Genomic DNA, 57,671 nt, shown 5'->3' with positions numbered 1-57,671 from the left:
TATTGTTTTCATTCAACGTAAGTGTCCAAAAGTCACTTCTGAAGGTCCGCAGTCCAGACACCTCTCGCACCTGCTGAGCGGCTGGTGAGCCTCCTCGCAGGCAAGCCTATCCTCCCGCAGGAGTCTCGAGGTGTCTGGACTGCTACGAGGAAATGCCATATTGGAATCACTGTTTAATGTACCGGAAAAGTATAATCCTTATCGTGGCGGAATAATTTATATTTAAAATAATCATCTCTCCCAGTTCAGTTGCCCGGTGGACGGTGACTCCTGCAGGAAAAGCACGAGCCTGGAGACCCCGCAGGGCGCGAGCCCGAGGAGCTCTAGCAGTGCCTAAGGATGCGCATCCGTCCACGGGGCAACTGGACGACGATTAATGCTCCGAACTAAATGAACGTGCAAAACACTTACGCTGAATGAAAGTGTAATCTTAACGGTTTAGTAAGCTTCCAACGTAACGAAGCAGTTCGTTGGCAGAGGTAGAGTTATAGCCGTATTCATCAATTAAGCGGGCGATGACCTCGTTTACTTTTTTCAGCTGATTCTCATCCGGTGTCTGGGAGGTAGTCGTAATTTTTACGACGTCTTTTAAATCGGCGAATAATTTCTTTTGAATTGCTTCTCGGAGCCGTTCATGGGAATTATAATCAAACCGTTTTCCTTTCCTTGCATAAGCAGATAAACGAATTAATATTTCTTCCCGGAAGGCTTTTTTCGCGTTTTCGGAAATTCCAATTTGCTCCTCAATTGAGCGCATGAGTTTTTCATCTGGATTCATCTCTTCCCCAGTTAATGGATCACGCAGCTTATTCTTGTTACAATAGGCCTCGACATTATCGAGATAGTTATCAAGTAAAGACTTTGCCGATTCCTCATAGGAATAGACAAATGCTTTTTGAACTTCATTTTTGGCAATCTCATCGTATTCCTTGCGGGCAACAGCAATATAATTCATATATTTCTCCGCGTCTTCTCTTGATATCGCCGGATGTTGATCAAGCCCATCTTTTAAAGAACGCAGTACATCTAATGCATTAATGGACGGAACTTCTTTACGGATGATAGCAGAAGAAATTCTATTAATCACATAACGTGGGTCAATTCCTGACATACCTTCATCTTGATGCTCACGCCCGAGCTCTTCAATATCGACTCGATTAAATCCTTCAACATTTTCTCCATCATAAAGACGCATTTTCTTCACGAGGTCGATTCCCTGCTTTTTTGAATCCTTCAAGCGAGTCAATATAGAGAAAATTGCTGCAACCCTTAAGGCATGCGGAGCGATATGAACATCTGCTATATCACTTTCCATGATCATTTTTTCATAAATCTTCTCTTCTTCACTCACCCGGAGATTATATGGAATGGGCATCACAATAATTCTCGAATGAAGCGCTTCGTTCTTTTTATTGGCAATAAAGGAGCGATATTCCGTCTCATTCGAATGGGCTATGATCATTTCATCCGCCGAGATTAAGGCGAATCTTCCCGCCTTAAAATTCCCTTCCTGCGTTAACGATAATAAGTGCCATAAGAACTTCTCATCGGATTTCAAAATCTCCTGAAACTCCATCATTCCACGGTTTGCCTTATTCAATTCACCATCAAAACGATATGCCCGCGGATCAGATTCTGAACCATACTCAGCAATAGTAGAAAAATCAATACTTCCTGTTAAATCAGCAATATCTTGGGATTTCGGATCGGATGGACTGAATGTACCAATTCCAGTCCGCTTATCCTCTGAGAAAAAGATTCGTTCCACCCGTACATCCTCAATTCGTCCACCATACTCTTTTTCAAGACGCATCGTATTTAATGGAGATAAACTACCCTCAATCCGAATACCATATTCCTCTTGAAATTCTTTACGCAAGTGCGGTGGAATTAAATGGAGCGGATCTTCATGCATAGGACATCCTTTGATTGCATAAACGGCACCTGCATCTGTTCGGGTATATTCTTCCAAACCACGCTTCAACAGTGTCACAATCGTCGACTTTCCGCCACTTACCGGTCCCATTAATAATAAAATTCGTTTCCTTACATCTAAACGCTTGGCTGCCGGGTGAAAATACTCCTCGACAAGCCGCTCAATCGCTTCTTCCAATCCGAATATATCATCCCCGAAAAATTGATAGGTTTTCCTGCCATTTTCTTCGGTGAATCCTTCATCTTTAATCATATTATATATACGGGAGTGAGCAGATTGAGCGACATGTGGTCTTTCTTTGACAATCTCAAGATACTCAGCAAATGTTCCTTCCCATCGTAAACGGCTTTCTTCTTCGCGGTACGCTCGAACTTTATTTAGAATTTCCATAGTTACTCCCTCCATGATAGCAGCGATTTATATATCCTATGCCGGACAGGGGGTTAACATTACCCCGGAATTTAAGGAACCGGAAGTCAATCAATAGTTTTGCCGAAAAAGGTATGAATCGCCTAAAATTATGGGTATATTAAGAAACAACAGCCGATGAGGTTCCGGAAGCTTTATGAAGCATCAGCAGCTCTTGTTCAATCTTAGAAATTCCTATCCAAGTAGGATATACGTTTTACATTTTTAACAAAGAAGGTGTTTAGATGACAGTGAAAAAAAGCTATTATTCTATCATTGATATCGGCTCCAACTCCATTCGCCTTGTGATTTACGCGCAAGATCACTCCCTTCGTCTTCATGAAGTGGAGAATGTAAAAGCGATGGCAAGACTAAGAAATTATCTAACAGAAGATAATGTGATGAACAACAAAGGAATTGAAAAACTTATTCGTACCTTAACGAGTTTTCGAGAAGTAGTTCATAACTATGAGCTTACGGAATTTATTTGTGTCGCAACGGCCGCGGTAAGGCAAGCCAAGAATCAAGCAGAAATCTGTGAACAGGTCTATGAAGCAACCGGCTGGAAACTTCGCATCCTTTCAGAAAAAGAGGAGGCATACTACGGCTACCTATCAGTGGTCAATTCCACAACAATTAATGAAGGAATAACGATTGATATTGGTGGTGGCAGTACCGAAATTACTTATTTTAAAGACAGACGTATCGTACATGCTCACAGTTTCCCTTTCGGTGCATTGACGTTGAAGCAATTTTTCAACAGTGCGAAGCCTACCCGTAAAGAAATCCACGAACTTCAGGAATTTTTAAGGAGCCAATTAAAAACGTTGAACTGGATAAAAGGGAAAGCTGTACCATTGATTGCAATTGGAGGAAGCGCGAGAAACCTTGTTCAAGTTCATCAGCAACTCGTTAAATATCCGCTCGCAGGCTTACACCAATATTTGATGACAGATAAAGCAATTGAGAAAGTCTGCCGGTATTTAGCTAATTTCAATGAAAGTGGCCTGGAAAAAATAGAAGGGCTTTCAAAGGAACGGGCTGATACGATTGTCCCTGCTTCTTTCGTGTTTTTAACCATTTATCAATTTATGAAAGCGAAAGGGTTTATTTTAAGTAGAAAAGGACTCCGGGATGGGGTCTTTTATGAGCATTTAGCTGCGAATGCAGATGAAAATTTATATCCGGATGTGCTCAAGGACAGTATTCTTGAACTTGTTTATGAATATAATCTTAACCGGGAGCAAATCCAGCATATTGCAATGTTATCGAAGAAGCTTCTTGAAGGATTGGCGGAGCTGCAGGTTGGTGAACTCACTTCTTCCGATTGGAAATATTTACAACTCGGATGCTATGTCTATAATCTTGGCAATTATATCGATTCGGAATCCAGTTCGCAGCATAGCTTTTATCTTCTTGCCAACCGAACGATTGATGGTCTTTTGCATATCGAACGTCTAAAATTAGCCTTGCTTGCATCTTTTAAAAATAAAACTGCTTTCCAGCAATATATGCAGTCTTTTACCGATTGGTTGTCAGATAAAGAACAGGAAAAACTATACACACTTGGAGCACTGCTAAAATTTATGTACTGCCTGGACGCGACGAAACGACAAGTCGTCACCGATTTTGATTTAAAAATAACCAAGCGGGACATTTACCTCGATGTATATTGCAATCAGGATTTTATGCCAGAACAATACCAAGCGGAAAAACAGAAAAAACATCTGGAAAAAGCCCTGGATCGAAATGTTCATATAAATTTTACAATACCTGTACTGAAAAGTTAGTATAATGGAATAGTATAAAGTAAAACTTCAATCAGTGGAAGTTTTACAGACGGTAATACTGGGATAAAATATTTGTTACTACTGCTAAAGTAAAGGTGGATGGCTATGCTCAAGATAGATAAAAACAAGTCACTTGATCAGCCTGCATATTTCAATAATCGAGAGCTAAGCTGGTTGTCTTTTAATAAGCGAGTATTGGATGAAGCTTTTGATGTAAATAATCCACTTATTGAAAGATTACGTTTTATTGCTATCTTCTCTTCCAATTTAGATGAGTTTTTTATGGTCCGAGTCGCTGGACTGAAGGACCAAGTAAGGGCTGGCTTCAATAAACCCGAAAACAAAGCAGGTCTTACTCCGAAAGAACAGCTGAAGCAAATTGGAGAATATAATAAAACACTCGTTAGCAGTCAATACAAGATTTTCAAAGAGATCCAGAATCAATTAAAGAAAGAATCCATTAACATGCTCTCCATTATAGAGCTTTCTGTAACAGAGCTCACTTGTCTGGAACATTATTTTGATGAACAGATTTTCCCAGTACTGACCCCACTCGCAATTGATGCCTATCGTCCCTTTCCGATCATATCCAACAAGTCACTGAATCTTGCCGTTGTACTGCAAGATACGTGTGACCAAGAAACAGAAAGACATGCGATTGTCCAAGTTCCTGCATTGCTCAGTCGATACATCCGAATCCATTCAGGGCATAGCTATGTCGCACTAGAAGAAATCATCTCTCATTTCATGTATAAATTATTCAATGGGTATGAAGTCCGTTCCATTACGGAATTCCGGATTACGCGGAATGCTGACTTAACCATTCATGAAGAAGGGGCCCGCGATCTTTTAAAAGTGATTGAGAAAGAAATTAAGAAACGGAAATGGGGAGCTGCCGTTCGTCTCGAAGTGAGAAAGGAGAAATATAACGCTAACGTCGTAAACTTTTTATTGAATGTTTTGGAGATCCATCCGAATGACTTGTATCTTGTTGATGGCCCGCTAGATTTAACCTTTCTCGTTGATTTCATCAAAACGATTCAGATGGACCATGAACATCTTATTTACCGAACGCTTATGCCTCAACAGCCGAAGGATATTCATGAAGATGAATCCGTATTTGAAGCAGCCTTGAAACGGGATATTTTTCTGCATCATCCATATGAATCATTCGATCCGATTGTAGAGTTATTAGAAGGTGCTGCAGATGATCCAGACGTTTTAGCGATAAAACAAACACTTTATCGGGTAAGCGGCAAATCGCCAATTATCAAAAGCCTTAAACTTGCAGCTGAAAATGGAAAACAAGTGACCGTCCTTGTGGAATTAAAGGCTCGTTTTGACGAAGAACAAAACGTTCAGTGGGCAAAGGAACTTGAAAAAGCTGGTTGCCACGTTATTTATGGGATGCATTCCCTGAAAACTCATAGTAAAATTACCCTTATCGTCCGTAAACGCCAAGGCAAGATCGAACGATTTGTCCACTTTGGAACCGGTAATTATAATGATTCGACAGCGAAAGTCTACACCGATATCGGCATCATTACGACGAAACGTAAAGTAGGGATTGACGCTACAAATTTTTTCAATTATTTAAGCGGTTATACAGAGAGACCGAAGTTTCATCATTTGGCTATGGCACCATTTGATATCCGGAATGATTTCATTCGCTATATTACGGAAGAGATAGAATTTCACAAGCAAAAAGGAAACGGACATATTATTGCAAAAATGAATTCATTGACTGATAAAATTTTAATTGAAAAATTATATAAAGCAAGTCAAGCAGGTGTACAAATCAATTTGATCGTCAGGGGGATTTGTTGTCTGAAACCCGGCATTAAAAGTGTTAGTGAAAATATTACAGTACGAAGCATTGTCGGCCGTTATTTGGAGCATAGCCGGATATTTTATTTCCACAGTAACGGGAAAGAGCGTATTTTCCTTTCATCTGCAGATATGATGACAAGAAATATGGAAAAGCGGATCGAGTTGTTATTTCCAATTTATGATGAAAGAATAAAGTTACGGATTAAGGACGTGCTTGAATTAACTTTAAAGGATAATGTAAAAGCAAGAGAACAACATGCCAACGGGGTTTATGATTATGTAAAAAGAAAACCGGAAGAACGTGCTATTTCCAGCCAAATGGAATTGTTTAAATTAGCTTATGAAATGCGAGAAAATAAATAAAAACGAAGACTGCTATACTCATGCTGATATGATGAATATAGCAGTCTTCGCTTTTTTAATGGTTCAAAAACGCTCTATTCATTTTTTATATGCTTATTGTAATAATCGGCCGTAACCTTTTTTCCGTCCGTAATTTCATAATGGGTTGAAGTTTTCAAAACAATCCACGTCATGATATCTCCTTCACCTGCATCATTGACAATATAATGCCAACGCTCTTCGTATGTATCGTCCAGTTCAGCCGCGATTTCCGGGTTCAGTCGCTTTCCAGTAAGTTCAATTGCATTTAATAGTTTAATCCCTTCTACGTTACGAACTTGGGTTGCCAGTTCATCTGCGAGTTCCTCAACCGGATACTCCCTTAAAAATTCTTTATTAAAATAAGCTGCGACCGCTGCCTCATCTTCCAACAATGCCTCTTCATACATATCTTCCACAACAGAAACAGATGCCGGATTAAAACAACCGGTTAAAAGAAAGGCAGCACCAGCTAGTAAAATAATCATTTTCCGCATGTGTTCGTATATTCCTTAGAAATCATCTGGGTTGGAGCCGGTACGTTCGTTAATGTTCATCTCGGCAATTTGTTCGACTTCTTCAGCAGTAAGCTTGAAATCAAAGATATCAGCGTTTTCAATCATCCGCTTTTTATTAATGGATTTTGGAATGGTCATAACTGCCTGGTCCAAGTCCCAGCGTAAAAGTACTTGCGGGACTGTTTTTCCGTATTTTTCCGCAATCTGAACAAGTAATGGCTCATCGAAAATACGCCCCTTTTTGAGTGGAGACCATGCTTGCATTTGAATATCATGTTCTTTACAGTACGCTCGGACATCACGTTGCGTCAAATGCGGATGGAATTCAATCTGATTCACTACCGGTTTTACTTCTGCATCTTTTCGTAATTCTTCCAAGTGATGCACATGGAAATTGCTTACTCCTATGGCACGTACTTTTTTATCCCGGTAAAGTTTTTCCAATGCACGCCATGTGTCTTTATATTTTCCGGATACCGGCCAATGAATCAAGTAGAGATCAAGATAATCAAGTCCTAACTTTTCCAATGATTCATCGAAAGCTTGCAATGTAGATTCATATCCTTGTTGATCGTTCCACACTTTCGATGTAACAAAGATTTCGTCTCTTGCAATTCCTGAATCTTTAATTGCTTTTCCAACGCCCTCTTCATTTTCGTAAACAGCAGCTGTATCGATCAGACGATATCCTACAGCAAGTGCATCTTTTACCGCATTGATTACGGTATCACCGTCTTCTACTTTAAATACGCCGAGTCCAAACCCAGGCATTTTTACGCCATTGTTTAAAGTTACCGTATCTTGTAAATTATTAATCATCGTTATCCTCCCATTCATTGTTTCTTCCATCTTCTATCTTATCATTATTTTCTTACTTCTAACAAATTGGAAAGCAAAGGCAGAAGCGCCATTACAGGCTAGGTTCGCGATTCGTTTCGCAACGCTTGTACTAGCGCATCCAGTAGTCGCAGCAACGTACAAACTGGAGCACTCCGACTGCTTGAGCACAGAGCGGGCATGAATGGTGCTGATAACTGCAGTTGACTAAAAACAGTAGCTCTTCATTTTCTATGCAGTGAGGAAAGGCAAGTTAAGAAAACAATTAATCTGCACGGTATACATATACTTCTCCTTGCTGTTCCCTTTGACATCCTCCATTTAAACGGAGATATTCCAGGTGGGCAAGGGTTTCTCCAATTGCGAACCGTGTTTCATGGATATTTAATTGTTTATTGAAAAGCTGTTCACAGGCTTCATAAACCGTTCGACCTGCCTGAATAATTTCGTGCAAAGCTTCAAGCCTTTCGTAATGATGCGCTTTTAATTCCAATACGCGTAAATGCCCTTCATGAAACGGTTTGCCATGTGACGGGATAATGAAGTCCACCTCAAGTGCAGCAATTTTGTCCAATGAATCGAAATAACTTGAAAGCGGATTTGGATCACCATGGAACCAGTGAGAAATATTCGGTGTAATCTTTGGTAGAATATGGTCGGTGCTTAGCAGTGTATTTTTTTCCTGATTATAAAAAGTGACGAGTCCTTCCGAATGGCCCGGGGTGAAAATAACTTCATATTCATATTTTCCAAGAACGATTTTTTCCCCTTCTTCCAAATAATGCGAGATGGTCGGATAAGGTTGTACCCTCGGGACAAACGCTTCCGTGTTCTCAATCATTTGCCTCGCAATCTGCTCTGGAATACCTGATAATCTATAATACTTTCCAAGTTTGGTGAGAAGTTCCTTTTCCCAGCTGAACAACCCATTTTCCGCATCAATTTGGGACATGGAAACGCTCGTACCATACCTTTCTTGAAAACTTCCTGCATATCCGTAATGATCTGGGTGATAATGCGTTATAATCAGATGTTTTACTTCTTTTCCAGCAAGCTCTTCTTCCCAGCGTTTCACTGTCTTCTCATTATGCAGGCCGGTATCAATGACCGTATAGCCATCTATCCCTTCTGCAAGAAAACAGTTCACATGATTCAGACGAAACGGCAACTCAAGTCGAATAAGCTGTAAACCATATTCTTCTAACATTCTCTCCATTCCTTCCACCTTAGTTTCCTATAAAGTTTGGTTTTCGTTTTTCAAAAAATGCTGCAATCCCTTCTTTATTATCTTCTGATTGGAGGAGCAGTGTTTGAATCGCTGTTTCTTGTAAGTCACTCGTTTCATAATTTAGTTTGTCAGCATGGTTGACGAATTGTTTTACAAACCGATTTGCAAGTGGCGGTCCGTCTACAATGAATTGGGCAAAATCATTCGCTTCTTGTATCAGATTTTCTTTTGCAACATGATTTACAAGTCCCCAAGCTTTTAGTTCATCCGCAGTCACTGGTTTGGCTGCAGAAATCCACTCTTTCACTAAGGGTCGCGGAACATTATCGGTGAGAACTTTCATTAATCCAAGATCAGGAATCAGCGCGATGTTTGAAAAACTGCTAACGAATGTCGCTTCACTTTCCGCTACAATAAAGTCCGCTGCCATCGCAATACTGAACCCGGCACCTGCAGCGAAACCATTTACAGCGGCGACGACGTATGTGTCCATCTTGCGGATTGTTTGAACAATTTCAAGAGCCCGTTTCATATACTTCATTATGGAGGCGGATTCATTCAGATCGTGAATCGTCTCTAAATCACCACCTGCTGAAAATCCTTTTCCTTCCCCAGATAGAATAACAACGCGAATTGCTCGGTCTTCTTCCGCATCTATTAATGCTTCGATGACATCATTTACGAGTTCATAGGATAAAGCATTCCGTTTATCTGGCCGATTCATTGTAATATAAGCAATACGATTTTCCTTTTTCACCTTTACAACCTTCATCTTTTCTCCCCCTTATTTCAATTGCTGGACTGCTTGTTGATATTCATTTGCAATTTTTTCTTTCGCTTTTAAATATTCTTCTTGCAACTCGGTTATGATCTCTTTTACCGGCTGTTCTTTTTTAACCGGCCCCACCCCTTGACCTGCTCCCCAAATATCTCGCCATGCCTTAACATCTGGGTTACCAAGTTCAGAAATATCTATTTTTCCTTTTTCGGGAAGCTGTTCTGGATCAAGACCAGCATTTACAATACTTTTCGTAAGGTAATTGGCATGAATTCCGCTAAAGGCGGGTGTATACGTAATATCGGATAGCGTGGAGTCGATAATCATCTTACGGTAATCATCAGCTGCACTGCTTTCCTTGGCAGGAATAAACTTCGTACCGAAATAAGCAAAATCAGCTCCGAGTGTCTCTGCAACGAGGATATCTTCTCCCTTTGATAACGTGCCTGATAATGCAACTGGTCCGTCGAAAAATTCCCGGATTTCATGCATGAACGCAATCGGATTCAATCTGCCACCATGCCCGCCCGCTCCAGCTGCGACGAGAACAAGCCCGTCACTTCCTTTTTCTAAAGTTTTCTTCGCAAATTTCATATCAATAACATCACTTAAAACGATGCCGCCATATTCTTTCACAATTGCTACGACAGGACTCGGGTCGCCAAGTGACGTAATCACAAGCGGTGGTTTATACTTTTTAATCAAAGTTAGATCTTCTTTAAATCGTTTATTCGAACGGTGGCTAATAAAATTGATTCCCCATGGAGCTAATTCTTTGCCTTCTTTTCCTCTTAACTGTAAGCCTTCCGTAATCTCTCGCATCCAATCATCCAACTGCTCGGTTGTCCGTGTATTCAGAGCTGGAAATGTACCGATTATCCCCTCAGCACATGCCTCCAGCACCATTTTCGGATTGGAAATAAGAAACATCGGCGCCATGATAACCGGCAGTTTAACCCCCCGCAGCAACTTTTTCGTTACTTCATTTGTCATGGAATATAATCCCCCTTTTACTACTGCTAGTTTTCGAGTGAATGTTCATTCATTATTCTGCAAAAAAATAGAAATGTGCACAATCTGCATTTCATGTATTATTCTAATTCTAAATTTTCATATTTTTATTGTCAAGTGATTTCACTAAAAAAATAGGGTCATTTGATACAACTCTCAAACTGACCCTACTCCTTATTTCAATTCTAATAATTTCTGTTTCATTTCCTCTTCCATTACAATCATTTCTTTTTCTGCCTGTTGGCGCTTCTCTCTGCCTTCTGCTTGAATTGTAAGTGTCTCTTCAATCGTGGAAATTAAATCTTCCTGTGTTTTCTTAAGTGTTTCAATATCGACGAGACCACGCTCATTTTCTTTCGCTGTCTCAATCGTATTCGTGCGCAGCAGTTCCGAGTTCTTCAACATGAGATCATTCGTTGTTTCGGAAACAAGCTTTTGCGCTTCGACTGCATTCCGTTGGCGCAGTAATGTGAGTGCAATTGCAATTTGGTTTTTCCAAAGTGGAATTGCCGTTAGTATTGAGGATTGAATTTTTTCAACGAGTGCTTGATTCGTATTCTGAATGAGCCGAATCTGCGGGGCACTCTGAATGGTAATCTGTCTGCTTAACTTCAAATCATGGGTGCGCTTTTCCAGGCGGTCGGTAAATTGAATCAAATCATTTACTTCCTGAACCATCATTTGATTTTGGCTTGCTTCCGCTTTTGCTTTAAGGGCGGGAATTTCTTTCGTTCGGAGCTCATCAATCTTCACTTCTCCGGCTGCGATAAAAATATTTAAGGCATCAAAGTATTCTTTGTTTTTTACAAAGAGTTGCTCCAGCAATTTATTATCCTTCGTCAGTTCATTTTTGCCCCGATCAAGCTTCACACTAATCCTGTCAATTTGTGCCCCGGTCTTTTGATAATTGGATAGGACTTGATTCACAGAACTTGATACGCGATTGAAAATCTTGGCAAGAAATCCTCGATTATCTGTCCGCAAATCATCCGGATCAACTTGTTCGAGTTTCTTCATGAGGTCGGATAAGATGCCACCAATCTCCCCGATATCACTATTTTTCACATGATCCAACATATCATGGGAAAAATCCATCAGCTTGGATTGTGCTTCTGTTCCGTATAGGGATACACTTTGAAAGTTCGCTGGATCAATTTGTTCTGCAAGTTGTAAAGCACGTTTTTTCTTATCTTCCGGCAATACATCGACAAGCCTTTTTTCCTTTACATCTGTTTCTGTCTCCACTTCGCTGATTTCCTTATCTGCGGATTCACTGCCGAACGGATTAGCCAGCAGCTCGTCCAATTCAAATTCATTCTTTTTCTCTTCAGCCATCAGATAACCCTCCCATTCGTTTTCTTCGGTTTTTGTAATGTTTTCTTCGCTACGTCAAGTTCAAAATGCAATGTATCGACATCATCATTCAGCATAATGCGAAGGTCTTTATTTACAGTTTGACCAAGAACGATAATTGCGAGTCTCGAATCCCGCATTGTTTCACTCATTTCCCTTGATTTCACCTGTTGTTTAGAAAGGTAAGCATATTTTTCCGTGATTTCAACTAACGAATCGAGATGCTTATAGAAAAACGCTTCCGCCTTGAAGAACCTCCACGGTTCACGTTTTGTATTTGTGTAAATCCTTTTTACGGTGCGAAGAATTTCAAAGTTCTCCTTCGCATTGCCCAGTGGACGAACTTGCACCAAGGCACGTTGCAGCCGGATGACTTTTGCTTTCGCTTCTTTCAAGTTCCCGGAAATGAATTTATATTCCTTCCGTGTCAGTCCATGCCGTTTTGCGTCGCGGGAAATCTGTAAATGTTTTACAGCATAATAGGTGACGACCCCACAGACAAGTGCGTACGCCGTGGAAAGGAGAAAAATTTGCGAAAAGGCGAAAAAACTGATCAACCAGATAACCCCTGTTGCAGTGAAAGCCGCCGCCTGTCGTAAAACAAATTCGAAAAATGCTTTCATTTCATCACTCCTATAATAAAATACACGCCCTGTATGAACACTCTACCACTAATACGACAAAGCCAAGTATAAAGTTTCACTTAAATCTATTTTACCTGACTTGACGAGAAATAACTACACCTAGATAATGACAATTAGATGTTCATGAGCGTTTTTAGATTATTACTTTAGGAGGAAAAAGATGCAACGAATAGGAATTGATGCTGGTGGCTCTTTGATCAAACTTGCTTATGTCGAGCAAAGTCAGCTGCATGTGAAAACATATCCGTATCAGGATAAAAACTCTTTCGTGAATTGGCTCCATATGCTTGCTCCAGATACACATGTTTATGGTACAGGCGGGAGATGGGAGGAACTGTCAAAAATACTCCAGCAGCCAACTGTAACAACTGCCGAATTCCCGTCCATTGTCCGAGGGACAGATTATTTGCTGAGCAAAGAAACAAACGTACCAGAAGAATACATTCTCGTTAATATTGGAACAGGCACTTCTATATTTCACGTCAACAATGGAGAATTTGAACGCGTGCTTGGGAGCGGGGTTGGTGGCGGAACATGGTTAGGAATCGAATTACTTCTTGCAGGCTGCGGGAAAACCTTTCGTGAGCTTGTTGAACTTAGTGCATCAGGGAATCATTACCATGTTGACCTACTCGTTAAAGATATATACGGAGAACAACATGCACCACTCACGCAGGAACTGACAGCAGCGAACTTTGGTAAAATACAGTTTCTAAATGAAAGCTCGCAAGCCGACCAATTGCGTGCCCTAACACAACTAATTGGTGAAGTGATTATTTCTCTTGCCGCAACCGTGATGAACAGTAAAGATGTAAGGAAAGTAGTTTTCATCGGCAGTACGATACAAGGGAATAAACCATTGCGGGATGTACTGTCAATTTTTCGTGAGATGTTAGCGTATGAGCCAATATTTTTGGATAAAGGAGCATACGCTGGTGCGATTGGATCTATGGTGGAATAATGGGCTCCTTTCTCTTAATTCCTCTATTAATGCATGACTCTTTTTCTGTTGCCGGTCAGCTTGACCGGCTAACTCCGCCAAGATGACAGGGGTATTGTTTAGGCGGACAAGAAGCAGCCAGTTATTTTCATGCACCATCATACGGCGGCTTTTTTTATCGATGATTAATTCTTCTCCGGTTTTTTCTAATAAAATAACAGCTTTATCTTCTTCCATCCGGTCGACAACACCAATTTCTGGAGTAAGCCCACATCCATAAAAAGTAAAATAAATAGCAAGCCAAACTCTCATAAAGCATATCTCCCTTCATTATAAATCATGATTGAATCTATTACACACTGGATTTTCCAGACTCTATTTGCTACTCTATTGATGGAAGTTTTGAAGTTTAGGGGGAAGTTATGTGAAACGTTTAACATTTATATTGGCATTCCTTGGACTGTTCATCTTTTCCGCTTGCGAGGAAATGCCAACAGACACAGCGAATCATGCCAATGAAACAACAGTGAGCAACCAAAAGACCGTATCCACTGCGGCTAAACAGGACGAAGCAAAGGATACGACCGAAGAGGTTTCACCTGAGAAAAATCAGACGGAAAAACTTGAAGAACTATCCGTTCATTTTATCGATGTTGGTCAAGCTGATGCTACCTTATTCCGGTACCGTTCAGGTGAGGAACAATATACTGTTTTATTTGATACGGGTGATTGGCGCGGCAGTGAGGTAACGAATTACTTAACTGGAAATGATGTAAATTTTATTGATCTTGTTATCGTGAGCCATCCGGATGCTGATCATATTGGACAACTTGAACAAGTCATGCAGACCTTTGATGTCGGAGAAGTATGGATGTCAGGTAATGAAAGTTCTTCCCAGACGTTTCAGGATGCAATTGAAGCAGTTCTAGCCAGTAATGCGGACTATTATGAACCCCGAGCAGGTGAAGAATTTGCAATCGGTCCATTGCAAATTGAAATCCTGTACCCGGATAACATTTCAGGGAAAACCAACGAGGAATCCATTTCCGCCTTGTTTACATATGATAATGTGAAATTCGTTTTGACCGGGGATGCCGGCCTGCGTGAAGAAACTTATATGCGAAGCAACTTTAATGTATCAGCCGACGTCCTCCACCTTGGACACCATGGCTCGAAAACATCGAATGACCCAGCATTCATTGATGCAGTTTCACCAAAAATTGTCGTTTATAGTGCAGGCGCCGATAACAGCTATGGCCACCCGAGCCCAGAAGTCGTCTCAGCCATAGAAGAAAGGAACATCGAACTATACGGTACAGCCATTCATGGCACAATCCTCCTCACAACAAATGGCACAGACATCCAAATCGACACAAATATTGCAGCGCCTGACAGCGGGACAACGGGGTCAGAGCAAATGTCCCAAAATAAAAACAAAGAAACAGAACAAGTTTCTTCTTCTAGTTGTGTTAATATTAATGAAGCGACAGTTGAAGAATTACAGCAAATTATCCATATTGGTCCAGAGCGGGCCGTAGATTTAATTGAACTGCGACCTTTCCAGACCATTAGTGACCTGACAAAAATCGCTGGAATTGGTTCTGCACGAATGGCGGATATTCAAACAGAAGGGATTGCATGTGTACAATGAAAGGGATTTTAGATCGATTCGAAGGAAATCAGGCGGTTATTCTTATTGAAGAAACGAAAGAGGAATTGATCGTTAACAAAGAAGGTTTACCTCGGGGCAGTGCCAAACATACGATATTCAACTTAGAGAAAGCTAACGGCAGCTATCAAATCGCCAGTATTGATTTGACACAGACAAAAGCAGCGGCTAAAAAATCCGCTTCCCTCATGGATCAATTGCGAGGAAAGAAAAAAGGCAGTAAATTCAAGCGATGAAATATCCGAACAAACCAGCTAGCAAGCTGCACCAAAGATTTACTTGGTTTGTTCGGATTTTTTATTGTCTAAGCAACTCTTTTGTCAATTCCAATGATACGGTGTTTCTTGGTAGACATAGTAGTTCAGCCAATTCGAAAACAGTAAATGTGTATGGGAGCGCCACAAATTTAAAGGAGGCTTCTCCGGGTCATCATCTGGAAAGTAGTTTACAGGCACCTCCATCTCAAAGCCCTTTTTCATGTCCCGCTCATATTCATCACGAAGCGTTGTAGCATCATACTCTAGATGACCTGTAATCATAATGTTTTTCCGATCTTTTGAAAGAATGATGAATGGAGAATTTTCATCTGTCTTCGATAACAGGGAAAGTTCGGGATGCTCTTCAATTGCTTCCAAGCTAACGGTCGTATGTCTCGAATGTGGTGCAAAAAAGTTATCATTAAAACCTTGGACGAGCTTTTCAGTTGGTAAGGAAACATCATGATTGAAAATACCAAAGTATTTCTCAGGCAAGGCTTCTTTTTCGATTCCATAATGATGGTAAAGTGCTGCTTGGGCTCCCCAACATATGTAGAGGTTTGACGTTACATTCTCCACCGACCAATCCATAATCTGTTGTAACTCCCGCCAATAGTTAACCTCTTCAAACTCCAGATGTTCAATTGGTGCACCAGTAATAATAAGGCCATCAAACTTACGCGATTTTATTTTATCAAATGTCGTATAAAACGTATCGAGATGATAATTGCTGACATTTTTGGATTGATACGTTGCTGTCCGTAAGAATGTAATATTCACTTGTAATGGTGTATTCCCTAATAAACGTAGTAATTGCAGTTCTGTTTTTTCCTTTTCAGGCATTAAATTCAAAATTAAGATATTTAATGGACGTATATCCTGAGTACGGGCTCTGTCTTCCTCCATTACAAAAATCTTTTCTTCTTTTAATGTTTCCCTCGCTGGTAATTCTCTCGGTATATTAATCGGCAATCCACACGTCTCCCCTCTGTTTTTTTATAATAACAATCATTATAAATATTAAATCTTGAAACGGCAAGTCCTTGCATTCGTTTCTCACTTGATTCAAACTTCCTGCTGAGTGCCTCGCTTTAAGATTGTCCTTAAATGATATATAATAAAGAAGCAATAAGTCATAATTTTGGAGGGAAAAGGCAATGAAAAAGGTGCGATTGACTTTCTTTACAATTACTCTTTTTGGGGTACTTTTCCTGAGTGCTTGTGGTGGAAATGAAGTTGGTTCGGATACAGAACAACAAGATGAACCTGAACAGGAAGATGTCGCAGAAGATGAGGGAACGGAAGAGGATACAACAGAGAATAGGGAAGCAGCAGAAGAAGATACGGAAGAGGAAGCAAATTCAGGTAATGCTTCTGATGGAATGGATATCGTTGCGGAAAATGATGCCTTTAAGGTATTTGAGCCTGCACCCGACAGTGTTGTTGCTAATGAATTTATTGTCCGCGGAGAAGCACGGGTATTTGAGGCAAACGTTTCCTATGAATTTGAAGACGGCCATAACATCCTTGCCGAAGGATTTGTAACGGCAAGTCAAGGTGCTCCTGAATGGGGCGAGTTTGAAATAACAATTTCATTTGACGAAGTTGCCAATGATACTGGATTGATTGTACTTTATGAAGAAAGTGCAAAAGATGGATCCAGACAAAACGAATTAATTATTCCAGTAAAAGTTAAAGATTAATAAAGTGAAACTTCATTCCGTGGGAGTTTCCTTACCTCCTTCACGGAATGTTAGTTGAACAGAATCAGGGATTTACGGACTGTTTATCTCCATCTTCACATGTTGGGTTTCCCTTATCTTTAGAAGTGGGGAGATTACAGACCGTTAATGCGTGATAAAAACGGGTCAGTTAGATACAGTCTAATTGGCCCTCATTTTTTTGGATTAGAGGTTGTATAAATGCAAGTATTTTTAAAGAAAAAATGGTCGGTCGTGGCCATTGCTGTATTTTGTTCATTATTATGGGGAAGTGCATTCCCTGTACTTAAAATAAGTTATGATGAATTTCAAATTGCGTCAGACGACATTATTGCTAAAATTGTTTTTGCCGGACTGCGATTTTTACTCGCAGGACTTATTGTACTTGGTTTTCTTATGGTGAGTAACTACAAACAATTATTTGTCACAAAAAAGCAGCTAATGGTTCTGCTTATTCTCGGCATTGTCCAGACTGCCCTGCAATATTTCTTCTTTTATAACGGACTGGCCAATGTTACCGGGATGCAAGGAGCAATCCTGAATTCAAGCGGAACATTTTTCACTGTTCTATTGGCGCATTACTTTTATGTAAATGATAAGATGACAACCCAAAAAGCAATTGGACTTCTAGCAGGATTTGGAGGCATTATCGTCGCCAACTGGGGACAAGGCTTTTCATTCCAGTTCACGTTTACTGGCGAAGGTTATATGATTTTATCTGGTGTAACAAGTGCTGTTGCCACGATTATGGCAAAAGAACTCGCTAAAGGAATTCATCCATTTGCAATAACAGGGTGGCAGTTCACTCTAGGAGCAATCGTATTATTACTCATCGGTTTTCCACAGCTCGGGGAGAACGCAATGGTTTTCACTCCTTTCGGCTGGGGATTATTTATTTACTCCGCCTTGCTTTCTTCTGTTGCTTTTGCGCTCTGGTACTCCTTACTAAAATATAACCCTGCAGGAGAAATTACAATGTATAAGTTCATTGTCCCTGTGTCAGGCTCTATTTTATCAACGATTTTAGTTCCTGGAGAAAGCCTTACGCCGGCAATCCTATTTGCTCTTGCCCTCGTTGCACTCGGAATCATTATCGTTAATATAAGGCCGAAAATCTAATTGGGATGGTCGAGGGAAAAGTAAGCCAATATAGAGGGGACTAGCATGAGTATTCATGGAGGAGGTCTATCGTTTTTGTAGGGGAAGGAGCATTCGTAAATAATAGATCCTCTCCATGATGATTTATATTGGGGGTGGGAGTACCCCTCAACCAATCTCTCACCCCAAAGATAATAAATAAAAAACAATTCGTCAAAAAGCAATTTTTGGTTTTTCCTCTGTTTTTTTGTCGAGAAAAATCGATTCCCGCAAAAGTTATTCAATTTTCCCAAAGAATTTCGTCGAATCATGTCGGAAATCAGACAACAAATTTAAAATCCTCCTATTTTTTACTTTTCTATAAAGAAATCCATTTCATTTAGCGAAACTTTTACTATCTATTCAAGTGTTAATTACTATTCCATGTTCGACAGCCGAAGTTTCTCTTCTCTGCACGCTCCATCATTTATGTAAGAATTACCTGATTCGGGTTTCATTTTATTTTATTATGGGTATAATAGAACGCATGTATTTTATTTTATATCTTAAGGGAGGAAATATGAAGAAAGTTTCAAAAGTGTTTTACATAGCACTGGCAATTGTCGTTATTATGGTTATTTTGGGAGCTGTGTTCCCAACAGAATTTGAAGATTTAACTAGCCGGGTTCAAGCTTTTGTTTCTACAACATTCGGTTGGTATTATATGTTGCTCATGTCAGCCCTCGTCATTGTAGCAATATTAATTGCATTTAGCCGGTTTGGCAAAATTCGTCTTGGCCGAGACCATGATAGGCCTGACTTTTCCACCGTTACGTGGATTGGCATGCTTTTTTCCGCTGGTATGGGAATCGGGCTTGTCTTCTATGGGTCCGCAGAGCCACTATTTCACTATATTGTGGATGCTCCCAATGCAGAAGTCGGATCAGGTGCAGCTTTTAAAGATGCACTTGTTTATTCTTACTTCCACTGGGGAATTCATGTTTGGGCAATGTATGGCGTCGTTGCTTTGTCGCTTGCCTTTTTCCAATTCAGAAAAGGTCAGCCCGGTTTGATCTCCTCAACATTGAAGCCGCTCTTTGGCGATAAGATGGATGGCCCATTCGGGACATTTGTAGATGTACTGTCTGTATTTGCAACCGTATTTGGTGTCGCAACTTCTCTTGGATTTGGTGCAGTACAAATTAATGGCGGGTTATCACATTTATTTGGAATTGAAGTAGGATTTATTTCACAATTATTAATTGTAATTGTTGTAACAGCTCTATTCATGATATCCGCTTGGTCTGGATTAAGCCGAGGGATTAAATATTTATCCAATACGAATATTGTTTTAGCTGTTATTCTTTTAATAATTGTTATCGCAATTGGACCGACTGTTCTCATTATGAATATGTTCACGGAAACAATTGGATTGTATATGCAAAACTTGATTGGGATGAGCTTTACAACCGCACCCCTTGCTTCTGACAACCGTGCTTGGCTTGACGGCTGGACCATATTTTACTGGGCATGGTGGGTATCCTGGGCACCATTTGTCGGTATGTTTATCGCAAGAGTCTCCCGTGGGCGTACCATTAGGGAATTCATTTTAGGGGTCATGATTGTCCCGACCTTGTTTATCGCCATCTGGTACGCAGCATTCGGAACAACAGCTGGAAATATCCAAGATAGTGGTTTCGACTTGTCTGGCTTTGCAACGGAACTCGTATTATTCAATATGTTCGACCAGCTTCCGATGTCGACGCTTCTTTCTATTATAGCGATTGTTTTAATTGCATCGTTCTTTATTACATCAGCGGATTCGGCAACATTTGTCCTTGGTATGCAGACAACGAAAGGCTCACTTACTCCGCCTAATACCGTTAAAGTCACCTGGGGAATTGCGCAATCTGCGGTAGCAATCATTCTTCTTTATGTAGGAGGTCTCAGCGCCTTGCAAAATACAATCATCATCGCGGCACTGCCCTTCTCCTTCATTATGATTTTAATGATATTTGCTTTGTATAAAGCGTTGAATAAAGAAGTATGAGAACAAAGGCGGAAGCGCCCGTTCAGCAACGTACAAACTGTGCCTCCCAGGATGGGAGGTAGTTCGATGTTGCCCCAGGAAGAGGCGAACTTAATCGAACCTCTTTTTTACCGGAAGGGAGATAAAGGAAACATGCCCCTTAAGGGGTAGACGTGAGTTGGGCTTTAGCCCGAATTTAAACGGCCCTCCTTTCGTTATGAGCCGATGTTGACTTTCACCACAAGGGTATAAGTGCGACTAAGCCTCACAAAGACCGAACGGCTAAGTCTTCTTTATCGATTGGAGGAGTGTGAAGTCACTGCTCGCCCCACCAAAAGATCTACTAGTTGCTGGGCGCAGAGCCGACGTGGCTAGCCTAGCAATTTTAGTTATCTACAGTATTTTCTAGCTAACAAAAAGGTTGAGTTTCCTGAAATAGGAAACTCAACCTTTTTTAATTTTAACTATCATACCGTTGATTCATCCGGTTCTTTTTCCGGATCCCGTACTCCCAAATCTTCTTCAATAATTTCAAAGCCTTCAATTACCGTATTTTCTTCCAGTTCGATAACGAGACAAAGTTTTCCGTCGAGCCGCATTTGGCGTATATAACGCAATTCACTTGGACTAACTTTTAAATCAGCAGCTTTCGTTTTGATTTTAATCGACTTGGAGTTATAATTTGGAACAACATTGTTTGCCTTCAGTTCAAATTTCTCATCATTGATTACTTTTTTAAAGGCTTCTTCCACAGCTTCCGGCTGCACATCCTTTATCCCGCTGCTACTTAAAACAGCTTCCATATCCCGGTAATCGAGCTTCGGTGTATCATCCGGATCCGTCTCTTCAATCACCTGCTGGATCTCATCATAGACATTTGCGAGGGTAGCGGTCGTAAACTGTTCACCAGCCACATCTTTAACAATTTCTTCAAATACAATCTTATCTTCTTCAGCAGTCATGATTTCTTCTGCATTCAGAACATCTTCAATAAATGAGAAATCTAGTTCTTTTGATTTCCCAGTTGAATAAAGAACACGGTTCACATCAGATACACCATCGGTAAAGGTCGGGAACAAGAACCCGCCTATCGGGGCATTCAAATCAATAATCGGATCGACTTCGATATTGTATTTGAATTCTTTTTCCACATAATCGAATGCCAATTCTTTCCTGGGATCTTGGGTCGTATTGATTGTACACATAATAAAGAAATGAGAATAGACTTTATCCCGTTCACTCTCTTCGGTCTCTTCACTAATCGGCTTTACCGTCTTCATATATTCACCTTTCGTGAAAGTGACGATAATATCTTCGTCATACTGCTTCACTTCGAGCATTTTCTCAACAATTTGCACCATGCGGTTTCTCCATGTTTCACTATGTTCGGTCAATACCCCTTGATGAAGAAGTAATTGGGTGCTGTTTTCTGCTTCATGAACAAATTTCAATTCAAACAGTTTCCGATCTAATTGGCCTGCAAGCACTTTTTTAAAATTATTCATGAACAATTCCTGTTGTTCCCTCTCCAGCATTTCAAACGGGGTGTTCTCCTGATGATAGATTTCACTTGATTCTTTCATAATATATACGTTAAACACTTCATTTATTTTCAATAGATCATTTTCCGGCTTTAACTGCCTGCGGAAACTGGCAATATCTTTTTTATTCACGTAAACACTCCTTATTTATAGACTGATACAATTTATTATACTACAAAAAAGGACGTTCAGGAGAATTCCCCGAACGTCCTCTTTACTAGATTTAATAACCTGATTCCAGTTTACCGGTTTGCATGTCCTTTTAACAGCCCGGATAACGTTTTTATGATGATCGTTGGTGCAAAAATAACAACGGCAATTGTCCCCGCAATGAAGAGGACAGTTCCCAGTGTGGAATATTCTTCTGGAATAAGATATCCTAAACCGATTAACGCAAATCCCGAAACAATCGCTGCGAGCAACCAGTTTAACCTTTCTCTCATGCTATCCCTCCTTCCCTTCCAGAATATGCAACAGGATTCCCGAATGTCTGTGTGCATATTGGAGGGGAGATTTACAATAGAAAGGGGTGGGGTTGCTCACCCTTTTTTGGTATTTATTCCAATCCACCGATGGATAAATATTTTGTTTCTAAATATGGTTCAATACCTTCAAGTCCACCCTCTTTACCGATTCCGCTTTCCTTCAACCCACCGAACGGGGCATGTGCAGCAGACGGGGCACCATCATTCCAACCGATGACACCAAAGGTGAGATGCTCATGCAAATACGTGCCTGTCCGGTAATCATTTGTAAAGAAATAAGCCGCTAAACCGAATGGTGTGTCGTTCGCAATAGCAACCGCTTCTTCGACCGTATCAAACACCGTAATCGGAAGCACTGGGCCAAAAGTTTCCTCCTGCATGATATCCATTTCACCAGTCACTTGTTTCAGAACGGTAGGATAGATGAAGTAATAGCCTTTATCATCATCTTTATCGAATTTATTACCTGCTAGTACTTCAGCACCTTTTCGAACAGCGTCATCAATCTGGCCGACAACTTTTTTAAAGCCGTCCCCGTTGATGACCGGGCCGATTTGCGTACCTTCTTCCAGTCCATTTCCGACTTTTAATTTCTCCACTTCTTTTACAAGCCTGTCAGCGAATTCGTCAGCAATCTCCTTTGCAACGAGCACCCGATTTGCACAAATGCAAGTTTGGCCAGCATTACGGAACTTAGAGAGAATAGTTTGCGGTACTGCGATATCAAGGTCGGCATCTTTCGTAACGATGAGCGGGGCATGTCCACCGAGTTCCATTGATACGTGTTTTACCGAATCGGCACTTTGCTTGATCAATTGCTTTCCAATTGGAGTCGAACCGGTGAATGTAATTTTCTTCACCAAGGAACTATTTGTAAAAATCTCACCAACCGTTCTTCCAGAACCATTGACATATTGAACTGCATCTTTTGGAATTCCTGCTTCATATGCCAGGTCAATCAACTTCATCGTCGTAAGTGGAGTTTCACTTGCCGGTTTTACGATGAATGTACAACCTGCCGCAAGAGCCGGTGCAGCTTTCCTTGTCATCATGGCTGCCGGGAAGTTCCATGGTGTAATTGCTGCGACTACTCCGATTGGCTGGCGGGTAACGAGAATCCGTTTGGACTCGGTATTTGCTGGAACAGTTCTTCCGTAAATCCGTTTTGCTTCTTCTGCAAACCAATCAATATAGCTTGTAGCATATTCAACTTCTCCGAGGGACTCAGATAGTGGTTTCCCACTTTCGAGCGTCATCACTCGAGCAATTTCTTCCTTCTGCTCCAGTACCTTTTCAGACCATTTTCGAAGCAAACGTGCTCGCTCATGTGCGTTAACTTTCTTCCATTTCGCGAACCCATCTGCAACTTTTTCCAGTTTTGCTTGAATTTCTTCTTCTGTATCCACTGTTACCTCTTCCACTAATTCACCTGTAGCTGGATTAAGTACTTTTATACTTTCTGCCATGTTTTGTCCGCTCCTTTTCATCGTATTTGAACATCCGATATTGAATTTCCCTTCCACACTTTCATTAAACATTTAGAAATCTCTTTATTTATTCCTCCTCAGGTGAGCCATCTGGATAAACTTGGGTCCCCAATTGATTACCAATCCATGTCTCACCGTCTTCCCAATGTTCTTTTTTCCAAATCGGGACAATCTGCTTGATTCGCTGAATGACATATTCATTCGCTTCATAAGCGGCCTTACGATGCGGGGAGGAGACGGCGATACATACAGCAGTTTCTGATATATCGAGACGTCCCATTCGGTGAGTGACTGCGACTTCCGTTTCGGGCCATTTTTCTTTTACTTCATCTCCTATTTCAGCAAGTTTCTTTTCGGCCATTGGTATGTAAGCATCATATTCAAGATAGATTGTTTTTCTTCCCCGTGTCCATTCCCGTGCGATTCCAAGAAAAGTCGTAATCGCTCCTGCTTCTCTGCGTGTTACCTTCTGAATTACAGCGTCGGTATCAATCGGATCTTTCACGATTTCAAACATTTTTTCCGTCATGCTGTGCCTCCTCATTACTCTTTTCGCAACCAGTCGTTCCAAGCGATTCCAGACTGATCCGCAAGTAGAACAGCCATTACTTGCTCTCCGGCTTCATATCCCTCTTTATTTCCAGGAAGCACGATAAGTACATTTGCTTCTGCTAAAGATGTGACAATGTTCGGCTTATCAAGACCAACTGGAACAGCAATAACATTTCCGCTTTCATAGATAAGTTTTCCCCGGACGAATCGGTGAAATGGATTAGGTGCAGTAAAGTCAGTACCAAGCTGGGCAGTCAGCTTTTTTAAATAAGGATTCTTCGTATGTAAATGGTTGCGGATTGCAGGTCTAGTGTACAATTCAAAGCCAACATAACAAGATGAGGGATTGCCCGATAAACCAAAAAATAGTTTGCCGTCTACTTCTGCAACTGTTGTAACAGAACCCGGGCGCATTTTAATTTTATTAAATAATACATTTGCATTTAATCTCTCTAAAATAGCTGGGATATAATCATAATCACCGACAGACACACCACCTGTTGTGAGTAAAATATCCACTTCATCTAAAGCAGCAACAACTTGGTCATAACAAATATCCAAATCATCGGCGAATTGACCAAGGGAAACAGGAATACCACCTGCCCGTTCAATTTGACCGATTAACATATAGGAGTTACTGTCTCTTATTTTGCCTGGTTCGAGTGCTGCATCCACAGGTAAAAGCTCACTGCCAGTCGATATAATTCCAACTCTTGGTCGCTTCACAATAGGAACTTGTCTGTAACCAAAGGTTGCCAGCAATGCCATAATCCCTGGATTTATGTATGTTCCCTTCTGTACCAGCACTTCGCCTTTTTGCGTGTCTTCGCCTGTTTTTGTAATATTTTCAAATGAAGTTAGTTTTCTGGTAAACTCGATAAATCTCTTTTCACCTTGACTCGTTTCTTTAACATGTTCCAGCATAATGACAGCATCACAACCTGCCGGAATCTCTGCTCCAGTCATAATCCGAACTGCTTCATTTTCCTTTACAGTCCCTTCAAATACACTTCCCGCACCTATTTGGCCAACTACCTCTAACCTACTATCGCCATTTTCAGTAGCTTCCGACCGAATGGCAAATCCGTCGTAGCGTGTCCGGTCAAAAGGAGGGACAGCATGATCACTAATCAAATCTTCTGCTAGAAAAAAACCGTGGCTTTCTTCTAATGGAATGAAAGTCTTCTCCCCTTTTACCGCGTATTTCATGACTCGCTCTATTGCATCATTCACCTCAATAGGTGTCCGTATTTCTACCATAACTCAACCTCCTAACCAACAAGCTGATAATAAATTCTCCTTGCTTGTTCAATGGAATCGGTCCCATGAATGAAGGTCCGGCCATCTTTGAAAATAACAACCCGTAAATCTTCATATTGCAGCGAAAGCAGAAATTCATTCACATTGACTTGTCCAAGTCTTGTAAGCTTGCTTGCAAGAACCGGTAAAATAACGTCACGCTTCGCCCTGATTTGTACAGTGTTTCTTCCACAGAGCACTTCTGTTTTTGTTCTTTCATCATAACTTAACGCTGGGTATGCCGGAGTTGCGCCGCACGTAGGACAATCCGCTTTTTTTGCCCGGTCCACCTTAATCGTCTGATACTGATTGGACCAGAGATCAAACATGACAAGCCCAGTTCTCAAAGCCTTTTCATCTTCTACGAGCAGCTTTAATGCTTCAGCTGATTGGTGGGCAACAACCATTTGCACGGCCGGAGCGATGATTCCAACTGAATCGCATGTCGCACCTGTCATTGTTGTCGTATTTAAAATACAGGCTAGACATGGAGTCTCACCAGGTAAAATCGTATAGCTCATTCCCGTACTGCCAACGACAGAGCCGAATATCCATGGAAGCTTATATTTATGGATTAAATCATTCATGATGAAACGAATGTCAAAGTTATCGGTCGCATCAATGACAAGATCCACATTTTGAAGAAGCGGCGCAATCTCCTCTCCAGTTATATCGAGAATGTGGGAAGCAATTTCCACTTCCGGATTAATCGCTTCCAATTTTTCTTTGGCTGCCATCACCTTTGGAATTTGATTTTCAGCATCTTTTTCCGTAAAGAGTTGTTGGCGCTGGAGGTTACTTAGCTCCACGTAATCGCGGTCGATGATTGTCAGCTTACCAATACCGGAACGGACGAGATTAGCCGCATTCGCTGTTCCTAGGGCCCCGCAACCAATAACGAGAACATGTTTTTGATTGATTTTTTCTTGCCCGGATTCTCCAATCGGTTTAAATAAAGCTTGTCGTGAATATCGTTCATTCATCGCTACATTTCCTTTCTTTTCTGGAAATCCATTTTAACCACCGATATAAGACATCTCGATTTTTTTCTTGTTTTTTGCCGTTTGTTCTGTTCGTTCATCCGAATAACGATCTGTTCGTTTGCCCCAGATTGACGCAATTGTTTCTTTAATCTTTCCGTTATCTGGTTCGGAACGGACAAGCTCCTTCAAGTCATAACCACTGGAAGCAAATAAACATGTATAAAGTTTTCCATCCGCCGCAATCCGAGCCCTTGTACAAGTTGAACAGAATGACTCGGATACGGAAGTAATAAAACCGACTTCTTTATTTGTTCCTTTGTAGCGATAACGCTGTGCCACTTCCCCGAGGTAATCCGGATCGACTGGTTCGACTTCAAAATGCTGCGTAAGCTTATTAAGAATTTCTTTTTTCGTTACAACTTTACTGAAATCCCAGCCATTCGTCGTACCTACATCCATGAACTCAATAAATCGCAGCGTAACTCCTTTTTCTTTCAAAAACTTCGCCATCGGAATAATTTCCTGTTCATTCATGCCTTTTTTAACAACCATGTTCACTTTCACATGTAAACCAACTTCTAGCGCTTTATCGATTCCTTTAAGCACTCGTTCGGTACTTACTCCACTATCATTGATTGTTTGGAACGTTTCATTATCAAGGGCATCCAGGCTTATATTAATTCGTTTCAAACCTGCATCTTTAATTGCTTCCGCTTTATTCGGAAGCAGGGAAGCGTTCGTCGTTAACGCAATATCCTCGAGTCCATCAATTCCACTTAATTGTTCAATCAGCTGTGGGAGATCCCTTCTTAGGAGCGGTTCACCACCGGTCAGCCTGATTTTATTCACTCCTAGCTCGACAAACGCAGTTGCAAGCCTCGTAATTTCATCATTACTAAGTAAATGATCCTTTGGTAAAAAAGCATAATCCGGTCCAAATATTTCCCTTGGCATACAGTATGTACACCGGAAATTACAGCGGTCTGTAACGGAAATACGTAAATCTTGAAGTGGTCTGCCAAATTTATCGGTAATATGCGCCATGAAATCTCTCCCTTCCAATTAATCGGGTACTGTTTTCAAGTTACCGTTCTTTTCCGTTTTCTTATTTTTCATTATAAGCCTTATAGTAGATAATATCGAACAGTTTGTATTATCAACTATGATACATGTTACTTTTTAGTGAACTACTCATCGCTTTCATTCAGCGTAAGTAATTTGCACATATCTCCTGAAATACTCTCTAATCGTCGTTCAGTTTCCCGGTGGACGGATGCGCATCCTAGGGCACTGCTAGAGCTCCTCGGGCTGCCGCCCTGTGGGGTCTCCAGGCTCGTACTGTTCCCGCAGGAGTCACCGTCCACCAGGCAACTGAACTGGTAGAGATGATTATTATTAATAGCATTTATTCCAGTGCCAATTCACGATAAAATTATATCTTTGGAATAATAAACAGTGATCTAAATTTGACCTTTTCTGGTAGCAGTCCAGGCACCTCGAGACTCCTGTTTGAGGATAGGCCTGGCGAGAGAGACCCTTTAGTGCTCAGCGCGAGGAGGCTTGCCGGCCGCTCAGCAGGTGCGAGAGGTGTCTGGACTGCGGACCTCCAGTAGAGAGTTTCGGTTTCGGATACTTACGCTGAATGAAAGCGTTCTGCTGTTAGGGATGAGAAAGTTGGGTTAAGTATAAGATGAAAAAACGGGTTAATCAGGGGATTGCCTTGATTAACCCGTTTAAACATTATTTACTTACAATATATGCTTCACCAAGAATGCGAAATTCATTAGAAAAAATGGAACCTAAAGATTTTATAAAACCTGCCATACCTAATCTGCTAGCGGAGATACACAATAAATAAGAACAAAGTATAAGCAAACTGGTGAACAGGATCAACCCTGATTCACCAGTTTTTCCTGTTCTACTTAATGTATTTCAAGCATAGTCTATAAAGAGGTTAAATATAACCTATGCCAACAGAAGATAGGAGGCGGATAAATGAGTCTAACGAAAAAGATTTTAATCGCCCTTGTTCTCGGTGTGATTGCAGGTATTATTTTAACGTTCATTCCTGAGAGCGTTTTCTCCCCACTTGATATGTATTTGTTAACTCCTGTTGGTCAATTGTTCATTAATCTGATTATGATGCTCGTTATCCCAATTGTATTTGTTTCGATTGTCCTTGGTACCGCTGGTCTTAGTGAGCCTGCAAAGTTAGGTAGAATCGGAATTCAGACGATTAGCTTTTTTCTTATTACGACGGCGATTGCTTTATGCATCAGTTTGGCTCTCTCCTTTATGATCAAGCCGGGTACAGAAGGTGTCTTTGATGTTAATATGGCAGAATATGAAGCAGCTGAGGCTCCACCTATAATGGAGACAATCATTAATATTATTCCTACAAACCCAGTATCCTCTATGTCTGCTGGGGATATGCTGCAAATAATTGCATTTACTATTTTCATTGGGATTGCTCTTGCCTTCCTCAAAGATAAAACACAAGGGATTCAACGGTTATTCGTACAGGCGAATGATATTCTTATGTTTCTTGTTAATCTTGTCATGAAAGCTGCTCCGTATGGTGCATTTGCTCTCATAGCCTCAGCTATTGGTGGCGGAGGTCTTGACGCAATCGGATCAATGGGGGCTTATTTGGGGACTGTTATTTTGGGCTTATTTGTTCATGGTGCCATTGTATATAGTCTCGCCATTTGGGTGCTCGGAAAAGCCAATCCTTGGACGTTCTATAAAGGTTTTTTCCCGGCAATGTCTGTCGCTTTTAGTACATCAAGCTCCAATGCGACATTACCGATTTCTATGAAATCTGCTCAGGAAAATCTTGGAGTAAGTAAGAGTATTAGTAGTTTTGTTCAGCCGCTTGGCGCTACAATCAATATGGACGGAACAGCTATTATGCAAGCAACAGCTGCAGTTTTCATTGCTCAAGTGTATGCGATTAATCTTGGGTTTGCGGAAATTATTATGATAATTCTTACTGCAACACTTGCAAGTATTGGTACGGCTGGGGTTCCTGGTGTTGGGCTTATTATGCTTGCGATGGTCCTTTCCCAAATCGGGCTCCCGGTTGAAGGCATCTCGCTTATCATCGGAATCGACCGCTTACTAGATATGCTGCGTACAGCAGTCAATATTACAGGTGATGCAGCCTGTGCATATATTATTTCTGAGAATGAAAAACGTAGGAAAGCCTAGATAAAATGAAACTTCAATCAGTCGGATTTTACAAACGCTAACACCGGGATAAATGAATGGGACATTGGGGTCAGAGCCAATGTCCCATTCTTATTTGGGACAAATGCTCTGACCCCAATGTTCCAGTGTTAGATAATTTCGTTCAATTCGTCTTGAATTTTGGTCAGTTCTTTTACGAGGACAGGCATCATTTTATTTATATTATTGGTAACGGTTGATACCGCTACCCCATATTCTCTTGCAAGTTCAGCTTTTGGCAAATCTTCGTCATAATTCGCATTATATACAATGAATTCAATTGCAGCAGCAAATCCCTCTGGTTTTTTAATCTTCGGTTGTGCCGCTTCTGTGTATAATTTCCAAATTACGATTGCCATATCAAAAAAGTGATCGGAAACTGCACCATTCATCTTCATACGCTCGGCCGCAATTTTAATAACATCTCCATAAAGCGGGTCTGCCCACTCAATATTAAAAACCTCATTCAATTGTACATCTATTCTCGACTTCACTAATATGTCTGGATAATTTTCGATGAAGGCTTTATCATTCATTTGGTAGATTTCATGTTTAGGATCGTATAACATTTCCGAATTAACGACTGGTGTGAGAATGAGCATATAACTATAGTGATGGATGGAGGGGAACAATATTCCGATAAATACTTCATCGATATCAATGTCTTGTTCCGTATTCATTAGCGTATGTATTTCCTTGCTTCTCCGGTCTTTAAGTGTGACAGATGTCTCCGCAACATCTATAACTTCATAGACGGACGGGATGATTGCTTTCCAGCTTTCAAATATCTTCCTGACATTCTCATATTTAATACTATATCTCACTCTCCGATAAAATTCTTCAAATAGAGTATGTCCATTCCAGTATTGCTGATAAAGAATCGCCCATTCTAAAAGGCCATACATAATGACTTCAATAGCTTCTTCATCATCAATATTATATTTGCGCGCTTCAAAAGCAGCTAAATCAGACAATTCATTTTCATATTCTAACCAGGCAAAGCTTAAAAGATCGGCTTCTAGCCGTTCCAATTCATTTTCATAACGGCTCGTATCCATTTGAATGACATTAGATTTTGCTGCCCCGTGGCAAACTTTATATGCTTTTCCACTTCCACACGGACAAAATTTATCTTCTCGGACATTTACCATGAACACCACCCCTTTAGTAGCACTATATCACATAATTATGAACATTATCACGCCTAATTTCAAGCGGGACATTGGGGTCAGAGGCATATAAGCCTTCCTGCAAGTGTCTCGATTCATCATTTGTATGGAACTTTCCAAATCTGTCATAACCTAAGTCAATTGCCACGAAATATCAGATATTCAAGTGATTTATATCACTCTAGAGTGAAGCATCTCTTGGCATAATAAAGATGACAGGAGGTTAAAGACCTTCTATCAAATAAACGACGAGGGAAAGGATTATGGCTCGGAATCGGGATTATGATGTTAACATCTTTATTTCTCACATCAGAAGCCCGCTTTTTTCCAAGTGAATTAGGTTTTCAAGCGCTGCTTTTATCCATTTATGATATGAATATTTATTTAATCCCTCTATTTGCCTTGTTTCTCGCATCCTTTTCGATTTATCAGGAAAAGGAACTTAAAACAAATATGATCTTACTCACAAAGAAAGAATCTGATTTCAGCTTTCTTTGGAATAAGACGATTGCCATTCAGCTTGTGATTATTTTAACTTTCTTTATTGCTTATCTGATTCTGGCAATATTTATGAAGGTATTCGTTGGTTTTGAGTTTTATAGTTTTCTCGTATTCATTCTTGTCCTAGGTATTTTACTTCTAATTTTTAATCAAATTGGGATTTTCCTTGGCTCTATTGCCCGGTCAAAAATGCAACTCGTTGGTGCCAACATCTTAATTTGGTTTTTCTTAATCTTCCTTTTGGACCTTGTATTTTTATATGTCCTGCCAGCTGTTGACTATCATAACGTTACATTGGTTGCCTGGTTTTACTTTCTTGACCCGCTGCATACGTTGCGATTCTTACTGGAGGTCGAGCTAGGATTGTTCAGTCTAACCAATCTTTCTCACCTCGTCCGTGATTTCGTCATGATGAGCCCATGGTTGTTATTACTGATGAATTTACTCATCTGGCCCGGATTATTTTTCTTGTTCGCCCTATTTAGCAGAAGGATTGGTAATCGCCATGATTAAGATTCAAAACTTAAATCAACGTTACTTTAATAAGGAAGTTTTATAGAAAGTGAATCTGACCGTTGAAAAGAATAAACGCTGTGCCCTTGTCGGGAGAAATGGTGCCGGAAAATCTACCCTCATCCGCACGATGCTCGGTTTACAAACATATAAAGAAGGCTCCATCTACTTGCATGGGAAATCGAATAAAAAAGGAGATTGGAAAAGTTTGTCTCCTATTTACCTGAGAAATTTCAACTTTATCCGAATCTGACAGGAAAAGAGAACATTGAATTTTTCGCAGCGGTCAGCAGTAAAAAGATTGATGAAGCAAGGATAGAAGAGAAATTGAAGCTTGTATCACTCTGGGGAGACCACGATAAATATAGCCGCGAGTATTCAAAAGGGATGCTGCAGCGTCTCGGATTAGCGATTATCCTTTATTTTGACAGTGATATCATCATTTTGGATGAACCGACGAGCGGGCTTGATCCAGTTGGCCGGAACAAGATTTTAAATATTATAAAAGGACTGGAAAACAAAACAATCTTCATGGCATCCCATCATTTTGAAGAAATAAAAAAGGTATGTACCCATGTCGCTTATATGGATGATGGCAAGATTACTAAGTACACGATGGATGAATTTATGGAACATCATTTAAAGGATGCAACATAATGAAAAAAATATTATGGATCATCATAACCGGATTATGCTTCCTTGCAGCTTGTGGTGGAAGTGACATTGATTTCTCAGTCGATAATTCTCCTCACTATGTAACAGACAGGGAAACAGAAATTATTATTATGGTAGAGGATAATGGAGAGGCCGTATCTGGTATGACCATCACGGGAAGCTTGGAGATGGCAAAAATGGACCATGGCGTTATTGAAGCAAACTTCACCGATAATGGAGATGGCAGTTATACTGCGAATGTTGATTTACCGATGGGTGGGGAATGGATTATGGAAACCGAAGCAGAGTTGGATGGTAAAGTTTATGAAGAAACGATAACGTTTAATGTGAGTGAAGGATGATGAGAGTAAAATGGCCGCTCGTTCTTGGACTGCTTATGCTCATCGGTTTAGGCGCCTGTGTCAACGAATTGACAAGTGCAGTAGAACAACCAGATAACGATATTCAATCCAATGAGGTCGAGTCAGCCGCTACAATTGAAGGGAAAACTTTTGATACAGAGGATTTAGCATTCTACACCTTTATGGAACATATTGAAATAGAGGCGAACCGGTATCATGACTGGGAGGGTTTAGCCGCTGATACAGCAGCGGAGCGGGACTTGTTCTGGGATGAACAAGCAGCTTATCTGGAAAATATTAATGTCCAATTACAGAACATGATAGAAATATATGCCATTCGCCTCCTTGCAGAAGAGAAACATTACGATGTCCCGATGGAAAAACTCGATGCAGCTGTCAGCCAGTTTAAAGATTCCATAGCGGAAATTGATACCGTTCAGGCAATGATCCAAGAATACGGTGAAACGAAATTCAACCGCAACATTCAAGACTATATGCGCAGTTCTTTATTGCGTGACCGGGTCGTAAATGACTTATTGCAAGCAATCCAAACTGAAAAACCTGAACAAACCGAACAGGAACAAAGCTACCAGCTACAACAAGACTACGAAGAACTACTCATCGACCAAATGAACACCCTCGAAATTGAAATACATGTGAAATAGATTTTTGGGACAGAGGGTCAGAGCGAGGCTGCTGAAAAAGTACACTAATTTCAAGCGAATGGAAACCGATTCCCAAATTTCATGTAAAATAACCTATGAAAGTGGAGAATAAATACCTGTTTTCACTCGATTTTGGTTATCAAAGTGGGAAAAATAATTTCCAAAATATGTTTTTCAGCAGCCTCGGTCAGAGCATCTGTCCCATATTCTCATTAAAACTTTACAATTATTCTGGAATAGTCTCCTGAGGCTAATAAATCAAAGCCTACGTTGATTTCTTCTAGCGCGATTGTTTTTGCATGCAGTTTATCGACCGGTAAGCGACCCTGTTTAAATAGCTCGATAAAATTAGGAATATCCCGCTTCGGTACACAACTGCCGACATAAGAGCCTTTTAATGTTTTCTCTTCCGCAGTCAAGGTGACATATGGAAATGAAAACTCATGCTCCGGATGCGGCAGACCCGTTGTAACTGTTGTGCCACCTCTCCTTGTAATTGCATAGGCAACATCTAAAGCTGGAACGGCCCCAGCCGTTTCAAAAACATAATCCAATCCGCCACCGGTTGCCGATTTAATTTCATCTATAACTTGATTAGATTTCGAATTGAAAACATCTGTAGCTCCAAGTTCTTTTGCTTTTTCTAACTTTTTGTCATTTATATCGATCGCAACGACACGGCTCGCTCCGGCTGCAACAGCACCTAATAAAGCACTTAATCCAATACCGCCAAGGCCAACAACTCCGACCGTACTCCCTAGTTTAATATGGGCTGTATTGATAACCGCACCGACTCCTGTAATAACTGCACAACCGAATAAAGCTAATTTTTCAAACGGAATATCTTTATTCACTTTAACAAGAGAGTTCTGTGAAAGAACGATATGCTCAGAAAAAGCTGATACACCAACATGATGATGAACCGTCTCTTCCCCGTGATGAAGCCGGATTCCTCCTCCGATTAATGTACCATCCCCATTGGACTTTGCACCAGGTTCGCATAGAGCAGGTCGACCTTCCATGCAAGGTACACAGTGGCCACAACTTGGGACAAATACACAGACCACATGGTCTCCAGGCTCCAAGTCTGTCACCCCTTCACCAACCTCTTTCACAACTCCAGCAGCTTCATGGCCGAGCGCCATCGGCAATGGTCGGGGCCTGCTTCCATCAACCACGGATAAGTCGGAATGGCAGAGACTTGCAGCTTTTATTTCGACTAACACTTCACCAAGTTGCGGTGCGCCTAATTTCAATGTTTCAATTTTAATTGGTTGACTGTCCGCATATGGTGTTGTTGCCGCTGATTCTCTTAGTACGGCTGATTTAACTTCCATTTTTATATCCCCTCTCTAACTCTTTAAGTTTATCCCTATAAATTTAATTGCCGTCATATCATCAATCGCATACTTGATTCCTTCCTTACCGATCCCACTATTTTTCACACCGCCGTAAGGAATGTGATCATAGCGGCGGACGGACACTTCATTTATCCAAACTCCACCTGTGTCAATGGCATCCGCTACCCGAAAGGCACGATAAATATCTTTTGTAAATACTCCCGCATGTAAACCGAATTCCGAATCATTCGCAGAAGCAATCACTTCCTCTTCTGTTTCAAAAGGCAAAATACTTACGATTGGAGCAAACACTTCCGCACAGACTACTTTCATATCCGGGTCGACATCCGTAATGACTGTTGGTTCCACTACTGCCCCATCTCTTTTCCCACCTATAGCAACCTTCGCTCCTTGTCCCACAGCCTCGTTTATCCAGGACTCGGCACGAATTGCCGCATCTTCAGTAATCATTGGACCAAAGGATGTTCCCTCATCAAGCGGATTACCAGTTTTCAATTTCTGAAGCTCTGTAACTAACCTCTTCACGAATGCATCATGGATACTTCTTTCCACATAGACCCGTTGTGCGGAAACACAAGCCTGCCCAGCAAATGTATATCCTCCCATCGCTATTGCTTGCGTGGCCTGTTCCACATCCGCATCCGCAAAAATAATATTAGGTGCATTAGAACCGAGTTCAAGGGTCACTCTCTTTCTTGGTGCCATTTCCTTAATCATCCAGCCGACTTTTCCGCTCCCAGTGAATGTTACTTTTCTTACTTTAGGATGCGTGACGAGTGGTTCGACTAACTCCTGCCCTGGTCCCATCAGGATATTTAATGCCCCCTTTGGCAACCCTGCCTCTTCTAATAATTGATAAAGCAGAACTGATGAAAATGGCGTTTTTTCCGCGGGCTTTAAGACAACTGTATTTCCTGTGGCAATTGCTGGTGCTACCTTATGCAAGACAAGGTTCAAAGGGAAGTTAAATGGAGTAATCGCCGCAATGACACCTAGAGGAATTCTTTTTGTAACCCCCATTTGGTTCTCTCCGCCGATTGCGCTATCAAGAGAAATCTGTTCACCATAGATTGATTTTGCCCCCTCTGATGCAAACCGGAGAACTTGTACCGCCCGTGTCACCTCTCCCCTGCTTTCCTGAATCGGTTTCCCCGCTTCAAGCGAAAGCATTTCAGCAAATTTTTGAGCCCTTTTTTCAAGAAGATCTGCTGTTTTCCGCAAGATTTCCGACCGCTCGTAAGCGGGCATGTGCTTCATCGTTTCATGGAAAACTTTGTCCGCATTTAAAATCGCTTTTTCCACATCATCCACTAACGCAGGAGATATTTTCCCTATCACTTCCTGATTATACGGATTCAGTACTTTTAGATTACGATGATTATATTTTATTTCTTCACCTCCGATATAAGAGCCGGCATGTAATGTTTCTGTTTGAAGCATGTATGTTTCACTCCTTCATTTTAATCTATGAAAGCAATATAGCCTCATTCATTAAGATAATGAGGCTATTCTCCTTTATCAATTTACTCATAGAATCCTTCCGTCGATTTAATGAATTCCCTGAACTGAGCTGAGTCGTGTCCAAACCATACTTGGGAGTTCGTGCGCTCTGCATACTTTTTGATTTTCTCAACGGCATTTAAATATCCGATGGAGTCATAAATGATGCCAGGAATCTTTGCAGGTGGACCATAGTTCTCAGCTGAATAGACAGCGTCAGATGCTAAAATAATTCCTCCTGTACCCGGTAATTCTACATGCAGGCCGATTAACCCCCATGCATGCCCTGGACCAAAATTAAGGATTTTCACGCCATCTGCCAGTTCCAGCTCATCTTCATGAGGCATGACCGTTTTCCAGTTAAGATCATTTTCTATCCATTTATTCACATCAGCCCAAATATAGGCGCCCATATCTTTCGTCATGGCATACTGCTTCATCGTATTCGCAAGTTCGGTATCATGAACGATAATCGTTGCTTCCGTGAACATTTCCAAACAGCCGGCATGGTCTAAATGAAGATGGGAAGCAACAACATATTTAATATCCTTTGGACCGACACCGAGTTGTTCCAAACGGTTGATCAAATAACACGATTCATCCTGAAAGGACGGGAACATTTTTTGAACACCTTCTGGCCATCTGCCCTCTTCCCCCATACCTTCCGGGTTACAGCCTGTGTCAAATAAAATTTTGCCTTCTGGATGGTCAATCAATACGGCATAAACTGGAAATTCTACAAATTCTGCTGGCACGTTCGGCTGATCCACACTTGCTGGGTTATGCATTGCTACCATATAATTCTTATCCATCTTCATCGTGCCAGTGTCAAGTACATACAATTTCGTGTTACTCATCTTCTCAACCTCCATTAATTCATTTTTATTTGCAAACCCTTTTTGAAAAGGATGTTCACACCATAACGATAGAAGCTCGTGTCACTTCCTTAGCAGCTGATTTATCCAGTGCAGACGTAATATCCTTAAGTTCGAACTCCGCATCCAACATTTTCTCGAATGGGTATTTCTCAATATTTTTAGAGAGAAATTCCAATGACTTATGCAGATACCATGGGTTATAGCGGACAACCGGAATGATTTGAATCGACTTTCTCGTCAGTAATCCTGGATCGAATGCAACGGTTTTTCCAGGTGTAATGTTACCAATTGTGATATATTTTCCGCCTGACCGGATATAGTGAATTCCTTCTGCAAAAGCTGCGGGAACACCGGCAACTTCCAATCCGACATGCGCCCCGTTTCCGTTTGTCAGCGCTAAAACCTTTTCCTGTCTTTCTTCCATTGTTTTAAGTTCACTTAAATTCAATACATGATCTGCTCCGAATTGTTTTGCCTGTTGTAACCGACTTTCCACATGATCCACCGCAATAACCGTAGCTCCTTTCTCTTTAGCAACAGCCATTGCATTTAATCCAAGTCCCCCTGCTCCTTGAATGACAATTGTCTGGTTATACGTCACATTTGCTTTATCAAGTCCAAAGTATACTTGTGATAAAGCACAATTGGCACTTGCTGCAGCTATGTCGGGAACATTATCGGGTACCTTATAAAAATATTGGTTTGGATGGATATAGTAATGGGTTGCAAATGTCCCGTGGAAATGTGGTGCAACTTCCGGCTCCAAATTCCAAAAATCATATGCATGTTCACATAAATGAAAATGCCCTTCTAGACATGGTGTACATTTCCTGCAAGTTAAATAGTATGCTGAAACGATTCGGTCCCCTTTCTCGATTGGATTCCCTGCAAAATCAGTTGTCACCCCTTCACCAACATCATGTAATGCTCCAATCATTTCATGCCCCAGTACACCTTGCCTTTTCGTCGGATGAAGTCCTTTCCATATATGCAATTCAGAACCACATACATTCGACCGAAGCACCTTCACAACAACCGCCCCAGGACCTGGCTTTGGAATCGGATATTCCTGAAATTCAAGCTTTTCTGGTGTCGTCATCATTGCCACTGTTCCTTTTTCTTGACCGTTCATTCTCTCACCCCTTTGTTGTAAACGCTATCCATTAACTGGATAAGAACTTATATGGAAAATCTAGCAGCCAATGAAGTAACATCAGCTACTAACCTATTCCCTGAATTGTTTCACACCTGCTTCATACTGATCCCCGCCATAAATATCATGAATGACAATCGCAGGGAAATGTTCAATCGTCATTTTCCGAATTGCTTCCGTCGCGAGATCCGCATAAGCAATCACTTCAACTTCTTTTATCGCCTTTGAAATAAGTGCAGCTGAGCCACCAACCGCGGCGAAATAAACAGCCTCCTGTTCAATAATTGCCTGCTTTACTTCTTCATTACGATATCCCTTCCCGATCATTCCCTTTAAGCCCATCTCAAGAAGCTTCGGCGTATATTTATCCATACGACCACTTGTCGTCGGGCCCGCTGAACCAATGACTTGTCCAGGTTTTGCTGGGGTTGGGCCGACATAATAAATGACCTGCCCCTGGATATCAATCGGTAAATCGCCACCTTGTTCGATTGTTTCAAACATCCGCTTATGGGCTGCATCCCTTGCCGTATAAACTGTTCCGGATAAATGGACGCGGTCGCCTGCCCGCAAATCTTTAATTGTCTCTCTTTCCAGTGGCAATGTGATATTTTTTGCCAAAAACAATCCCCCCGCTTTCTCTATAATACTACCTGTTTATGTCTGCTCGCATGACAATTAAGATTGACCGCTACTGGAAGGGAGGCGATATGACAAGCTTCCACTTCAATCTTCACATCAAGGGCCGTGGTCGAACCACCCATCCCTTGGGGTCCGATTCCAAGACGATTAATTTCAGCCATTAAGTCCTCTTCCAAGTCTGCCACTTCTGCTTCCCTGTGCCTTTCTCCAATCGGACGGAACAATGATTTCTTTGCTAAATAAGCGCAGCGTTCAAAGTTCCCGCCAATTCCGATACCGACGACGAGTGGTGGACAGGCGTTTGGCCCAGCGACTTTCACGACATCGAGAATATATTGCTTGATTCCTTCTAATCCGTCAGACGGTTTCAGCATTTTCAAATCACTCATATTCTCAGCACCACCGCCTTTAGCTGTCATATGTAGTGTGAGTGAGTCTCCTGCAACATATTCAATATGGACAATTGCCGGAGTATTATCTCCTGTATTCTTCCTGCCGAGCGGATCTTTCACGATCGAATGACGTAAATGACCCGCCTCATATCCTTCTCGAACTCCTTCATTTATCGCATCTGTTAAAGTACCGCCTGCAATAAGGCATTCCTGGCCCATTTCCACAATAAACACGGCCGTTCCTGTATCTTGACACATCGGCATATATTCCTTTACAGCAACTTCGGCATTTTCCATAAGCTGCTCAATCACAACTCGCCCGGTTTCCGATTTCTCTGTTTGAAGTGCTTGCTGGAAGGCATTCATTACATCCTCGCCAAGCTCCACATTTGCTTCTTGGCACAGTATGCTCACCTGTTCCACGATATCGTTATATTGAATAATCCGCAAAATCCCACTTCCCTCTTTTAAATCGTTGGTCGCTTCAAATAAAATGTTCCAAATGCTTTCGCAACGAGCTCCTCCTTATCATTAAATATCTCACACTCGGTAACAGCTGTCGTACTCCCGAGATGAAGAATCGACGGTACCGCACGTAAATAAGCACCTGTTCCGGCTTTAATAAAATTCATTTTCAATTCCAATGTAAAAACGTTAATCTCTTCAGGTAACTGTTTGATCAGATAAAAGCCGATTGCGATATCCGCAAGGCTGAAAACTGCCCCTCCTTGAGCTACTCCGTACGTGTTCTCTGTCTGTTTGCCGAGCTTCATTGTAAATAAATCAGCTTCTTGATTAATTTCTAAAAACTTTCCTAAGTAATGATTAAAAGGCTTTTCTTCCTTTGTAAATAAAGCGTCAAGAAACTTCTCGGCATGATCTAATTCTGTTTCCGATAACTGCTCTAACTTTGTCGTGATTCTGTCTAGCTTCATCCCCTTCTCTAAATTCACCAACACGTCCATCCCCGATTCTATTTTATCTTCGTTCCAGCAAATGCTTCCAATAATTCTGGAAGCTGATTTAGTTTTTCCAGTTGTAAAACCTGTTCGGCAAAATCTGCTGGATTCACCTCGGTCACGTTCTTTGCTAGTTTCATAAATTTCTCCTGCAAATCCTCAGTTGTTACCGGGTTTTCCGGATCTCCTTTTGGGAAATCTGTCTTTTTCGTCCAAACTTCTCCTGTTGTCAATTTTATTTCAATTATGGCGCCCCATTGTTCAGGATATGCCTGATCAATTTCCGGTTCTGTAAGGAGCTCCACTTTTTCCATTAAAGAACGGATTTCTTCATCCCAAAGAGTTTCTTCCGTAAATTGATCGAGCCCACCTTGCCCTTTCAACAAGGCAAGCGCTGTACAAAACTGCAAGCTGAATTTCCCTGCATAAATCGTATCCGGTTGATGATTATCCGTAATATTTATCGCTACTTGATATGTTTTCACGGTTATCTTTTCAATCGTGTCTGGATGAATAAATCCATTTTCCTTCACCAACTCAATCGCAAGATCCATCGCGTGGTGGGTGTGACGACAAGATGCATGGATTTTGAAGGAGTTTTCCATTATTTTAAATGTCTTACCAAGTCCGTCTGTAAGTTTAGGAATCTTATAATCTTTACTCATCGCCTCGAAGAATCCTCGTCTTCCCTCCAGAATTTCACTTGCGCCAGTAAAGCCTTTTTCAGCAAGCAAGGCACTGATGACACCGTTCATCGCTGCCTTCCCGGGATGAAGTTGTTTCGACATCGCACCGTCTTCAATAAACTCCCATAATCCAGCCGCTTGGGTACCAGCACTGCCTAAAGCGTGTACGATTGCATCTTCGTCCAAATCCAATAATTTCGTTGCAGCGGCGGTAGCACCAAATGTTCCGCAAGTCGCTGTATTATGCCAGTAATAATAGTGAGACGGACTAACGACTTCTCCAATTCGAAATGCTACTTCATAACCGACGACGACTGCTGTAATCAACTGTTTTCCTGATAACCTTTTCCATTCTCCGATTGCAAGTGCCGCTGGAATAACAACTGTCGCTGCGTGAAGAATCGACCCCTTATGCACGTCATCGAGCTCGGAAACATGGCTCGCAGCACCATTCACGAAAGCAGCATTCGTGACCGATGATTTCCCGCCGGTTACTAATGTTGCTTGGTTCTCTCCGCCTAGTTCCCTCACCATTTTATCAATCATTTGCACTGGCTTCGTATCAACGCCTGAGAAAGCGGATCCAAAATAATCAAGAATACATCGTTTTGTAAACTGGATAACTTCTTCAGGCAGGTCTTCATACGTTGTAGAAATAATATAGGTTGCTAGTCTTCCACTTAATTTCTCCAAGCTTGCTTCCCCCTTCTACTTCAGGAAATCATCCGTTTTTCATTATCATTTGTAAATATTTAGATAATTCATTAAGTAAAAGTATATTGTATCCAATATCCAATGTCAACTAAAAAAAGAAGTTATTTAAGGTTAAATTTCATATCTTATTATTATGGCCAGAATCCAAGCCAACGCCACCACGTAAACGCGACAAGCAGTGTAATAATCGTCGTTACAACGGTTGCAATGATTCCCGGCAAATAAAAATCACGCTGTTTTATTAATCCTGTGCCATGAATCACAACGTTCGGCATGGTTTCCACAACTAATATATAACCGAACAACATCGTAACGGATGAGGCAAAAGATATGACAACTGGATCAATGCCTACTTGCACCGATAAACCGATGAGAACAGGAGTGAGTGTAACTACAGCTGTTGAAACATTCGTTACCCCGAGATGGTAAATTTGCGATAAAATAACGACTAAACAAATGGCTATCCATGGATTGCTGAAAGCTTGCTGTACAATATCAGCAGTAAATAATCCTGCCAGTAAATCGATTGCCCCTGTTTCAATCAATACAAACCCTAAAGATAACGTCGCACCAATGAGCAGCACCAAATCAAAGTTCACGTCGACTATTTTGTTCCATTTGACAACGCCAATTCTTGGGAATGCCAGGAGTACAACCGCAAAGAGTGCAGGGATGGTTGGATGATATCCATGAATTGGCTGGGTCATCCATAGAATTACGGTAAGCGTCAGGATGAGCAGACATTTAATTTCCTTATTGGAAAACCTCCCCAAATCTTTCTGCTTCTCTTTCATTTCCTTTTGCAAATCACAAAATGAATATTCCTCTGGTGGATAGCAGAACCAGACAATGATTGGAATGGTAATAATCAAGAGCAGCCAAATCGGTAAAGCATAGATGAACCAATTAAGATAAGACAAAGACGTGCCAAGATAGGATTGTAAAATTTCAATCGTAAGGATATTTCCGATTGCAGCCGTTAAAATCGCTGTACCACTTATATTTCCCGCAAAAGCAGTCCCGATCAGCATCAGCTTACTGAAGTTACTTCCCCTACCTGCACCTACTACTTGCAATATGGAAATAACCACCGGCGTTATGAGCTGTGCTCTTACCGCAGTAGCCGGAATAAAGAAAGCCTGCAGCTGCATGAGTAAAAACATCCCGGTAAAAATCCCTTTTGCTGACTTCCCCCATTTTGCAAGAATCGCATAGGTGACCCGTTCCATTAACGGTGTCGCATTGACCGCTTTTGCAATCATCATTCCCGAAATGATTAAAAAGACCGCGGAAGATGCAAATCCGCTTAAAGCTGTATCAATTGTAGTCCCATTTAAAAAGAGCAACAATACAAGTGTAAGAACAGAGGTCATGCCAAGAGGGATTGGTTCCATCGCCCAAAGTACGAGTCCATAAGCCATGACAGAAATTGCAACACGAGCGTTCCAATCTACATGAGCAGGGATAAAATAAAGCAGTGCAAGAAACAGCAATGTCGCAGTTATAAACGCAATCGCTCGCTTCGTAAATAATATTTTTTTACCTACTTGAACCCAAGGTGTTTTTCGTTTCATTATTCATCCTACTTTTCCGAATATTTCCGCACACCCCCATTTTAAATGGTTTTGAACCGTACGTCAAAATGAAAAAAGCAAAAAATAGGTCAATCAAAGCCTAAGCTTTAAATGACCTATTTCACTAACAACCTAGTATCATTTCCGCATTTCTTACGCGATCTTCCGTCGGAGGCTCAATCCCCTCTAACGGATAATCCGTTCCAAGTGCTTCATACTTATAAACTCCAAGCTTATGATAAGGCAACACTTCAATTTTTTCCACATTCGGCAATGTATCGATGAAGCTTCTTAGTGCATGTAAATCTTCATCAAAGTCGCTTCGTTCCGGTACAAGCACATGCCTCACCCAGACAGGAACTTCTTTTTCCTTCAAATGATTCGCAAAGGCTAAAATATGTTCATTCGATAAACCGGTCAATGTTTTATGTTTTTCCGCATTGATTTGTTTCAAATCGAGTAAAACAAGATCCGTTAACTCAAGTAATTCATCCAATGTTTCTAAATAATGTGGAGAAGAACTGAATAAGCCGCCAGACGTATCAATCGTTGTATGAATTCCATATTTCTTTAGTTCCTTAAATAAATGAATCAAAAATTTGCATTGTAACAAGGGTTCGCCGCCGCTTACCGTGACTCCCCCTCCTGAAGCTTGGAAAAAAGGGAGATAGTCGAGAATATCGTCCACTAATTCCTGGACCGTCATCATTTTTCCGTCACTCATTTTCCATGTATCCGGATTGTGACAGAACTGACAACGGAGCGGACAGCCTTGTGTAAATATGATATAACGCAGTCCTGGCCCATCTACCGTTCCAAACGTTTCGACTGAATGAATTCTTCCTTGCATATTACTACCTCCCTTTAATTTCGCTTCTCTACTTTTTACCTTTATCTCGGTGTAACCGTCCGTAAAACTCCCACCTCAAAACTTCAGGTCATCCAAGAAAGTTTAGGTGAGATAACGAACGGTTTCACCCCGATTCGTTCAACTAACAATCCGTGAAGGATAAAGAAAAACCCCCACAGATTGAAGTTTCACTTTATCTGCTCTCATGAAATGTTCGGTTAATTACTTCAATTTGCTGTTCTCTTGTCAGCTTAATAAAGTTAACCGCATAACCGGATACACGGATGGTGAGCTGCGGATATTGCTCTGGATGATCCATCGCATCGAGCAATGTTTCTCTGTCAAATACGTTCACATTCAAGTGGTGGCCTCCCTTATTCGCATACCCATCCAGCATTGCGACAAGGTTCATGACCCGTGCATCTTCATCTTTACCTAATGATTTCGGTACGATAGAAAATGTATTACTAATGCCATCAAGTGAATCTTCATAAGGTAACTTCGCAACGGAAAGCAGTGATGCTAGTGCACCATTCTTATCTCTGCCATGCATTGGGTTCGCACCCGGCGCAAAGGCTTCTCCTGCTTTTCTGCCATCTGGTGTATTACCAGTTTTCTTCCCGTATACGACATTAGATGTAATCGTCAGTACGGATTGGGTTGGCACCGCATCCCGGTATGTTTTGTAGTGCTTGATTTTTTCCATAAATGTTTTCACAAGATAAACCGCAATATCATCAACACGGTCGTCGTTATTTCCGTATTTCGGGAAATCTCCTTCAATTTCATAATCGACAACAAGTCCTGCTTCATTACGGATTGTTTTCACCTTTGCATGCTTAATTGCACTTAAAGAGTCGGCTGCAACGGATAAACCTGCAATCCCGCAAGCCATCGTCCGTAAAACTTCTTTATCATGTAATGCCATTTCAATCCGTTCATAGCTGTATTTATCATGCATGAAATGAATGATATTTAGTGTATTTACATAAATCTTCGCAAGCCATTCCATCATATCATCATATTTTTCCATGACTTCATCATAATCCAAATACTCCGCTTCGATTGGAGCATACGCCGGAGCAACTTGCACTTCGGATACTTCATCCTTCCCGCCGTTAACCGCATAAAGGAGTGCTTTCGCTAAGTTAGCCCGGGCACCGAAGAATTGCATTTGTTTCCCGATTGCCATTGCAGATACACAGCAGGCAATTCCATAATCATCGCCATAAATTGGACGCATAATATCGTCGTTCTCATATTGGATTGCACTTGATTTGATTGACATCTTCGCACAATATTTTTTGAAGTTTTCCGGTAATTGCTCAGACCAAAGGACAGTTAAGTTCGGCTCTGGTGCTGGTCCAAGATTATCTAACGTATGCAAGAAACGGAAAGAACTTTTTGTAACGAGTGGTCTTCCATCATTGGCAATCCCGCCGATGGATTCCGTCACCCATGTCGGATCCCCACTGAACAATTCATTATAATCCGGGGTTCTTGAGAATTTAACAATTCGCAGTTTCATAACGAAATGGTCGACTAACTCTTGTGCTTCTTCCTCTGTCAGAATTCCATTTTCCAAATCACGATTGATATAAATATCCAGGAATGTAGAAACCCTACCTAAACTCATAGCAGCACCGTTTTGTTCTTTAATTGCTGCAAGATAACCGAAATATAACCATTGGAAAGCTTCTTCGGCATTAGTTGCCGGCTCCGAAATGTCAAAACCATAGCTTTCAGCAAGCTGTTTTAATTCATGTAATGCACGGATTTGCTCATTAATCTCTTCCCGGTCTCTGATAACTTCTTCACTCATCATGCCGTTTGCACCAACTGTACGAAGCTGCTCCTGCTTATCCTCGATTAAACGATCGACCCCGTACAATGCAACCCGGCGGTAGTCGCCGATAATTCGTCCGCGTCCGTATGCATCTGGAAGTCCTGTAATAATACCAGCTCTTCTTGCTGCACGGATTTCAGGAGTGTAGGCATCAAATACTCCTTGATTATGGGTTTTGCGATACGCTGTGAAGATATGCTGTACTTCCTTATCCACCTCGAATCCATAAGCATTGGCTGCGTCAACCGCCATTCTGATTCCTCCAAAAGGCTGAAGAGACCGCTTGAACGGAGCATCGGTTTGGACACCGACTATCTTTTCTTTTGATTGATCCAAATATCCAGGACCATGTGACGTTATCGTGGAGACAACTTTCGTATCCATATCGTATACTCCACCATTTTTTCGTTCTTTACTTGTTAATTCCATCACATGATTCCATAACTCAACTGTTGACTTTGTTGGTCCTGTTAAGAAACTATCATCTTCTGCGTAGGGGGTAAAGTTGTTCACAATAAAGTCGCGCACATCGATTTCAGTTTCCCACTTTCCACCGGTAAATTGAAGCTTTTCCTTAGTTTCAGTTGCCATTTTCATCAACCTCCTGAATTGGTGTTTATCATTACTTATTTTTAGTAAAGCTAAAATGATCAACGTTTCAATTGTTCATTATTTCACATTCAATCACATGCTCATTATATCACATGAAAGTATGATTTGGGACTGTATTTGCGTGAAAATGTGACGAAATGGAGAAATTTAGAAGTATAGCTACCTTTCAAAAACGAGTCAATCTGATTAAATACCTGATTGACTCGTTTTTGAATTTATTGAAACTATCCGGCGGCTTGTTGACGATTGTTTGCATTCGTATTCTTATTGATATACTTTTGAATCAAAATTATTCCTATAATCAATGCTAATCCAATTAAGTCTGTAAACAGCCCCGAAATCATAAATAAAAGAGATGCAGCTAATAGGATGACGCGACTATACCAACTTGCAGTCTTTCTAAAGAACCACCCTTGAACTGCCGATGCTAAAATGTACACGCCGATAACAGCAGTAAATATAGCTAAAACAGTAGAAGCTGCTGATCCTCCTTCTAAGATTAATTCTGGACTGAAGAAGAACATAAATGGAACGATAAACGCAGCTAAACCAAGCTGAAAGGCCTTGACTCCCGTTTTCATCGGATCTGTCCCAGCTATTCCCGCAGCTGCAAATGCCGCTAAAGCAACTGGAGGGGTAATAGCAGATATAACGGCAAAATAGAATACAAATAAATGTGCCATTAAGGGATCTAATCCCATATTGATTAATCCTGGAGCGACTGCAGAAGCTGCAACTGCATAAGCTGCTGTAGTTGGCATCCCCATCCCTAATATGATTGCAATCGCCATAGCAAACACTAATGCCAGTAACATATTATTATCCGCTATGGATAATAATAATGAACTAAACCGCTGACCGACACCTGTAAGAGCAATTACGCCAACAATGATCCCAGCACAGGCAACAATCGCAATCAGCTGCAAGGCGTTTTTCATCCCAAGCTCTAAAGCGAGCAGAATATCTTTTAATCCCATACGCGTTTTCTTATTAAACAAACTTATTACAAAACTTGCAATAATTCCTATCGTCCCTGCCATAATAACCGATCTCCCCATCACGAGCAATACGATTAAAAGGAGAACTGGGATAAATAAATATGCTTGTTTTAATATTTGTTTCCGATCTGGCAGCAGTTTGCGCGGTATTCCTTTCAAATTTGATTTCAGTGCTTGAAAATCAACCATAAAATAAACAGAGATGAAATATAAAATAGCCGGTATCGTTGCAGCGATAATAATTTCAGAGTACTTAATCCCTGTTATTTCAGCCATCAAGAACGCTCCAGCCCCCATAATCGGAGGTAATATTTGTCCACCTGAAGAGGCAGTCGCTTCCGTTGCAGCAGCAAATCTCGATGGATAACCTGTCTTCTTCATCAATGGAATCGTTAGAGAACCTGTCGCTACAACGTTTCCTGCCGAAGTTCCGTTAATCATTCCCATTAATGCAGAGGAAATAACAGCAACTTTCGCTGGTCCACCGCGCATATTCCCTGCAAGTGAAAATGCCACGTTCATAAAATATTGCCCGACACCAGACATCTGTAGAAAGGCGCCAAATATAATAAACAGAATGATATACTTAGATGATACGTCTGTTGTAACTCCGAACACACCATCCAAGCCATATACATATGTGACGAATCGTTCAAGCGAATATCCATTATGATTTAAAATCCCTGGTAAATAGGGTCCCATGAAAACATAGGCAATAAATACAAACGCGAGAATTGGTAATGTCCACCCGCTAGTCCTTCGTGTAAATTCAATGACGAGCAATAATCCGATTAATGCGACGTAGAAATCTAAGGTTGTTGGTGTAACTCCAAAGCGGAATACAAGCTGGTCAAGATTCGCATAAATATAATAACCGATGTAAATCGAAGCGATGATTAAGATCCAGTCAATAATCGGGATTTTATTCGATTTCGTCCGCCAGCCCGGATAAAGCATGATTCCCAGGATTGTCCCAAATACTAAGTGAGTGCTGCGAAAAACCCATGGATCGATTGGGTTAAGATTTAAAATATAGAGATGGAAAAGTGCTCCGGCGATTGCGATTACCATGAAGACATAACGGGTCCAGCCAGTTAAATTCCGCATATTAGAAGACGTTTCAAGTGCTTCTTCATCAACGGTCGTATCAATTTTGCCATCTTCTATGATATTCGGATCATTTTCAAGCTTTGCTGTGATTCCGTTGTTTTCTTTTTTCTCCATTTTCCTCCTCCTCTAATTTAAAATAGCGAGACCCCCAGTTGATACTAGGAGTCTTGCATTTTATTCCTCATCCCACTCCGGAGGATAAACCGCATCAGGCAAATCAATTCCGACTTCTTCGTAGTAGCGGATTGCACCTGGGTGCATCGGATAAGTTTCATTGATTAAGATTGCTTCAGGATCTCTTGCTTCTTCAGCGGAGGCATGTGTTGTAATCATATCTTCAATATTTTCATGATACGCTTTTACAAAGTCATAAACGAACTCTTCATTCGCATCCATATGGACAACACCAAAGTTATATTGGGCAATTGTTTCAAGGTCCGAATCAAGGGAATTATAGGTGTCTTCCGGAATGATAAAGTCAACAAAATATGGCAATGCTTCCTTTACCGTCTCACGTTCTTCCCCATCAATTCCATAAATATTAATGTCTGTCTGTGCTTCAATTTCTGTTACAGAGGCAATTGGAATACCAGCAGAAAATCCTATATGATCCAGCTGCCCATCCATCATTTGCGAAGCCATATCACTAGCTCCAGCCTGTACTTGGTCGCCTGTTTCAATACCGAGTGCTTCATAGATTAACGGATTATATGTGCCGGGTGTCCCTCCAGATGGACCAACACCGACCCGCTCTCCTTCATGTTCCGTCACGCTTGTTACCCCAGAATTTGCCGTTGACCACCAATGGAAGGGTGTGTGATACATCGGGAATATAACTCGGGTTTCTTCGTACGTTTTATCCGCCCAGTCTCCCTCTCCAGTCACCCCTTCATAAAGTGGGCCCTCTGTTACCATACCAACTTGAATATCTTCGGAATCCAATAGTTGAATATTGTGTACTGGCCCCCCAGTCACTTCAACATTAGACGTAATATCCAGATGTTCCTCTAAAAGATTCGCTAGACCGCCACCCCAAATATAATATGTCCCTCCTTGGGAAGCTGTCCCAATTGTTACCGTAGAAGGATAATCATCACCGCCAGCTGATTCGGTATCTACCTCCTCGCTGGAAGCTTCATTGTCCTCATCTCCACAAGCTGCAAGCATGAATAAAAACATCCCGAATATTAAAACAAACAGCCACTTATTCTTTTTCCACATCCTAATTTCCTCCCTCTTTTTATTGATATTTTGGAAGATATTCTATATATGAAGCTCCATACCTCTCTTCAAATCTTTCATATAAAGGTATAAAAGCATCTTCCCATTGTTTCTTTTCTGTTTCTGTCAATTCATGAATTTCCAAACAACGGCAGGCTTGTAATTCTTCATAATTTTCCTCATTGATTTCTGAAGCAAATTTCATATTCCATTCGGTAACTTCACGAAGCGTGTCCAGCATAATTATTTGAATATCATCCGGCAGGTTTTTCCAAAATTCATTATTAATCAGCACAAGATACCCTAAGTAACCATGATTACTGATCGTCATATAATCTTGTACGGAATGGATATTTTTGTTGACTATATTGGAAAATGTATTTTCTTGTGCATTGAGCTGCTCCTTGTCCAATACAGGAAATACTTGGTCAAATGTTTCCACTTGGGAATCTGCATCAAGTAATTCAAATTGCTCAGACAATAAGTCACTCGCCATAATTCGGAAATTCAAACCCGAAAAGTCTGCTGGCATATGCAATGGGCTATGATTATTCGTCATCTGTTTAAATCCGTTATCCCAGAATGCCAAAGGAAACATCCCTTCCTGCTCCAGTTTCTTAAATAAAACTTCGCCAGCCGGCCCCTTCACATATTCCTGGACTTCTTCAAACGATTCAAAAGCAAAAGGCAAGTCGAATACTTGCCATTCCGGAACAAGCGAAGTTACTTTCGATGTTGAGGGGGCAATCATCTGGACATCTCCATTCAGAAGTGCAGAAATTTCTTCCCCGTCCTTATAGAGGAAACTATTTGGAAAAACCTGTATCTCGACATAACCATTTGTCCGCTCCTTGACAAGTTCAGCAAACTTTCTAGCAGCAAGTCCTTTTGGCGTATCTTCACCAACGACATGAGAGAAACGAATTACAATCCGTTCTTCCTCACTCAACTGTTCATGATCTTCCGGATAGGCATTTTTTTCACAGGCGGAAAGCATAAATAGTAGAACGAGTAAGAGGAGGAATTGGGAAGTATGAGTCAACTGGGTTAATATATTTCCACCTCCACCTTTTTACAATATTTCGATTAGTAAGTTGTTTTAAATTATAAAGCGCTTACAAATTCTGAGCAATAATAAAAACATATTGTTCTTTTTGGTCTTTTTGGTCGGAACTAGTTGGATTCAGTATCGTTTTGCACATAAAAAAAGCCCCTTTAAGGGCTTCAAACGCTTTAAGCAAAGTAATAATTACTTGGTCGACCTACTTTCCCGTATTCTACTTGCATATTAATTTGCTTGGACTTTTCGAGATAATCCAAGTAACGGCGAACAGTCACACGTGCCATCCCGAGATTTACTGCTAATTGCTCTGCTGTTACCGGTTCAATTTGTTCTGAAACGGCTAACATGACTTGTTTTAATGTAACCTCACTTAATCCTTTTGGTAATATATCTTTTTCGATTTCTTTTTGTGTCGACCACATATCAATATCCGCTTGTGTTACTTCCTGATAATGCGAAAACTTCTTCCATATTTTCGCATAATTTGTTAAGGCTTGCTGAAAGCGTTCAAAATGAAAAGGCTTCACTAAATAATCAATAGCCCCGTAACGAAAGATTTTTTGGACGGTATTCGTATCCTTAGCAGCAGTGATCATGATGACATCGACTGGTAACTGTTTTTCTCGCAACTTATATAATACTTCGATTCCAGTTATATCTGGCAAATAAACATCAAGCAACACGAGATCCGGTCTCAGATTCTCAATTAGCTCTATTGCATCCTTCCCCTTCACAGCACTGCCAATTAATGAAAATGAAGCTATTTCTTCTAAGAAACCTTTATTAACCTCCATTACCATCGGGTCATCTTCAACGATTACTACATTAATCATTAAACCCCTCCAATCTATACCTTGATCACCACTTCAGCTGTCGTGCCCTCATATTTTTCTGAAGTAATGGTGATGGTACCTTTCTTAAGGTCTACAATATCTTTAACTAAAGTGAGTCCGATGCCCCTTTCCTCCTTTGCCTTTGAACTATACCCCTGATCGAATATAAAACCCAACTCATCTTCCGTCATCCCGATTCCTGTATCTGTTACAGAGAAATAAAAATACGATTCATTCCCTTGAATGAGACAAGTTACTTTTTTCTTATCTCTAGCGTCACACGCCTCAAATGCATTATCAATCAAATTACCAACAATCGTAATAATATCACCGGTACTAAGCCCCTGTACAGTAGCTTCCAGAAAACTTTGTAATTCGATATCGAATGTAACTCCAAGTTCTTTCGCTCGGGAACGCTTTCCTAATATTAGACCAGAAACGGCATAGTCTTTAATATGATTTCGAATAAAAGAAACAAGATTTTCTTCATCGGATGTTTCTTGCACAATCAGTTTTAACGCCTTATCAATCTTACCTAATTGAATTAAACCGCCGATACTATGAAGTTTGTTCATATGCTCGTGATTTTGGGCTCGCAGTGCTCCAACAAGCTCCTTTACTCCAGTCAATTCTTCACCTAATTGATGGGCGACCGAACGATTTTGCAAGGTCAGTAATGAACCGACATGGTCATCCTTTACAAAGATTGGATAAACCGAGAGAAGATACATCGTACCTCCTAAATTGATCGGTTTGTTTGTGAGATGCATTTCTTCTACGCGTTGAAAAGACAACCAATTTTTATTAAAGACTTGTTCCAAGGTTGCGGTATCATCCGTTGCATCTGTATACTCCTCAGCCAAGTGATTCATAAAGCTTATCTTCCCTCTGTCATCGGTTGCAATAATACCGATATCGAGGGTTTGCATAATGGTTGAGCGTTCTTCAAATAGCCGGGCAATTTCATAGGGTTCCAATCGATAAGTTTGTTTTTTAACGTTATTTGCTAAAAACCAAGCACCGACTAAACCAATCAACAGTCCACCAAGGAGGGAGAAAAAAAGATTACGATGATATTGTTTTAATAATGTTTTTAAATTCGGTGCTAGAATTCCAACAACCGCAACACCTACTTGCGTTATTCCTTCTTCATCCATAATCGGAACGAACGCACGAATGGCAAAGCCTAAATCTCCTTCTGCTTTTGAAATGTATTCAAGCTCCGAAAACGCCGCTCTCTCATCTCCGCCTTCAAATACTTGGCCAATGAAAGATTCAGAGGGGTGGGAGTAGCGCTTTTTATTCATATCTAAAATGACAATATAATCGACATTTGTAGATAACCGGATCCGTTCTGCAATCGGTTGGATTGTTTCTTCTCCACCTTCCTTCCCGACTGTTGAACGAATTTCATCGAGCTGACCAACTGTTCGGGCAATTGCAATTGCCCTTTCTCCAATCTCCTCTTCAAAAGAAGCGGAAATACTATAAAGCATCGTGATTCCGCTTACAAAAACAGAGCAACAGACGAGTAAAGAAGACAACAGGAGGATCTTTGTCCGTAATCTTATCCTTTTTTTCATATGGAGGCACCACTTTTATGGAAGATTTCTAGAAAGGTTCCGTAGTATTATGTATTTTCATAAATAATCAGATTTTTCATCATTATATTGGAGAGGATTTGTTTTGTCAATGGAGTAAAATTATGGCAAGCCGCGTCTCACCCGCGGCCTTTTACCATACCACCATTAGTTGCACATAAATCTGCACGACAACATAAAGCACAAGTGCATATTTCCAATTAAAAACGATTCCATTTTTGAAACCACTCAAACCATTCGCACCACTTAGCGTAATCACAGGCATAATTAACGGAGAGAGCAAAATGGAAATCGCACTTCCAGACGTGACGGCGAGCACAATAATTTCTGGCGGATAAGGTAATTGGAGGCTCCCTAAAATTCCGCCGACAAGAACCATCACCGTAAGCGGCCCAAGACCAAAGAATCCAAGAATGATAATAATAAATGGCAGGAAATAAAGGATGTTTAAAAACGGCAGTGCTGTCTGCAAACCATAGATTCCATCTACGACAATACTAGCGAATGAAGTCTGATTGAGCGCATAAATCATCATCCCGGCACCGAGCATCATGCAAAGCTGGTATGACTCTCTTGCTACATCTTTACGTATATGAGTTTTTAAATTTTGCAGGAGTTTATGGGGTCTTCTTTTATATAAGAAATAAGAAATGATCCACGCGATAACAACGAGCGGAATCAAGACGAGCAGTTCAATGTCCCAAAAGCCCTGTAAAATGAAAATCGTGCCAAATAGAGACACAAAAAGTATTATAAACTCTTTAAAGTCACGCTGGACTAAACGGTCTTGCGGATTTGCCCCCAATACTTCTTCAAATTCACTACGGACTCCTGCGGTTAAATTAACACCAAATTTCTTTTCTTCAAAATGAGAGAATACGAGCGCAATACCAACTCCGACTACCGCCATTCCAAATCCTTGTAAAATCGATAGATAAAGAGAAGCATCCATAATTTCCACGACAAAAACAAAACTCGGGATGCTGACAACCCATAAGGTTGATAAAGCAAACCCTCGTAATAATGCGGTCCCTTTGAAATTTTCCCAAGCTTCTCCGCGTTTATCCGCTAGAATTTCATCAATAAAGTGATAAACCATCTGGATGGAGCCAAACAAAAGAAAATATGCGATCACTTGTGTAAACGAAATGGCCCCAAGGTAAAATCTCCTGCTCGTATTAAGCAGTTTATTTCCATAGGAAACGATTGCTTCCATATAGGGTTCTTCGCGTAGGACCCAGCTGATCAGGGGGACAAGGATTAATAAGCCAATCATATTACGCATTTGGCGGAGTCCATGGAGAATTCCTTCGAGTAGAGATATGTCAGAGTAAATTAAAATGAAGATGCCAAACAGCAAAAGACCGAGCGGCATTTTTAGATTTTTAACGGAAAGTAGGATTGCACCACAAATTACGATGCCAGCCCCACTGATGGATAATAATTGAAGTAAAAACGCATGCGGATGAAAATACGTATAAAAATGCAACACACCATATAAAACAATCGATAAGCTTAAACCCCACTGCGCAAGTCCCTTCATCTCTCCAAAACTCCCTGCTTTAAGATGACTCCATTGTACACTTGCCAATCATTTCCTTCAATGGGGGGGACATTGGGGTCAGAGGGTTTTTCCCAGTGATGTGGGACAAACCTTCTGCCCCCCAATATTACAACCCTAGTAATGTAGAAATAATCCAACTGGATCCGTAGAATACCATGAACTGGACACCGACTCCTACTCCAAGGAAACGATTTAGCATCCCGCCGACCATTGCCATGGCAAAGGTGACAACTATCCCAACTAATCCACCTTCATAAAATGCAAGCAAACATACGATTCCAATAAACATCGCAATAATTGCTTCCTGGTTAATTCGCTTCAGCACGAATACAGTTGCTTTTCGCGCATAATTCATCGAAAACGGATATGCGATCAAAGATGCAACAACCAACCCGATTAAACCGTAAATAAAGAAATCCATCGGCGTAAGCATCGTATGCAGATTATGTACCGGTTCTGTCGTGTATACTGGTGGTGCATTAAATAACGCTTGAGCTGGTCCGATTGCAACCGGGCTCAGCGGAATACCGAACGCAATAAGCGGGATAAGCGTTTCAGCAACATAAGTCGATTCCGTTACCGCGTTCATTGTAGCAAGACTCGTCGTAGATTTTTTATACTGTCCTTTTATTCTTGACCCGACAATCTCTCCCATTAGCGACGTCATCCCTACTGGACTAAGTGCAAACGTTAGAGATGATATAAATGATGCTCCTCCAACTGCGGCCGTTTGCTTTTTCGTCAATACTTTAAATGGGTTGGGGAAATATCCTGACCAAGATTTCTTTTCTGGCGCAAGCTTATATTCATTTTTTTCTTTCCGTTTAATTAGTGGTCTTGCGCTGCTTGAAGTTGCGAGTAAAATATCCGTTAACATCGGTCCAATCGCGAGTCCTAGAAAGAAACTGATGGACAAGCCATTCCCCAATATCGTCGTGCTGACTAAATTCAAGCCTTGGATAATTAATGCTAGAGGAACAATGAGCAAAATACTGACCCAACGTCCTTTTGAAACATAACCGATCAATACGGCGGCTAACGTAAATATAATCCCGGCATTATCTTGGAAAAATGTTCCGAACTGACTTAAGAAAACGGCGAACAATAATGCGATTGGAAGGGCAATGAATGCCCCAATAATCCCGCCTGAAATCATTTTTCTAAGGGCAATATGCGGTAAACCTATCCGGCGCATAAAGTTCGCATGCTCAAGCATTGGAGCCGCCGTCGTATCCCCCGGGACCCCCATTAAGGCTGTCGGAATCGCATGGGTCAAGTGCTTCGCGAGCACCGCCGACATAAAGAAGGCAAAAACCGCTTCAGGCGGTGCACCAAGTAACACGACAATCAACGTTGCCGGCACCATAACAGCCGTTTCGTCAGAACCTGAAATAAGACCTATTAAAGTAAAAATTACTCCCGCAACAATTGCCAGGAGGATCGCAAGTAGTAAAACATTCATTAACGCTCTTCCCTCTCTTCATCCATAAACATGTCATAAATTCCTTGATTTTTCATTTCAGCTGCTGTCACGGGATCATTCATAATCGCTTCCCGTTCCTCCTCGATATCAATCTGCAGTTTTGCATATACAGCACTTAGCTCAGCACTTGTATTCGGCGTTTCATTCAGGGTGCGCTTTGGTTTAAATAATAAAGTGTTGAGTAATAGCGCGATTAAACTTCCCGCAATTCCTAAAAGCAAGGAATAGGACTTCACCATTTGTTCTGGTGCAATATGCGGAAATAGTTGTTTTCCGATAAAAAAGCCAATCAGGCTCAAGACAATGCTAAGACTAATCGTTGCGATCAGATGTTTTCCATAAACGGTATCTCCAATTACCTCAACATAAGATTCTTTATTTTTTTGTTGTTTATCTGTCATGTTTGTTTCTCCTTTCTTATGTATGGTTTAGCTATTTCTAGTATGTCCATTCGCTTGTTTTGTGATAATATAAACAAGTTGGAATGAACCAGTTACATCATCCTTTCAACAAGATTGAATATTAAGAAACTTTGTTGAATAGATTATTTTTAGATATTTTACGCACTATCCGATTATACCGAGTCTTGTTGAATGATGTAAAGTAATTATAATTAATCTATTATATTGCTGAATAAAAAAAGCGGGACTGGAGCTCTGCCCGAGGCCACTGAAAAAGTCTCCTTAGAACAGCTAACAAAAATGATTTGTTAGCTGTTCTATTTTATAATCAAAGTAATAACGATGAAAGTAGCGGGTGATTACATGTTACAAAAGCAAGAGAGT

The 57,671-nt window shown here is 40.9% G+C and carries 49 protein-coding genes and 1 pseudogene; 13 read left to right on the top strand and 37 right to left on the bottom strand.

What is annotated here, in order from left to right; translation table 11 throughout:
• Positions 1 to 430 precede the first annotated feature (430 nt).
• The gene (locus tag LZD48_RS14910) at positions 431 to 2,326 is read right to left on the bottom strand and encodes a PrkA family serine protein kinase (RefSeq protein WP_235763522.1); all 1,896 of its coding nucleotides are present in this window, start codon (positions 2,324 to 2,326) and stop codon (positions 431 to 433) included.
• 263 nt (positions 2,327 to 2,589) lie between these two features.
• On the opposite strand from LZD48_RS14910, the gene ppx reads away from it, so the two are divergent.
• On the top strand, positions 2,590 to 4,134 hold the full coding sequence (ppx, locus tag LZD48_RS14905; RefSeq protein WP_235763521.1) for an exopolyphosphatase: 1,545 nt from the start codon (positions 2,590 to 2,592) through the stop codon (positions 4,132 to 4,134).
• 105 nt (positions 4,135 to 4,239) lie between these two features.
• Positions 4,240 to 6,327 (top strand): RNA degradosome polyphosphate kinase, encoded by a 2,088-nt coding sequence (locus tag LZD48_RS14900; RefSeq protein ID WP_235763520.1) that lies wholly within the window; start codon positions 4,240 to 4,242, stop codon positions 6,325 to 6,327.
• A 74-nt stretch (positions 6,328 to 6,401) separates the two neighbouring features.
• Here LZD48_RS14900 and LZD48_RS14895 read toward each other — a convergent pair whose 3' ends face one another.
• From LZD48_RS14895 to LZD48_RS14865, 7 genes are all read right to left on the bottom strand, one after another.
• Positions 6,402 to 6,842, bottom strand: coding sequence for a hypothetical protein (locus LZD48_RS14895; protein WP_235763519.1), 441 nt, complete (start codon positions 6,840 to 6,842; stop codon positions 6,402 to 6,404).
• Positions 6,843 to 6,857: 15 nt separating this feature from the next.
• The gene (locus LZD48_RS14890) at positions 6,858 to 7,682 is read right to left on the bottom strand and encodes an aldo/keto reductase (protein ID WP_235763518.1); all 825 of its coding nucleotides are present in this window, start codon (positions 7,680 to 7,682) and stop codon (positions 6,858 to 6,860) included.
• A 283-nt stretch (positions 7,683 to 7,965) separates the two neighbouring features.
• Positions 7,966 to 8,916: an MBL fold metallo-hydrolase gene (locus LZD48_RS14885; RefSeq protein ID WP_310739844.1), complete on the bottom strand. Its 951-nt coding sequence runs from the start codon at positions 8,914 to 8,916 to the stop codon at positions 7,966 to 7,968.
• Positions 8,917 to 8,926: 10 nt separating this feature from the next.
• Entirely contained in the window at positions 8,927 to 9,700 is a 774-nt protein-coding gene (locus LZD48_RS14880; protein WP_235763517.1) for an enoyl-CoA hydratase/isomerase family protein, read from the bottom strand.
• Positions 9,701 to 9,712: 12 nt separating this feature from the next.
• On the bottom strand, positions 9,713 to 10,699 hold the full coding sequence (locus LZD48_RS14875; RefSeq protein ID WP_235763516.1) for an NAD(P)H-dependent flavin oxidoreductase: 987 nt from the start codon (positions 10,697 to 10,699) through the stop codon (positions 9,713 to 9,715).
• Positions 10,700 to 10,891: 192 nt separating this feature from the next.
• Positions 10,892 to 12,052, bottom strand: a complete 1,161-nt coding sequence (locus tag LZD48_RS14870) for a toxic anion resistance protein (protein ID WP_235763515.1) — start codon at positions 12,050 to 12,052, stop codon at positions 10,892 to 10,894.
• A complete protein-coding gene (locus LZD48_RS14865) occupies positions 12,052 to 12,693 on the bottom strand; it encodes a 5-bromo-4-chloroindolyl phosphate hydrolysis family protein (RefSeq protein ID WP_235763514.1) in 642 nt (213 codons plus the stop codon). Before LZD48_RS14865 ends, LZD48_RS14870 begins: the two co-directional genes overlap by 1 nt.
• Before the next feature lie 181 nt (positions 12,694 to 12,874).
• On the opposite strand from LZD48_RS14865, the gene LZD48_RS14860 reads away from it, so the two are divergent.
• Entirely contained in the window at positions 12,875 to 13,675 is an 801-nt protein-coding gene (locus LZD48_RS14860) for an acetate and sugar kinases/Hsc70/actin family protein (protein WP_235763513.1), read from the top strand.
• On the opposite strand, the gene LZD48_RS14855 is transcribed toward LZD48_RS14860, so the two are convergent.
• Entirely contained in the window at positions 13,607 to 13,966 is a 360-nt protein-coding gene (locus LZD48_RS14855; RefSeq protein ID WP_235763512.1) for a hypothetical protein, read from the bottom strand. The genes LZD48_RS14860 and LZD48_RS14855 overlap by 69 nt on opposite strands.
• A 112-nt stretch (positions 13,967 to 14,078) precedes the next feature.
• Between LZD48_RS14855 and LZD48_RS14850 the strand changes: the two genes are divergently transcribed.
• Together LZD48_RS14850 and LZD48_RS14845 are read left to right on the top strand one after the other, a co-directional pair.
• Complete coding sequence (locus tag LZD48_RS14850) at positions 14,079 to 15,305, top strand: MBL fold metallo-hydrolase (RefSeq protein WP_235763511.1); 1,227 nt, start codon at positions 14,079 to 14,081, stop codon at positions 15,303 to 15,305.
• Positions 15,293 to 15,559 (top strand): DUF3006 domain-containing protein, encoded by a 267-nt coding sequence (locus LZD48_RS14845; RefSeq protein ID WP_235763510.1) that lies wholly within the window; start codon positions 15,293 to 15,295, stop codon positions 15,557 to 15,559. The genes LZD48_RS14850 and LZD48_RS14845 overlap by 13 nt, the downstream gene beginning before the upstream one ends.
• An 84-nt stretch (positions 15,560 to 15,643) precedes the next feature.
• On the opposite strand, the gene metA is transcribed toward LZD48_RS14845, so the two are convergent.
• Entirely contained in the window at positions 15,644 to 16,552 is a 909-nt protein-coding gene (gene metA, locus LZD48_RS14840) for a homoserine O-acetyltransferase MetA (RefSeq protein ID WP_235763509.1), read from the bottom strand.
• 185 nt (positions 16,553 to 16,737) lie between these two features.
• Here metA and LZD48_RS14835 point away from each other — a divergent pair, with 185 nt between their 5' ends.
• From LZD48_RS14835 to LZD48_RS14825, 3 genes are all read left to right on the top strand, one after another.
• Positions 16,738 to 17,283, top strand: a complete 546-nt coding sequence (locus LZD48_RS14835; protein ID WP_235763508.1) for a Gmad2 immunoglobulin-like domain-containing protein — start codon at positions 16,738 to 16,740, stop codon at positions 17,281 to 17,283.
• 219 nt (positions 17,284 to 17,502) lie between these two features.
• Positions 17,503 to 18,420 carry a DMT family transporter gene (locus tag LZD48_RS14830; protein ID WP_235763507.1) on the top strand — a complete coding sequence of 306 codons (918 nt, stop codon included), beginning with the start codon at positions 17,503 to 17,505 and terminating at the stop codon, positions 18,418 to 18,420.
• A gap of 538 nt (positions 18,421 to 18,958) precedes the next feature.
• Complete coding sequence (locus LZD48_RS14825) at positions 18,959 to 20,428, top strand: glycine betaine uptake BCCT transporter (protein ID WP_235763506.1); 1,470 nt, start codon at positions 18,959 to 18,961, stop codon at positions 20,426 to 20,428.
• A 446-nt stretch (positions 20,429 to 20,874) separates the two neighbouring features.
• Here the strand turns inward: LZD48_RS14825 and LZD48_RS14820 are convergent, their stop codons facing one another.
• From LZD48_RS14820 to moaA, 7 genes are all read right to left on the bottom strand, one after another.
• Complete coding sequence (locus tag LZD48_RS14820; protein ID WP_235763505.1) at positions 20,875 to 22,080, bottom strand: DUF4317 domain-containing protein; 1,206 nt, start codon at positions 22,078 to 22,080, stop codon at positions 20,875 to 20,877.
• A gap of 110 nt (positions 22,081 to 22,190) precedes the next feature.
• Entirely contained in the window at positions 22,191 to 22,391 is a 201-nt protein-coding gene (locus LZD48_RS14815) for a hypothetical protein (RefSeq protein ID WP_235763504.1), read from the bottom strand.
• A gap of 113 nt (positions 22,392 to 22,504) precedes the next feature.
• Entirely contained in the window at positions 22,505 to 23,899 is a 1,395-nt protein-coding gene (locus LZD48_RS14810; RefSeq protein ID WP_235763503.1) for an NAD-dependent succinate-semialdehyde dehydrogenase, read from the bottom strand.
• A gap of 88 nt (positions 23,900 to 23,987) precedes the next feature.
• Positions 23,988 to 24,449: a molybdenum cofactor biosynthesis protein MoaE gene (locus LZD48_RS14805; RefSeq protein ID WP_235763502.1), complete on the bottom strand. Its 462-nt coding sequence runs from the start codon at positions 24,447 to 24,449 to the stop codon at positions 23,988 to 23,990.
• 14 nt (positions 24,450 to 24,463) lie between these two features.
• Entirely contained in the window at positions 24,464 to 25,732 is a 1,269-nt protein-coding gene (locus LZD48_RS14800; RefSeq protein WP_235763501.1) for a molybdopterin molybdotransferase MoeA, read from the bottom strand.
• Between the two features lie 11 nt (positions 25,733 to 25,743).
• On the bottom strand, positions 25,744 to 26,754 hold the full coding sequence (locus tag LZD48_RS14795; protein ID WP_235763500.1) for a MoeB/ThiF family adenylyltransferase: 1,011 nt from the start codon (positions 26,752 to 26,754) through the stop codon (positions 25,744 to 25,746).
• 33 nt (positions 26,755 to 26,787) lie between these two features.
• A complete protein-coding gene (gene moaA, locus LZD48_RS14790; RefSeq protein ID WP_235763499.1) occupies positions 26,788 to 27,798 on the bottom strand; it encodes a GTP 3',8-cyclase MoaA in 1,011 nt (336 codons plus the stop codon).
• 951 nt (positions 27,799 to 28,749) lie between these two features.
• Here moaA and LZD48_RS14785 point away from each other — a divergent pair.
• Complete coding sequence (locus LZD48_RS14785; protein WP_235763498.1) at positions 28,750 to 29,964, top strand: dicarboxylate/amino acid:cation symporter; 1,215 nt, start codon at positions 28,750 to 28,752, stop codon at positions 29,962 to 29,964.
• Between the two features lie 128 nt (positions 29,965 to 30,092).
• Here the strand turns inward: LZD48_RS14785 and LZD48_RS14780 are convergent, their stop codons facing one another.
• Positions 30,093 to 31,133, bottom strand: a complete 1,041-nt coding sequence (locus LZD48_RS14780; RefSeq protein ID WP_235763497.1) for an SEC-C domain-containing protein — start codon at positions 31,131 to 31,133, stop codon at positions 30,093 to 30,095.
• 300 nt (positions 31,134 to 31,433) lie between these two features.
• On the opposite strand from LZD48_RS14780, the gene LZD48_RS14775 reads away from it, so the two are divergent.
• The 4 genes and pseudogenes from LZD48_RS14775 to LZD48_RS14755 all read left to right on the top strand — a co-directional run bounded on the left by LZD48_RS14775 (position 31,434) and on the right by LZD48_RS14755 (position 33,846).
• Entirely contained in the window at positions 31,434 to 32,165 is a 732-nt protein-coding gene (locus LZD48_RS14775) for an ABC transporter permease subunit (RefSeq protein WP_235763496.1), read from the top strand.
• A gap of 49 nt (positions 32,166 to 32,214) precedes the next feature.
• Positions 32,215 to 32,822 (top strand): annotated as a pseudogene (locus LZD48_RS19215) (ABC transporter ATP-binding protein).
• On the top strand, positions 32,822 to 33,181 hold the full coding sequence (locus LZD48_RS14760; RefSeq protein WP_235763493.1) for a FixH family protein: 360 nt from the start codon (positions 32,822 to 32,824) through the stop codon (positions 33,179 to 33,181). The pseudogene LZD48_RS19215 and the gene LZD48_RS14760 overlap by 1 nt, the downstream one beginning before the upstream one ends.
• On the top strand, positions 33,178 to 33,846 hold the full coding sequence (locus LZD48_RS14755; protein ID WP_235763492.1) for a hypothetical protein: 669 nt from the start codon (positions 33,178 to 33,180) through the stop codon (positions 33,844 to 33,846). The genes LZD48_RS14760 and LZD48_RS14755 overlap by 4 nt, the downstream gene beginning before the upstream one ends.
• Before the next feature lie 212 nt (positions 33,847 to 34,058).
• Here the strand turns inward: LZD48_RS14755 and LZD48_RS14750 are convergent, their stop codons facing one another.
• From LZD48_RS14750 to LZD48_RS14660, 19 genes are all read right to left on the bottom strand, one after another.
• Entirely contained in the window at positions 34,059 to 35,183 is a 1,125-nt protein-coding gene (locus LZD48_RS14750; protein WP_235763491.1) for a zinc-dependent alcohol dehydrogenase family protein, read from the bottom strand.
• A gap of 15 nt (positions 35,184 to 35,198) precedes the next feature.
• Positions 35,199 to 36,647, bottom strand: coding sequence for an aldehyde dehydrogenase family protein (locus LZD48_RS14745; RefSeq protein ID WP_235763490.1), 1,449 nt, complete (start codon positions 36,645 to 36,647; stop codon positions 35,199 to 35,201).
• An 83-nt stretch (positions 36,648 to 36,730) separates the two neighbouring features.
• Entirely contained in the window at positions 36,731 to 37,564 is an 834-nt protein-coding gene (gene ahlS, locus LZD48_RS14740) for an AhlS family quorum-quenching N-acyl homoserine lactonase (protein ID WP_235763489.1), read from the bottom strand.
• Between the two features lie 55 nt (positions 37,565 to 37,619).
• A complete protein-coding gene (locus LZD48_RS14735) occupies positions 37,620 to 38,717 on the bottom strand; it encodes a zinc-binding dehydrogenase (protein ID WP_235763488.1) in 1,098 nt (365 codons plus the stop codon).
• A gap of 93 nt (positions 38,718 to 38,810) precedes the next feature.
• Entirely contained in the window at positions 38,811 to 39,359 is a 549-nt protein-coding gene (locus LZD48_RS14730) for a Fe-S-containing hydro-lyase (RefSeq protein ID WP_235763487.1), read from the bottom strand.
• A 20-nt stretch (positions 39,360 to 39,379) separates the two neighbouring features.
• Positions 39,380 to 40,222, bottom strand: a complete 843-nt coding sequence (locus tag LZD48_RS14725) for a fumarate hydratase (protein ID WP_235763486.1) — start codon at positions 40,220 to 40,222, stop codon at positions 39,380 to 39,382.
• A 17-nt stretch (positions 40,223 to 40,239) separates the two neighbouring features.
• On the bottom strand, positions 40,240 to 40,725 hold the full coding sequence (locus LZD48_RS14720) for a PaaI family thioesterase (protein WP_235763485.1): 486 nt from the start codon (positions 40,723 to 40,725) through the stop codon (positions 40,240 to 40,242).
• 20 nt (positions 40,726 to 40,745) lie between these two features.
• Entirely contained in the window at positions 40,746 to 42,110 is a 1,365-nt protein-coding gene (locus LZD48_RS14715; protein ID WP_235763484.1) for an MmgE/PrpD family protein, read from the bottom strand.
• 152 nt (positions 42,111 to 42,262) lie between these two features.
• Positions 42,263 to 43,705, bottom strand: coding sequence for an SLC13 family permease (locus tag LZD48_RS14710; protein ID WP_235763483.1), 1,443 nt, complete (start codon positions 43,703 to 43,705; stop codon positions 42,263 to 42,265).
• A gap of 124 nt (positions 43,706 to 43,829) precedes the next feature.
• Entirely contained in the window at positions 43,830 to 44,555 is a 726-nt protein-coding gene (pflA, locus tag LZD48_RS14705; protein WP_235763482.1) for a pyruvate formate-lyase-activating protein, read from the bottom strand.
• A gap of 193 nt (positions 44,556 to 44,748) precedes the next feature.
• Complete coding sequence (gene pflB, locus LZD48_RS14700; protein ID WP_438822768.1) at positions 44,749 to 46,992, bottom strand: formate C-acetyltransferase; 2,244 nt, start codon at positions 46,990 to 46,992, stop codon at positions 44,749 to 44,751.
• A 245-nt stretch (positions 46,993 to 47,237) separates the two neighbouring features.
• Complete coding sequence (locus tag LZD48_RS14695; protein WP_235763480.1) at positions 47,238 to 49,235, bottom strand: TRAP transporter permease; 1,998 nt, start codon at positions 49,233 to 49,235, stop codon at positions 47,238 to 47,240.
• Positions 49,236 to 49,295: 60 nt separating this feature from the next.
• The gene (locus LZD48_RS14690; RefSeq protein ID WP_235763479.1) at positions 49,296 to 50,342 is read right to left on the bottom strand and encodes a TAXI family TRAP transporter solute-binding subunit; all 1,047 of its coding nucleotides are present in this window, start codon (positions 50,340 to 50,342) and stop codon (positions 49,296 to 49,298) included.
• 19 nt (positions 50,343 to 50,361) lie between these two features.
• Entirely contained in the window at positions 50,362 to 51,339 is a 978-nt protein-coding gene (locus LZD48_RS14685; RefSeq protein ID WP_438822770.1) for a DctP family TRAP transporter solute-binding subunit, read from the bottom strand.
• Positions 51,340 to 51,575: 236 nt separating this feature from the next.
• Positions 51,576 to 52,238, bottom strand: a complete 663-nt coding sequence (locus LZD48_RS14680) for a response regulator (RefSeq protein ID WP_235763477.1) — start codon at positions 52,236 to 52,238, stop codon at positions 51,576 to 51,578.
• A gap of 14 nt (positions 52,239 to 52,252) precedes the next feature.
• Positions 52,253 to 53,821: an ATP-binding protein gene (locus LZD48_RS14675; protein WP_235763476.1), complete on the bottom strand. Its 1,569-nt coding sequence runs from the start codon at positions 53,819 to 53,821 to the stop codon at positions 52,253 to 52,255.
• A 151-nt stretch (positions 53,822 to 53,972) separates the two neighbouring features.
• Positions 53,973 to 55,382 carry a hypothetical protein gene (locus LZD48_RS14670; RefSeq protein ID WP_235763475.1) on the bottom strand — a complete coding sequence of 470 codons (1,410 nt, stop codon included), beginning with the start codon at positions 55,380 to 55,382 and terminating at the stop codon, positions 53,973 to 53,975.
• Positions 55,383 to 55,509: 127 nt separating this feature from the next.
• Positions 55,510 to 56,865 carry a tripartite tricarboxylate transporter permease gene (locus tag LZD48_RS14665; protein ID WP_235763474.1) on the bottom strand — a complete coding sequence of 452 codons (1,356 nt, stop codon included), beginning with the start codon at positions 56,863 to 56,865 and terminating at the stop codon, positions 55,510 to 55,512.
• Positions 56,865 to 57,287 carry a hypothetical protein gene (locus LZD48_RS14660; RefSeq protein WP_235763473.1) on the bottom strand — a complete coding sequence of 141 codons (423 nt, stop codon included), beginning with the start codon at positions 57,285 to 57,287 and terminating at the stop codon, positions 56,865 to 56,867. The genes LZD48_RS14665 and LZD48_RS14660 overlap by 1 nt, the downstream gene beginning before the upstream one ends.
• Between the last annotated feature and the right edge of the window lie 384 nt (positions 57,288 to 57,671).

This window comes from Oceanobacillus alkalisoli (assembly GCF_021556485.1).
In the GTDB taxonomy this organism is placed as follows: Bacteria; Bacillota; Bacilli; order Bacillales; family Amphibacillaceae; genus Oceanobacillus; species Oceanobacillus alkalisoli.
The sequence above is the reverse complement of the archived record's forward strand: the minus strand, read 5'-3'. Positions and strand labels throughout refer to the sequence as shown.

Bases quoted from the DNA above. Each gene is read 5' to 3' on its own strand.
- LZD48_RS14910 (WP_235763522.1), bottom strand. From the start codon at position 2,326: ATGGAAATTCTAAATAAAGTTCGAGCGTACCGCGAAGAAGAAAGCCGT.
- ppx (WP_235763521.1), top strand. From the start codon at position 2,590: ATGACAGTGAAAAAAAGCTATTATTCTATCATTGATATCGGCTCCAAC.
- LZD48_RS14900 (WP_235763520.1), top strand. From the start codon at position 4,240: ATGCTCAAGATAGATAAAAACAAGTCACTTGATCAGCCTGCATATTTC.
- LZD48_RS14895 (WP_235763519.1), bottom strand. From the start codon at position 6,842: ATGCGGAAAATGATTATTTTACTAGCTGGTGCTGCCTTTCTTTTAACC.
- LZD48_RS14890 (WP_235763518.1), bottom strand. From the start codon at position 7,682: ATGATTAATAATTTACAAGATACGGTAACTTTAAACAATGGCGTAAAA.
- LZD48_RS14885 (WP_310739844.1), bottom strand. From the start codon at position 8,916: ATGGAGAGAATGTTAGAAGAATATGGTTTACAGCTTATTCGACTTGAG.
- LZD48_RS14880 (WP_235763517.1), bottom strand. From the start codon at position 9,700: ATGAAGGTTGTAAAGGTGAAAAAGGAAAATCGTATTGCTTATATTACA.
- LZD48_RS14875 (WP_235763516.1), bottom strand. From the start codon at position 10,699: ATGACAAATGAAGTAACGAAAAAGTTGCTGCGGGGGGTTAAACTGCCG.
- LZD48_RS14870 (WP_235763515.1), bottom strand. From the start codon at position 12,052: ATGGCTGAAGAGAAAAAGAATGAATTTGAATTGGACGAGCTGCTGGCT.
- LZD48_RS14865 (WP_235763514.1), bottom strand. From the start codon at position 12,693: ATGAAAGCATTTTTCGAATTTGTTTTACGACAGGCGGCGGCTTTCACT.
- LZD48_RS14860 (WP_235763513.1), top strand. From the start codon at position 12,875: ATGCAACGAATAGGAATTGATGCTGGTGGCTCTTTGATCAAACTTGCT.
- LZD48_RS14855 (WP_235763512.1), bottom strand. From the start codon at position 13,966: ATGAGAGTTTGGCTTGCTATTTATTTTACTTTTTATGGATGTGGGCTT.
- LZD48_RS14845 (WP_235763510.1), top strand. From the start codon at position 15,293: ATGTGTACAATGAAAGGGATTTTAGATCGATTCGAAGGAAATCAGGCG.
- LZD48_RS14835 (WP_235763508.1), top strand. From the start codon at position 16,738: ATGAAAAAGGTGCGATTGACTTTCTTTACAATTACTCTTTTTGGGGTA.
- LZD48_RS14830 (WP_235763507.1), top strand. From the start codon at position 17,503: ATGCAAGTATTTTTAAAGAAAAAATGGTCGGTCGTGGCCATTGCTGTA.
- LZD48_RS14825 (WP_235763506.1), top strand. From the start codon at position 18,959: ATGAAGAAAGTTTCAAAAGTGTTTTACATAGCACTGGCAATTGTCGTT.
- LZD48_RS14815 (WP_235763504.1), bottom strand. From the start codon at position 22,391: ATGAGAGAAAGGTTAAACTGGTTGCTCGCAGCGATTGTTTCGGGATTT.
- LZD48_RS14810 (WP_235763503.1), bottom strand. From the start codon at position 23,899: ATGGCAGAAAGTATAAAAGTACTTAATCCAGCTACAGGTGAATTAGTG.
- LZD48_RS14805 (WP_235763502.1), bottom strand. From the start codon at position 24,449: ATGACGGAAAAAATGTTTGAAATCGTGAAAGATCCGATTGATACCGAC.
- LZD48_RS14800 (WP_235763501.1), bottom strand. From the start codon at position 25,732: ATGGTAGAAATACGGACACCTATTGAGGTGAATGATGCAATAGAGCGA.
- LZD48_RS14795 (WP_235763500.1), bottom strand. From the start codon at position 26,754: ATGAATGAACGATATTCACGACAAGCTTTATTTAAACCGATTGGAGAA.
- moaA (WP_235763499.1), bottom strand. From the start codon at position 27,798: ATGGCGCATATTACCGATAAATTTGGCAGACCACTTCAAGATTTACGT.
- LZD48_RS14785 (WP_235763498.1), top strand. From the start codon at position 28,750: ATGAGTCTAACGAAAAAGATTTTAATCGCCCTTGTTCTCGGTGTGATT.
- LZD48_RS14780 (WP_235763497.1), bottom strand. From the start codon at position 31,133: ATGGTAAATGTCCGAGAAGATAAATTTTGTCCGTGTGGAAGTGGAAAA.
- LZD48_RS14775 (WP_235763496.1), top strand. From the start codon at position 31,434: ATGATGTTAACATCTTTATTTCTCACATCAGAAGCCCGCTTTTTTCCA.
- LZD48_RS14760 (WP_235763493.1), top strand. From the start codon at position 32,822: ATGAAAAAAATATTATGGATCATCATAACCGGATTATGCTTCCTTGCA.
- LZD48_RS14755 (WP_235763492.1), top strand. From the start codon at position 33,178: ATGATGAGAGTAAAATGGCCGCTCGTTCTTGGACTGCTTATGCTCATC.
- LZD48_RS14750 (WP_235763491.1), bottom strand. From the start codon at position 35,183: ATGGAAGTTAAATCAGCCGTACTAAGAGAATCAGCGGCAACAACACCA.
- LZD48_RS14745 (WP_235763490.1), bottom strand. From the start codon at position 36,647: ATGCTTCAAACAGAAACATTACATGCCGGCTCTTATATCGGAGGTGAA.
- ahlS (WP_235763489.1), bottom strand. From the start codon at position 37,564: ATGAGTAACACGAAATTGTATGTACTTGACACTGGCACGATGAAGATG.
- LZD48_RS14735 (WP_235763488.1), bottom strand. From the start codon at position 38,717: ATGAACGGTCAAGAAAAAGGAACAGTGGCAATGATGACGACACCAGAA.
- LZD48_RS14710 (WP_235763483.1), bottom strand. From the start codon at position 43,705: ATGAAACGAAAAACACCTTGGGTTCAAGTAGGTAAAAAAATATTATTT.
- pflA (WP_235763482.1), bottom strand. From the start codon at position 44,555: ATGCAAGGAAGAATTCATTCAGTCGAAACGTTTGGAACGGTAGATGGG.
- pflB (WP_438822768.1), bottom strand. From the start codon at position 46,992: ATGGCAACTGAAACTAAGGAAAAGCTTCAATTTACCGGTGGAAAGTGG.
- LZD48_RS14695 (WP_235763480.1), bottom strand. From the start codon at position 49,235: ATGGAGAAAAAAGAAAACAACGGAATCACAGCAAAGCTTGAAAATGAT.
- LZD48_RS14690 (WP_235763479.1), bottom strand. From the start codon at position 50,342: ATGTGGAAAAAGAATAAGTGGCTGTTTGTTTTAATATTCGGGATGTTT.
- LZD48_RS14685 (WP_438822770.1), bottom strand. From the start codon at position 51,339: ATGCTTTCCGCCTGTGAAAAAAATGCCTATCCGGAAGATCATGAACAG.
- LZD48_RS14680 (WP_235763477.1), bottom strand. From the start codon at position 52,238: ATGATTAATGTAGTAATCGTTGAAGATGACCCGATGGTAATGGAGGTT.
- LZD48_RS14675 (WP_235763476.1), bottom strand. From the start codon at position 53,821: ATGAAAAAAAGGATAAGATTACGGACAAAGATCCTCCTGTTGTCTTCT.
- LZD48_RS14670 (WP_235763475.1), bottom strand. From the start codon at position 55,382: ATGAAGGGACTTGCGCAGTGGGGTTTAAGCTTATCGATTGTTTTATAT.
- LZD48_RS14665 (WP_235763474.1), bottom strand. From the start codon at position 56,865: ATGAATGTTTTACTACTTGCGATCCTCCTGGCAATTGTTGCGGGAGTA.
- LZD48_RS14660 (WP_235763473.1), bottom strand. From the start codon at position 57,287: ATGACAGATAAACAACAAAAAAATAAAGAATCTTATGTTGAGGTAATT.